Below are 57,027 nucleotides of genomic sequence, written 5' to 3' on the forward strand. Positions count from 1 at the left end.
CACCGGTGAGCGATGGTGGCGACCGTCTGCCCGTCCCCGGCCGCCGCGGCACGCAGCTCGTCGTGGGCGCCGGCCAAGCGCAGCCGTCGCAGATAGCGCAACGGAGTGGTGCCGAGATGGCGCCGGAACGCCAGCTGCAGCGCCCGCGGTGTCACAAAAGCCGCCGCCGCGACCTCGGTGATCGTCACATCCTCGTGCAGATGGGATTCCAGGTAGGCGACGGCGCGGCGCACCGTTTCCGGGTGGGCGTCACGGCGGTCGGCGGCGGCGGGTTCGGTCACCGCCGTCGTGGGCATGGTCGCGAGTACGGTCGCGGCCAGGTAATCGGCGCCGGTGGCCGCCAGCAGCGGGCTCGCGGCGGTGGCCGGGTCGGTGGCGACCCGCTGCAGGTGGGTGATCACGGCGGTGAGCTGCCGGTTCGCGGTAGGACTCACGGGGCGGTGCCCACTGATACGGATGGGCTGCTGCGCCGGGCCGCCCGTGGCCGCGAGACGGTCCAGCAGTTCCGGCTCGAACATGGTGATGTCGTAGCGAGAGGACCGGACCACTCCGGAATACGGAAGATCGTGCGGGGTGAGCAGACCGGAATCGCCGGGAGCGAAGATATCTCGGCCGACCTCGCGGAAGTCCTCCTCTACCGTTCCGGAATGTACCGTGATCAGGCAGATCTTGTTCAGTGGGTCGGCGTCGTAGGCCATATCGAAGCCCAGCTCGAGTCGATCCAGGCTGACCGGACCGAGTAGGTCGCGGCGGATGCGGGTACGCGCACCCCGGGGACTGTCGTTGCCGATCTGCATCCGGGTGTAGGCGCTGTTGAGGAACTCCTCGGTGGCCCCGAGGTCCTCGCTGTCGAAAAACAGACTCCGCATGACCCGCCTCTCCGGTCGGCTCCGACCGACACCGCTCCGCTGAAATGTGGAACGGTTGCAATTCTCTTCTACGAGACCACGGGCGCTCGCCTGGATCAACCGCACCGGTGAACGCGCTGGTCCGCGCGACACGGTGGCGCCGCGCGGATGTCCCGGACGGATACTTGCCGCCGCCATTGTGTGCGGCCGGCCCGATGCGAGCCCGCCGCGCTCCCACTCCCGGTCCGGAAAACGAAGCTCACCGTCGGGCAACCATCCACTGAACGAAGAAGAACCGTTCGTCGTGGTTGTTCTCGTCGCAACGGGTAGACCGGGACCGTCGCCCTCCAGCGGCTCTGTTCCGCGTGGAGGCAACGGAAAGCGAGGTCTCGATGACGACAGTGGCCGTATCCCACTCCCCGAACACAGCGCGCCGCGCCAATCGTGGTACCGACAGTTACGACGGGATCGAACCGCTGCTGGAACAGCTCACGGCGATGGATTCGGCGGATCCCGGGCGCGCGGAGCTTCGGGAGGAGATCATGCGCCGCTGCCTGCCGCTGGCCGATCACATCGCGCGCCGGTTCACCGGACGCGGGGAGAACTACGAGGATCTGCACCAGATCGCGTCGCTGGGGCTGGTGTTGGCCGTAGACCGGTACGACGCCGGCCGGGGATCCAGTTTCGTGGCCTTCGCCGTTCCCACGATCATGGGCGAGGTACGCAGGCACTTCCGCGACCACACCTGGGCGGTCCGGGTGCCGCGGCGGGTCAAGGAAACCCAGACCGCGCTCGGCCCCACCATCGAACGCCTCAGCCAACGACTCGGCCGGACACCGACCGCGCTCGATATCGCCGTGGAGATGAACCTCGATCTCAACGAGGTCACCCAGGCTCTGCTGGCCGGCAATGCCTATCGCACAGATTCGCTCGATGCCTCGGCCGAACAGAACGACGGCAGCGGAGCAGCGGCGAAGAGCACCGAAACCCTCGGCGGCGAAGACCCCTCCTACGAACTCACCGAGAACGCGCTCACCATCGCGCCCCTGTTGCAGGATCTCCCCGAGCGGGACCAGCGCGTGCTGCACATGCGGTTCTTCGAGAACCGGACCCAGGCCCAGATCGCCGCCGAATTGAATGTGTCGCAGATGCAGATCTCCCGCATCCTGACTCGTACCCTGGCCACCCTGCGTGAACGCGCCCTACGCGACTGACCCCGGATCCGGCGGCGGTTTCGCCCGCTGACGCGCGCGCCGCGGCCGGCACGACCCCGGGGCGGCGCGGGCCGGGTCCACCCGGCGACTGCCGGCCGACCCCAGCGCATAGCGCCGCAGGCGCAATGCTGTTCCCCGGCAACAGTTCTCCGCCGCCGGTTCGGCACGGCGGCCCTCGCTACCGGTCACCGTCGCCGCGCTCTCCCGCGTGCGCCGGCTCGGCGACCGCCGCACGGCGTCGGCCGTTGAGTACGATCTCGATCCCGCTGCCGCGCCGGATCGTGTTGTAGATGGGGCAGGTGGCCACGAAGTTGTCCACCAGCGCCCACCCGTCCACGTCGCCGACCCCCTCGAGCTCGAGCTCGAGTAGCGTATGGCGGTAGTAGGTCGGCGCGTCTTCGTCCCGGGTGTGCGAGGCCGTCGCGACCACCCGCACCGCAGCGAATCCCGTTTCGGCGGCGTAGTTCTCGATATTGGCGAGGGCGCACGAGGCCAGCGCCGCGAGCAACAGCTCACCGGCGTGGATCGCCTCGCCGCCGGTCAGCCGGGAATCACTGACCAGGTGATTCGCCCGCGCCGATACGATGAACCGGCCCGGTGCGGCGATCTCGGCCGCCACCGTCACCGCACCCCGTGCCGCGTCCGTCACTTCGCACCACCCGCGCGCGTGACCCAGTCACCGCGGGCCGGGCGATCGAGGCCGAGGTTTTCACGCAGCGTGGCGCCCTCGTACTCGGTGCGGAAGAGCCCGCGTTTCTGCAGTTCCGGCACGACCTGCCGGGTGAAGGTCTCGAAACCACCGGGCTGGTAGGGCACCTGGAGGGTGAACCCGTCGGCGGCCTCGTCCTCGAACCATTCCTGCAACCCGTCGGCGACCTCGGCGGCGGTGCCGATGAAATTCCCCTCGGTCCGGCCGCCGTACTGCTTACCCAGCTGACGCAGCGTCAGACCGTCACGCTCGGTGATCTCGCGGACCTCGTGGTAATGCCCTTCCACACCCGGAACCTCCACCTCGGGCAGGCGTTCGTCCAGCGGGAAGGTGGAGAGATCGACATCTAGATGGTAGGCCAGCGTGGACAGGCCGCCCAACGGCGGAACCAGTTCGAATATCTCCTCGGCCAGTTCCTCGGCCCGCGCGGAGGTCGGGGCGACGATCGGCGTGATGGAGGGCAGGATCTTGATACTGCCGGGATCGCGGCCGAAAGTCGCCGCCCGTTCCTTGATCTCGGTGTAGAAGGACTGCGCCGACTCTTTGGAGGCGTGGCTGCAGAAAATCACATCCGACCAGTGCGCGGCGAAATCCTTACCCTTCGACGAGGCACCGGCCTGGATCAGCACGGGATAGCCCTGCGGCGGCCGCGGCACATTGAGCGGGCCCGCAACGGCGAAGTACTGCCCCTGGTGATCGATACGGTGCACGCGGTCGGGGTCGGCGAACAGCGGAGCCTGCTCGTCCAGGACCAGCGCGTCGTCTTCCCAGCTGTCCCAGAGCTTTGCCGCCACCTGCAAGAATTCGTCGGCGCGCTCGTAACGGGTCGACCGGTCGAACTGTGTGTCGAGGTTGAAGTTGCGGGCTTCCGATTCCTGGAACGAGGTCACGATGTTCCAGGCGGACCGCCCCGCGGTCAGATGGTCCAGGCTGGCGAAAGTCCGGGCTACGCTGAACGGCTGGGCGTAGCTCGTCGAAACCGTCGCCGCGATGCCGAGATGCCGCGTGACCGCCGCCATGGATGCCATCACCGGCAGCGGGTCCACCCGCAGCGAACCCAGCGCCCCGTAGCGCAACTGCGAATCCGTACTGTCGCCGAAGCGATCGGGAACCGAGAGGATATCGGGGAAGAACGCCAGGTCGAAACGGCCGTCCTCGAGCGTCCGCGCGATGTTGTGATAGTAGGACGCGTCCAGCCAGCCGGGTACCGACCCAGGATAGCGCCAGCCGCCCGGCCGGCCCGGACCCGCGGTGACGAATGCGGCCAGGCGCATTTTCTTGCTCATCGAATGGTCTCCCGGTCTCTGTCGATCACTGTGCGGCAAGTTCGGCACGGACGGCGTCGGCGACCGGAGCGAACCGGCTGTCGGCGAACCAGCCGCGCACGTCCACGGCTTCCGGATACACACCCAGCGCGTGGAAGTTGTCGGCCAGGTCCTGGGTGCCGGTGACGGCATCATCGCCGACCACGCCGAAATCCCCCGCGCCCGAGTAGGAGAGGCGCTTCTGCTGGACCAGGTCGTAGTACACGTCCTTCTCCAGGGTGGAATCACCGAAGCCGCCCAGCGCCGCGAATTCCGCGACCGCGGTTTCGGGGTTCGCCTCGATCCAGCGCTGCGCGTCGCGCACATGGCGGACCAGGGTCGCGGCCTCGTGCGGCCGCTCGAACGCGAACTGTTCGGAGGCCACGAAGAACGCGTAGTCGTAGGTACGGACGCCGGGTAGCACCTCGGCGTCGTGTTTACGCCGGGCCAGTTCGATGGTGGGTTGCCAGTTGATCCAGGCGTCCACATGCCGTTGCGCGAAAGCGGCTTCCGCATCCGCGGCAGTGAGATCGACGTACTCGATATCGTCCATGGTCAACCCGGCGGTCTCCAGGTATTTGACGAGGCTGTAGGTCCCGGTGGTGCCTTGATGGTCGGCGACCCGGCGACCGGCGAGATCGGCGGCGGACTCGATAGCGGACCCCTTGGGGACCAGGATGTCGACTTCGTTCGCCGGCAGCGGATAGGCGACCAGCGGTACCACCGGCACACCGCCGCCGATCGCGTAGATGATCGCCGTCGCGGTCGCGAAGGAGAACTCGATACTGCCGGCCTTGATCGCCTCCATCACCGGAAGCGACGCGGCGAATCCGGTGGGGAACGACACCGGCATGCCCACCGCGGCGCTCACATCGAAGCCGCCGAGCCCGTGCGACAGAATGGTCCCGGGCTCGGCCTTGCCGTCGCCGATCAGGGCGTAGCGGATCTCGGTGAGCGCCGCCGGCGCCGACGTGCCCGGGCCGCAGGCCGCCAGCGCCGCGGCTCCGGCCACGCCCAGCGCGCCGAGACCGGTGGCCTTCAGGAATCCGCGCCTGTTCAGCGATAACGGCGGCGTGCTCATACTGTTGTGCCTTTCCGGGATTGCCGCGCCAGACGGTCGGCGGCGAGTAGATCGTCCAGCAGACGCTGTTCGAGGTCGGCGAGTTCGGCGTCGCCACGGCTGCGGGGCCGCGGCTGCGCGACGGTGAGGTCGGTGGTGATGCCTTCCGGGGTCAGCAACAGCACCCGGTCGGCCAGCATCAGTGCTTCTTCGACGTCGTGGGTGACCAGCACCACGGTCCGCGGTTCCCGGGCCAGCAACGATTCGACCAGTTCGTGCATGTTCACCCGGGTGATGGCGTCCAGCGCGCCGAACGGCTCGTCGAGCAGCAGGATGTCGGGGTGGTGCAGTAGCGCCCGGGCCAGCGCGACGCGCTGGCGTTGCCCACCGGAAAGCTCGGCGGGCCAGTCTTTCTCCCGTCCCGCGAGGCCGACCTGGTCGAGCAGTTCGCGGGCCGCGTCGTTACGGCGCCGGTTCGCCAGAGTGACATTGTCCAGCACCGACTTCCAGGGCAGCAGCCGATCCTCCTGGAACATCATCCGAGCCGAGTACGAGCCCGCATCGACCGGCGCGAGAGTTCCCTCGGTCGCCGCCTCGAGTTGCGCCAGCAGCCGCAGCAGGCTCGATTTCCCGACGCCGCTCGGGCCGACGATCGCGACGAACTGCCCCGGCTCGACCGTCAGGTCCAGATGCCGCAGCACCCAGGTGTCGCGGTACCGGATGCCCACGTCGCGCAGCGTGAGCCCGACCGGGTTCTTCGTCGAGGCAGTCATGACCGCACCTTCCGCATCGTCGGGTTCCAGCGCAGGGCGCGGCGCTCGATCAAGCGGATGATCTGGTCGGCGAGCAGCCCGGCGAGGGCATAGAGCACGATGGCCAGCACGATGCGGTCGGTGCGCAGCATCTCCCGGCCGTTCTGCGCCAGGTAGCCGATCCCCTCCCGGGTGGCGATGGTCTCGGCGACGACGAGGGTGAGCCACGCCACGCCGAGCGCGTACCGGATACCGGTGAGGATCATCGGCAGCGCACCGGGTACGACGATATGGCGGAGCAGTCCCCACCGGGTGAGCCCGTAGGAGCTGCCCAGCTGGATCAGCTTCTCGTCGACCGTCCGGATTCCGCTCACCGTGTTGAGGTAGACGGGGAAGATCACCCCGAGGGTGACCAGCACAATGCGCGGGGTCTCGCCGATTCCGAACGCGGCGATCAGCAGCGGGACCAGCGCCAGGTGCGGTAGCGCGCGCACCATCTGCAGGCTGCGGTCGAAAACGCCTTCCGCCAGCCGGGACAGTCCCACCGCGAATCCGAAGGCCAGGCCGATCACGGCGCCGATGCCGAATCCGACGGTCACCCGGCGCAGGCTGACCAGAACATGTTCCGGTAGTTCGCCGCTGCGCCACAGCGTGCCTGCGGTATCGAGCACGACCGACGGCGCGGGCAGGATCGCCGGTGAGATGAAGCCGGCGCTCGAGCTCCACTGCCAGGCCGCGACGATCAGCACCGGCACGACCCAGGGCAGCAGCGCCCGCGGATACCGGCCGGCCTTCCTGCTCGGGCTGCGTCGGCGTGCCGTCGCCGGAGCGGCCGCCGCCACCGCACCGGTCACCGGTGGCCCTCGTTCACTTGCGGATACATGACCCTCCTGTCGTGCTTCTCCAGGCACGGTAGAGCGGTCGTACGCAAGTGTCGCCAGTTGTATACAGTTGCGTTCAGAACTCTGTTCTTCCCGCCACGACTGTGGTATCGGTGAACGATCGCGTTCCCGCTCCGAGGAGAAACTTCCCTATGCCCGAATCCCGTGGTTCATCGGATTCGCCGTATCGACAACTGCGCGCCCGTATCGTCGGCGGCACCTACCCGCCCGGCACCCTGCTGGTCCCCGCGAATGTCGGAGCGGACCTGGGCGTCTCCCGCACCCCCGTCCGCGAAGCCCTGATGCGCCTGGAAGTCGAAGGCCTCATGACGAAGGAATCGCGCGGTTTCGTCGTCCGGATCCGCACGCCCGAGGAGATACTGGATATCTGCGAGGCCCGAATAGCCCTGGAGGCCACGGTCGCCCGCAGCGCGGCTGCCCGGCGCACCGAGTTCGATCTCGCGAAACTCCGGCACCTGCTGGAGTCCACCCGCGGACTCAGCGGCCAGGAGCGCCTCGACCGGCACGCGGAATGGCATGTCGCACTGCGCCATGCCGCGCACAACACGACAGCCCTGGAACTGATGGCCCTCCTCGATGCCCGGCTGCGGGTATACGACGGCGCGGTTTCGCGCACCCGGGACAACCTGGACCTCATCGAGGAAGAACACACCCAGATCTTCGAAGCGATCCGCGACCGCGACCCCGAACGCGCCGCGAAAACCATGGAGACCCACCAATCACGCACCCGCGACCTGCGGCTCACCGAGATGACCCACCGCCGGTGACCGGAGCCCGGCGGGCGGTGGTCGCGGTCCCGCGGCGCCGGGCCGTGGGTCAGACGGGCGCGTCGTGGCCCATCCACCACGCTTCGAGTTCATCGTCCTCGTAGTATTCCGGCGGCGGGCGGTACCCGTTCGGCAGCTCCAACGTGGTGGCGCCGGTGCGCACCGCGATGCCGCGGATCTGCGCGAGCGCGGGTATTTCCCAGGGGTCCTCGGTATGGACGTCCGGCAGCAGCGCGCGGGGGCCGAGCGCATGCCATAGGGCGATCAGCTCGATATCGCCCTCGACTTCGGCGGCGAGTACCACCTCGCGAACCACATCGGCCGTGGCGATCTTCCGCACCGGTTCGGCGCCGCTGCCCCGGATCGTTCCCAGATCCACCAGACGCCGCCACAGTGCCGACCCGGCGTCGCAGTACAGATACGGCGGATCCACATACCCTTCTGCCGGCCACCCACCGAGGTCGGGTTCCTCCTCAGCGACGTCGATCTCCGCGAGTGCGGTGAAACCTGTCAGGCTGTCGAAGAATTCACGCCGCCGGGCGTACTCGGGATGCTCCTCGATCCGGAACCGATAGCAGTACTCCCGCTCCAGCAGAATCTCCATCACCCGGAAATGAGTGAACGAGCAGTCGTACCCGCCCTGGAACGCGTACAACTCACCGAACAAATCCCGGACCCGTCGATCCGCCGCCGGATACCGCGTATGCAGCACCCGCACCGACCATTCGACCAGATCCTCGATCTCGTGCATCGACACGTGGGCGAGATTACCGCCCCCACCGGGGGAGATGCCGGGTTCCGGCAGCCCTCGCCGCCCACTCCCGCAAGCCGATCCGGCCGTGGACGCAGGCGCAGGCGCAGGCGCAGGCGAGAATGTCAGGAGGCGTCCACGCGGGTGGCGACCGTCGCCAGAGTGGTGTAATCCATCGTGAAGGATCCGCCCAGCGAGTCGACGGCCTCGCCCACTGCGTCCAGTATTTCGGCCAGCTGATCGGCACGGAGCCGGGTGAGGCCGCCTGTGGTGGGCAGCAGTTCCAGCCATCGGTCGCGCGTATAGGACTGCTGCCAGTCGAATCGCCACTGTTCGGGATCGCCGAATTGCCGAGTCCTGCGGATCCGGTCGGCGAATTCCGCGTATCCGGCGCGGTAGAGCTCGAGCGGCCGCCGCGCCGGCTGGCCGCTGAACGGGGAGTCCGGCGCCACCCGCCGGAAGGCGGCGGCGAACGGTTCGGCCACCTCCGCCGGCGGCTCGTACACATGCCCGAAAATCGCCAGCCGGCCGCCCGGTCGCAACACGTCGGCCGCCTTCGCGGCGCCGGTGACCGGGTCCACCCAATGCCACGACTGCGCGGCGATCACCGCATCGAACATCCGCTCGCCCGGCTGCCATGCCTCGAAGGTGGCGACCTCGACCTGTAGACCGCGAGCTCGTGCGAACTCGGCCATCCGCGCATCGGGTTCGATACCGAGCACCGTGCAGCCCGCATCCCGGAACTGAGCGGCCGCGATGCCGGTACCGCACCCGACGTCCAGTACATCCGTCCCGGAAGTCCCGGCGAGGATTCGGGTCACCAGGGTGCCGGGGTACCCGGGCCGGGCCCGGTCGTAGCGCTGCGCGTCCACGCCGAACGAGGTGGCGATTCCCGGCGAACCCCCGGGCTCCGGCGAATGTTCGGGATGCTCCTGCGATATCGTGGGCATGCGCCCACTCTAGTGGGCACACGCCCACTCGGCAAACGCGCCGGTGAGCCGAACGCACGAGAGGATCTCCGAGTGCCGACTGGGGTGCACCTTCGCGACGCGCGGCAGCAGCTGTTCGACGCCGCCGAACGCATACTGCTTCGCGCCGGGCCGAACGGACTGACCAGCCGGGCCGTCACCGACGAGGCGGGCTGCGCCAAAGGCGTACTGCACCGACACTTCACCGACTTCGACGCCTTCCTCGCCGCACTCGTGCTCGACCGGGCCGCCCAGCTCGAAGCACAAGGGAACGAACTGCGCAACGCCGCCGGCACCGGCACCGTGGTCGCCAATCTGACCATCGCGCTGACCACCCTGTTCGGTCCGGTTCCGGTGGCGATCATCCCGCTCATCACCTTCCGTGACGAACTCCGCGCGCGACTGCGCCGTGCCCGGCCCGGTGGGGGTATGGCGATTCTCGCCGAGGCCACCACCGCGATCTCCGGCTATCTGGCCGACGAGCGGGAAAAAGGTCGCATCGCAGCCGATGCCGATATCGAATCGCTCACCCTGTCCCTGGTCGGTGGCGGTCATCTGCTGTTCACCGACCGCGACGCCGGCCCACCCACTACCTCGGCCGTCGAGAAGTTCGTGGCGACGGTCGTCTCCGACGCGGTGCGCCGGCGCCCGGACTGAACCCCAGGGGGACGTATTCGGTCACGCCGCGATCGCCTGTTCGGTCAGGTGCCTTCGGTACGGGTGAGGGTGGAATCGAGTAGGACGAACTCGGGGGCGGTCAACTCCCGGGAAAGGACACCGGCGGATGCGCGCACAGTGAGTCGATCGCCACTGCCTTCGATATCCAGCGCGCCGCCACGGCGGGCCGTCTTGTCCTTCGACATCCGCTCGGCCGCGTCGGCCACCGTCGAACGGATCTGTTCGGTGTCGAAGCCCGCCGTCACACCGGCGAGTTCGGCGGGCAACCTCTCGGCGGTGCGGCCGATCTGCTTGCGATCCCCGAGCATCCTGGCCGACCAAGAAGTGGCGGTCCCGTCTTCGGGCCGGGCGAACGTGAACTCGCCGATCCTGGCACCTCCCCAGGTGTCTTCCAGTATCCCGCCGGGCGGAATCCGTACCTCCTCGACCCATCCGCTGACCGTCGCGCCACTACCGCCGGTGGCCGGTGTACAGAACAGCCGAACCCCGTCCCGGCCCGCGATCCGCAGCCCGTGATTCACCGGTAGCGCAGCGATCTCGGCGGCACCACGATCACCCAGAAGCTCCGCCAGAGTGGCATGCACCTGCGATCCGGACATGGCCGGCGAGAACTCGGCCGACACATGTTCCGCGGGAGTAACCGACACTTCCGCGGCGGGCGGTGACGCCGCATCGACAGACTGCCCGAGCCGCCGACCGCCGTCGAACTCGCCGCCCGGGATCGCCGTCGCCGCGGAGTCCGCCGCCCCCTGTGCCCGCCGGATAGGGTTCTCCACGGCACGCGCGGTATCGGGAATCACGTCGCTCACCAGCGGCTCGGCGACTCGTTTCCGGAACCATTTACCCAGCACCGGCACACTCCCGCTGCATCCTGCTCCTCGACCCTCCATCAGCGCACCCGGCCACGGCTCCGGATGCGCGCCGACCGTATCGGCGCGCGGGGACGGGAAGCCGCGCGGCGAATGTTACGGGTTCCGATCTGCCCGCCCGCTCGCCGGACCCGGCCGGCGCTGGAAAGTCCGGGGGCATCGCACCGACGACAGAACAGGCGCTGAGACGAGATCCACAGCGTCGGCTGTTGGTGGACACGAGAATCTCCCCGCTCGCAGACACGAGATCCAACACACTGGCGGACAGTGGATTTACCCATATCAGTGTGGTCGCGTGGCTGGGATCGTCAGGTGGTTTGGAGCGCGGCGAGGTCGACTCGGGCTCGGGCGGTGACGTCGTCGGGGGCGGCAGTGATGACGGCGTCGAGCATGGCGCGCGAGTGTTGCAGTTCGGTGATGGCCGCGGTGATGCGGTCGCGTTCTCGGCAGAGGTCGGTGACCAGGTCCGAGCAGGTCGGGACGAGCCGTTGGTCGTCGTCGCGCAGGCATGGCAGCACGGTGGCGATGGTGGCTGTGTTCAGTCCTGCGGCGAGCAGGCTGCGGATGCGGCGGACGGTGTCGAGGTCACTCTCACAGTATTCGCGATAGCCACTGGGACGGCGGGTCGGCTGGAGCAGCCCTTGTTTTTCGTAGTAGCGCAATAACCGCTCGTGGACACCGGTCCGGTGAGACAGCTCTCCGATACGCATGTGACCTCACTCATCCTGGATTGACTCTGACACTGATGTCAGAGTTTACCGTCCAGGCTATGAGAAAGAGTTACGGGGTACTGGCGGCGTTGTGCGCCGGCGTATTCGTGGTCGGCACCTCCGAATATTTGATCGCCGGCTTGTTGCCTCAGGTGGGCGCGGATCTGGGGGTGTCGGTCGGGACAGCGGGACAGGCGGTGACCGCGTATGCACTGGGCGTGGTGATCGGCGGGCCGTTGGTCACGATCGCGACGGCCCGGTTGCCGCGCAAGGCGGTGGCGTTGGGGTTGATGCTGTTGTTCGCTGCCGGGAGCGCGTTGAGCGCGTGGGCGCCGTCGTTCGAGCTGTTGCTGGCCGGACGGGTGGTGTCGTCGCTGAGTCATGCCGCTTTCCTGGCCTTGGCGCTGGTAACCGCGACTCAGGTGGTGACGGCGGAGAAGGTCGGCACCGCGATCGCGGCGGTGGCCTCGGGGTTCACCGTGGCCACCTTGCTCGGTGTTCCGTTGGGCGCGTTGCTGGGTGAACGCGCGGGATGGCGGGCTCCGTTCGTGGTGCTGACGGTGCTGGCTCTGGTCGGGACCGTGCTGCTGGCGGCAGTGCTGCCCACGGAGGCGGCCCAGCAGACGAGCATCCGGAAGGAGTTGCGGGTGGTGACACAGCGCCCGGTGCTGGTGTCGATCGCCACGACCGCGGTCGGTTTCGCCGGTGTGGCCACCGTTTTCACCTATATCGCGCCGCTGCTGACGCAAGTCACCGGATTCGCGGCCTCAACGGTGTCGGTGCTGTTGCTGGCCTACGGGGCGGGCAGTGTCGTCGGGAACCTCGCCGCGGGCCGGTTGACGGATCGGTCGCTGAGCGCGACGGTGCGCGCGGTGTTCGGCGGATTGGCCGGTGTGCTGGCGCTGTTCCCGTTCATGCTCGTATGGCAGCCCTCGGCAGTGCTCGCGGTGCTGACGCTGGGGTTGTTGGCGACGGCGACCATCGCGCCGTTGCAGGGCCTGATCCTCGAGCACGCCGGAGACGCGCCGACACTGGCCGTATCGGTCAACGTCGGAGCCTTCAACCTGGGCGCGGCCACGGGATCGGTGCTCGGTGGCGCGATCGTGGCCGCGGGCGGACTGCGCTGGACCGGCCTGGCCGGGGCGCTGCTGAGCCTGCTCGGCCTGGCACTGTCCTACCTCGCTGTCCCCCGTAACCCCACGGAACCGGCCGACGCGGATGCGGATGCGACACCCCAACCGGCCGCTGCGTCCTGACCCGAGTCCCCCTCTTGCGCTTCGTCGAACAGGAGAACTGTGATGCATGCTGTCCGCATCGACCGCCACGGCGGCCCGGAGGTCTTGACCGTGCAGACGATCCCGGATCCGCAGCCGGGCCCGGGTGAGGTGCTGGTGCGCACCGCCGCGAGCAGTCTCAACCCGGTGGACTGGAAGACCCGCGCCCAGGATGCCGGAACACTGCCCGCGACGCTCGGCTGGGACCTGGCCGGCATCGTAGTCACCAGCAACGATCCACGGTGGCGGCGAGGTGACCGGGTGATCGCGATGTCCGCGCAGATCGCCACCGGCCGCGGCACCTGGGCCGAACTCGTCGCGCTACCCGCACGCCTGCTCGCCCCGGCCCCCACCACCGTCAGCTTGATCGAAGCCGCCACACTACCCCTCGCCGGGTTGACGGCCCGGCAGGGACTGGACGCACTCGATCTGCGGCACGGGCAGCGGCTGCTGATCACCGGCGCAGCGGGCGCGGTGGGCGGGCTGGCCGTCCAGCTTGCCCGCGCCGCCGGGATCGCAGTCGATGCCCTCGTATCACGAGACGAACACCTGAACGCGGCACGGGACCTGGGCGCCGATCAGGCAACCAGCGACCCCACCGACCTGAACCCCGCAGCCTATGCGGCGGTGTTCGACACCGCCGGTGTCGATGTCTCCCGCGCACTGGCCACCGGTGGCCGCTACCTGTCGATTTCCGACGACCCGCTGCCCGACATCGCCGGGGCGGCCCGCAATTACGTCCAGGAGGACGGCCGCCAACTCGCACAGCTCACCCGATTCGTCGACACGGGCCGACTGCGGCTGCGAGTGGCTGCCACCTACCCACTCGGACAGGTTCGGGCAGCTCACAGCGAGTTCGAGGCCGGTGGACTGCTCGGCAAGATCGTGTTGACCTTCGAAGGAATCCCGGCATGAACTTCGGTATCAACGTGCCCGGCTTCGGGCGCGGCATCGACCCCGCACACCCTGGCCGGGTGGGCGCGCACCGGCGAAGAGGCCGGATACCTTGCGGTCGGCCGATATCGAAGAGCTCGAGGACTTCGCACTCCGGACAACAGGTTCGATGCCCACACGCTGGACGCGAGCCGGGTGGGAGTCGTCCGCGGAGCGCGTGAACCGACGGCCGTCCTCGACGGCCTCGCCCGGGTCGAGGCAGGGGCGGAAATTCACGCGGGCCCGGTCGGCGGCGGGGATCGAGTGGATGCGTTCAGATCATCGAGCGGTGGATGCCCTGCGGTTCGCCGCCCAGTTGCGTCAGCGCCGAGGCGTGGAAGATCGAACCGGGCACATGGATCGCGTGTGCCAATCCGGCGTGCGCGTCGCGGAAGAAGCGCTGCATGGGAAAGCGGTAGTGCAGCGCGCCGCCACCGGCCCGCGCGAAGATCTCGTCGACCGCGCGTACCGCGCGCCAGGCCGCCGCGGTCTGCGTACGCCGGCCGATCGCGCGGTCCTCGAAACTCGTCTCCCGGCCTTTTTCCGTACTGTCCCAGAACCGATCCACATTCTCGAGCAGCGCGGCCCGCGAAGCGGCGATCTCGGCGGCCGCCTCACCGATCGAGAAGAGAACGTACGGATCGTCCTTGATCGGGATTCCGGTCACCGCGACCCGCTCCCGCTGCGCCGCGATATGGCAGGCCAGCGCGCCCTCGGCGATACCGATCACCGCCGAGGTGATACCCAGGGGGAACATGCAGGAGAAAGGCATCCGGTACAGCGTCTCGGTGCGACCGGCCCGCCGAACAGCGGTACCGTCCATCACTTCGGCCGCCGAGAGGGTCCGGTAGTCCGGCACGAAGGCGTTCTCGACGATCAGATCCTTGGAACCGGTGCCGCGCAGTCCGATCACGTCCCAGGAGTCCGCGACGATCCGGTAGTCGGAACGGGGCAGGATCACGTGCAGGGAGTTCGGCGGCATCACCGGCTTCCCGGCGGAGTCACCGACCAGCGCGCCGAGGAAAGCCCACTGGCAGTGGTCGGTACCCGAGGAGAACGACCATCGTCCGTTGAGCAGATAACCGCCGTCGACGGGAGTCGCCACCCCCATCGGCGCGTAGGGCGAGGCGACCCAGGTGTCCTGATCAGCGCCCCAGATCTCGTCCTGCACGCGGGGATCGGCGAAGGCGAGCTCCCACGGATGGACGCCCACGATCCCGGTGACCCAGCCGGCCGCCCCGTCCATCGCGGCGATGGCCATCGTGGTCTCCGCGAACTCACGTGGATGGCATTCGAGTCCGCCGTGCGCCTTCGGTTGCAGCATCCGGATCGCGCCGGATTCCCGCAGCCGCCGCGCCGAGGTATCGGAAAGGCGCATGAGTTCGTCGCCCACGGCGCCCTCGGCGCGAATCTCTTCCGCGTACTGCTCGATCCGGTCCAGAACCTCACCCATGGCAACAACTTCCTGTTCGATCTCTCGCGGTGCGCGTGGCACGCGACGCCGTCCGGGACGTCCCCGCGCGATTCGGCCGCCGGTCACCCGGTCCTCTTCCCGAGGCTGCCAGGCGGAGCGCCCCTCGCACACAGCACCTTCCGATGAGTGAGACCCGGCGTACCGGGGCCCACGGGCCGGGATCGCGCCGCCGCGCACGACGTGCGCGCTCAGCGGGTCCCGGCCACCTGGAATCGTCGATGCTCCGGGCCGCCGACCCGCTCGGGCGGTACAGGGAACAGGGTGCTCGACACCTCACGGGATATGTTCACCACCAGCGGTGCCACGTGGTCGAACCGTACGGAACGCGCGTCGCCGCACAGTGATACCGCCGCGACCGGTCCGCTGTGCCCGCGCACCGCGGCACCGATACAGGCCACCCCGGGGACCGATTCGCCGTCGTCGAAGGCCAGTCCGCCGCGTAGCCTGATCCGGCTCAGTTCCTGGTGCAGGGTCGCGCGTTCGGCGATCGTATTGCCGGTGCGGCGGGCCAGGGAGGTCCGATAGAGACGGTCGACGGCCTCCGGCTCCAGACCTGCCAGAATCGCCTTCCCACCGGCCGTCGAGTAGGCGGGAGCGCAGCCGCCCACCTGGGAGGGCAGCCGGGCGGCGAAGGGCCCGCCCACTTTGTCGAGATACCGGCTGTCGCCACCGTCGAGCACGGTCAGGTGCACCACCATCCCGGTCCGCAGATGCAGTTCGTGCAGCAGTGGTGCCGCGGCCGCCCGGATCCGGTCGTTCCCGTCCCGGCCGCCGAGACCGAGCGCACGACGGCCCAGCGCGTAGCCCAGCGAGGTGTGCTCGATCCAGCTCGACTGGGTCAGCTGATGCAGGATGCGGTAGACGGTGGATCGGGGCAGTTGCGCGCGGCGCGCGACCTCCTCGAGCGACAACCGCGTCGCGCGACTGTCGAACGCATCCAGGATCCGGGTCATCCGCTCGACCATGGACGGCGGCAGGTCCGGCTTCCCGGCCTGCTCGGCAGCGCCCGTACCCGAATCAATGATGGTCATCGACATCTCCAAATGAGCTGTTCAGAAGCCTTTCATAGGCAAAAACTGAAATTGATTCTCGAATCACAGTAGCACTCGTCGGCGCCTGCGGAGCAGAATCGGCGAGTTATCTGCGCGGAACAGCCCAACCGCCGGGGCGGCATACACCGCCCCGGCCGGATCGTGCCGGTGCCGGTCAGGACCAGCGGGCCTGACCACCGTCGAGCGGAACGGTCGCGCCGGTCAGATAGCCGGCATCCGGTCCCACCAGGAAGGCGACGGCGCGACCGATATCGTCCACACAGTCACCGATCCGGCCGAGCGGGATGGTCGCGACGAACTCGGCCGCCTCCTCCGGGTTGTGTTCGGTCCACCATTTCAGCCCAGGTGAGAGCGCATGCGGGGCGACCGCGTTCACCCGGATACCGTCCCGTCCCCATTCGCTGGCGGCGGTCCGGGTCAGCGAACGCATCGCCTCCTTCGTCGCCGCGTACAGCCCGTACCCGCTGGCATCCCAGCGCACCGCCGCCGAGGTGACCATATTGACGATCGCGCCACCGCCGCGAGCCTTCATATACGGATGGCATGCCTGCATCAGACGCAGGGTGGCCACCGGCCCGGTGGTGAGCGCCTGGTCCATGAGCTCGGGAGTGATATCGAGCAGCGGGCCCAGCGCACTCTGATCGGCGTTGTTGATCAGGATATCGATTCCGTCGAACAACCCCGCCACCTGCTCGACCAGCGGCTGCAGCAGATCGGTGGCGCCGATATCGCATACGACCGGCTCGGCCCGGCCGCCCGCCGCCCGGATGTGCTCGGCGGTCGCGTGGAGTTTGGCCTCCGTCCGCCCGACCACCGCAATCGACGCACCCGCCGCGGCGAGTGCGTACGCGATCCCCTGCCCCACTCCCTGTCCGCCCCCGGTGATGATGGCGACTTTGCCGTCCAGTGCACCCATTGCCGCTCGTCTCCCGTTCTTCGCTGTGATGTGGCAGCGCGGGGCGGGACCGCAGGGGCCGGCCCTCGGCCCGCACCACGGCATATCTTCCGGTGGTTCCGCCACCCGCGGCGCCGAACGCTAGCCGCGACGGCGGGAGCCGTTGTGAGCGCGGTCTCGCTCAGTGGCAACGCCGGCCGGGCTTTCCGGCGAGCCGTGAGAGGTTGCCAGCAGCTGGGCACCGTGAACGAGAGAGGCGCCACCATGACGACACCGGCAGACGCAGCGCAGCGGCTGAACGAAGTCATCACCCGACTGACCGGCCCGGGTGGCCGTTTCGAGATAGTCCCCGAAGAGGTCCTCGGCGCCACCATGCCCGTGATGCGCCGTCGCGGCCGGACGCTGGGCGAGCTGGTGGCGGCCTCGCGCGCCTGGGAGGACCGGGACTACCTGGTGACGGCCGACCGCCGTATCTCCTACCGGCAGCATCTGGCTGCCGTGGCCGCCCTCGCGACCGCACTGCGCGACGAGTACGGGGTGGGCCGGGGTGACCGGGTCGCGATTCTGGCGGCCAATTGTCCCGAATGGGTGATGACCTTCTGGGCGACACAATGCCTGGGCGCCGTGAGTGTCGGGCTCAACAGCTGGTGGATGCCCCGGGAGATCGAGTACGGTCTCGGGCACTGTCGGCCGACGGTGTTGATCGTCGATGCCAGGCGCGCCGCCCTGCTGGCCGATATCGATACCGCGGGGATCACCGTCCTCACGGTCGAGGAGGATGTGCCGCGGCTCGTCGCCGCCCGTTCCGGCGCCGAACTGCCGCAGGCCGATATCGACGAGGACGATCCGGCGGTCATCCTCTACACCAGCGGTACCAGCGGGCGGCCCAAAGGTGCGCTGCATTCGCAACGCAACCTTCTGGCCGTTGTCGACTACCACCGTTTCTCCGACGCGCTCGGCGCCGAATTCACCGGACGCGCCTACTCCGATACCGAGCCGAGCCCGCTGCGCTACCTGCTGTCCTCGCCGCTCTTCCATATCGCCAGCCTGCACAACCTGATCGTGCCGCGACTCGCGACGGGGAGCGCAGTGGTGATGTACCAGGGCGCGTTCACCGTGGACAAGGTGCTGAGCACGATCGAACGAGAGCGGGTCACGAACTGGGGCGCGGTCCCGACCATGGCGTCGCGACTGCTCGAACACGACGATACCGACCGCTACGATCTCTCCTCCCTGACCGGATTCGCGCTGGCCTCTGCTCCCTCCTCGATCGCGCTCAAGGATCGGCTGCGGCAACGGTTCCCGTTCGCCCGCGACGCACTGGTCGACAGCTACGGACTCACCGAGTGCAGTACCGCGATCGCGGTCGCCACCACCGCTGATCTCCAGCAGTACCCGGGCACCCTCGGCCGGCCGATCCTCACCGTATCCGTGGAGATCCGTGACCCGTTCGGCGAGCGGGTACCCGACGGCACCGAGGGCGAGGTGTGTGTGCGGAGCCCGTTCGTCATGCTCGGATACTGGGCGGACGAGGCGGCCACCGCCGCGGCGATCACTGCCGACCGCTGGTTGCGCACCGGCGATTTCGGCATTCTCGCGGACGGCCGACTGCGGCTCACCGGCCGCCGATCGGATCTGATCCTGCGCGGCGGCGAGAACGTCTACCCCACCGAGATCGAACAGTGCCTCGACGAACATGCCGACGTCACGGAGTGTGCGGTCGTCGGCGTCGCGCATCAGGATCTCGGACAGGAGGTGGCCGCGATCGTCGTCACCCGGCCCGGTGCCGTGGTCGAGGAGGAACAGCTACGCGAGTTCGCCGCCGCACGGTTGTCGTACTTCAAGGTGCCGACCCGCTGGCGGATCACCACCGAACCGCTGCCGCGCAATGCGACCGGAAAGGTGGTCCGGCGCGGTCTCACCGCCTGACCCCGGTGCGCGGCTCGCCGGAACCGCGAGCCGCGCATCTCCGTCCGTACGAACCGCTCCGGTGCCCCGGGTGTCATCCCGCCGTGAACGACTCCGGCCATTCCGCGAGCAGCAGATCACAGGCCACCCGGAGATCCGCTTCGGCGTCCGCGATGGTGATCCGCCCGTTGAGGCAGGACTGGATGATGCCGAAAACCGAGTGGATCAGCACCCGTAGAAGCCGGGCGTCCCGTTCGGTGACCTGTTCGATACCGGCGGCGTCGTAGAGCAGTTGCCGGAAATTGCGATCCACTCCGGCGGTATCGGGAACAGCGGATGCCTTCGCCGTGCTGTTGGACTGGATCATCGCCGTCGCCAACAGCGGACGGCGCAGCAAACCGCGAACCACCTGGAGCAATGTGTCGTGGACCCCGTCCTTCGCGCTCTGCTCCGGATCCATGGGCCGGGCGTATTTCGCACTCATCCGATCGATCTGATCGAGCATGACCGCGACGAAGAGATGGGTCTTGGACGGGAAGTAGCGGTACAGGGTTGCGACCGCGACACCCGCCAGTTTCGCCACCTCGTGCATCTGGACCCGTTCGAGCTCTTTACCGGTGGCCAGGGTGGCGGCGGCGGCGAGTATCCGGACCACCCGGGCATGCTGCTCGGTGGAACTGGGTGCCGCGGCATCGCGCGTTTCGGCGATTCTCGGCATCGGCGCCCCTTTCTCGTCCCACCATCGTCCCGGCAGCACCGGCCGCGAACCTCGGCCGCTCCGTACCGGGTGGGACTACCCGTCTGCGGAGTCGACGCTACCGATCCGGGACCGCGGCCCGGAGGTCGCGGTCCCGGCCAGTGAGAGCGCGGGCCGCGGCGCCGCCTTCACGCGCCCTACCGTGAGCGGCACGGACCGCGCAGACGCGGCCCGATCCACCCGCCGCGCGCAGACCGCGGCCCGATCCACCCGCCGCGCACAGACCGCGGCCGATCCCACTGCCGTGCGCGGATCGCGCACCCGAGGAGGACAAGATGTCGCAGGAATTCCAGGGCCGGGTCGCACTGGTCACAGGTGCCGCGCGCGGGCAGGGGCGCGCACACGCCCTCGCGTTCGCCGAACGCGGCGCCGATATCGTCCTCTGTGATCGCTGCGAAGACAGTGCGGCCCTGGACTATCCGCTCGGCACCCCGTCCGACCTCGCACAGACCGAAGAGCTGGTCACCGCACTGGGCCGGCGGTGCGTGAGCGTCCGGGCCGATACCGCCGACCGGGCCGCGATGCAGGAACTGGTACGGCGCGCCGAGGACGAACTCGGATCGGTGGACATCGCGGTCGCCAACGCGGGCGTGACCGGGGTGGCGCCGATCGGTGAACACACCTGCGAGCTGTGGCACGAAGTCATCGGCAGCAATCTGACCGGCGTGTTCAACACCCTGGCCGCGGTCACCCCGGGCATGATCGCCCGCCGGTACGGCCGGATCATCACCACCTCGTCGATGATGGGCCGGGGCGCGAGCCCGGCGATGGCCGCTTATGTGGCGTCGAAATGGGGTGTCGTCGGCCTGACCAAATCACTGGCGATGGAGCTCGCCGCACACAACATCACGGTGAACGCCGTCGCCCCGGGCAATATCGCGACGCCGATGGTGCAGAACGAGGCCATGTACCGCCGGTTCCGGCCCGATCTCACCGATCCCACCTGGGAAGATGTCGCACCGATCCTCGGCGGGCTGACCCACCTGCAACCGGTCGCGGCCCTCGAACCGGAGGAGGTCTCCCGGGTGGTGCTCTTCCTGGCCGCGGAGGCGAGCGCCCACCTGACCGGGATGGTGTTCCCGGTCGACGCCGGAGCCGGAGCGAAGAACAACGCCTGAGTGGCATCCCGGGCGCTCACCCGGAGGCCGCCAGGTGAGTGCGCCGTCAGAAGCGGGAACGCCGGAACCCGCCCTCGGAGTCGAGCACCTGCCCGACCACCCAGCGACCGGCGTCGGATACCAGCCATTCGATCAACCGGGCCGGGTCGTCGGGCCGGCCGGCTCGGCCCCGCGGGAACGCAGCGTGGACCTCGGCGACGAGATCCACGGGAAGATCGGTGGTGCCCGGGGTGAGGAAACCGGTGTCCACCGGGCCGGGGTTGACGGTGTTGAGCACGATGCCACGGTCGATGAGCTCGTCGGCGACGGTCGCCGTCATCCCCGCCAGCACCGATTTCGCGGAACCGTAGGCGATCTCGGCGCGCATCGGTGCCAGATGCTGTCCGGAGGTCATCCAGATCACCCGGCCGCGATCGGCGACTTCACCACGATCGGGCCGGAACTGCCGGGCGAAGGCACGGGTGAGCAGCAGCACCGAACGGGCATCCACGGCCCAGTGCGCGTCGAGCGTCGCGGCATCGATATCGAACAGGGTCCCGTCACCGCCGCTACGCGCGTGGCCGGCGACGAGGATATCGAGATGCCCGAATTCGGCGACGGCGGCGGCCACGACCGCGTCCGGGGCGGCCGGATCGGCGAAATCGGCGCTGTGGTCCACCAGGCGGGGCGCGGCCGACAATCCGCGCCGGACCGCGTCCAGATCATCTGCGCCCCAAGGCTGTTCCTCGTCGTGCGGTCGCCAATGGGTCAGGTACAGGGCAGCGCCCCGATCGGCCAGCCGCCGGGCGACCGCATAGCCGATACCGGCGCGGCGCCCCACTCCGGTCACCACGGCCACCCGACCGGTGAGATCTCGTTCGGAATGCATCGCCGGCTATTGGACCGCTGATCGCCGTCCGGTGCAAGCGTATTCCGCCGGGTCGGCGCACCCGGGTCACCCACGACCCCGCACATATACCCGCTCCGCGGGACTCGTCGCCGGCTGCGTATCGGCATACCGGAGACGCCGCGCCCGTTCGGCGGCCGCCCAGGGTGGCCGCCACCCGAACCGATCGTCGTTCGCAACGCGAATATCAGCTGTTGCTCAAGTACTTTCCGACGACGAGGCAGCCGGGAGCAGCCCGGCGAGCCGGGCCACCCGCAGCCCGGTGTGCAGATCCGAGCGGACCACCCCGTCGGTGATATCGCAGTCCGTGACCTCGCGGATCCGATGCAATCGGCTGTACAGAGTGCTGCGATGGATTCCCAGCCGGCGGGCAGTCTCCTGGACATCACCGCCCGCGGCCAGATACGACTCCAGGGTGTCGGCCGATTCGGCGGCGGCCGGGGCCGCGAGCAACCGCCCGACCCCGGCCGGGAGATCGTCCACCGTGAGCTCGTCCAGCGGTAACCGCAACAGCAAGCGATCCGCACCGAGACCGTCCCAGTAGGCGATACGGCCGTAGCGGGCCGGATCGGCCCGGGTGGCCTGCCAGGCCAGCCGAGCCCTGCGATAGGAGACGACGGCACGGTCCAGCGAATCCACCGTGCTGCCGATCCCCGCCCGAACCGGTTCCAGCCCCGACCGGGCCATGATGGCCGACAGCCGGTCCGGATCCACTCGGCGCGGAAAGACGAGAATCCCCTCGGACCCCACCACGGCGCCGACGATCTTGACTGTGGTCGAGCGGGTGACGAAATCCAGGGTGGCCTCGACCGCCATTCCCGTCTCCGAAACGGATTGCGTGTCCGGAGTGCGGTAGACCAGTACCGAATATTGCTCGCCGTGATCGATCCGGCCCTCGTCCAGCAGCCGGAAAGCACACCGAGACCTATCGGCATCGGAGTCACCGAGCAAACCGGTCAGCAAATGCCGGGAATGTTCCATTCCGTGCTGCAGTTCGGCAAGCCGCAGGGCCAGTTGCCGACCCAGTTCCGGGGCCGCATCGATGAACTCACGCTGTTCCTCGTCCGAAATTCCGGCGGAGCCGGGTGTATCCACCCAGCCGTACAGGTAACCGAAAAGTCTTTTGCGGCTGCGCAGCGGAACGACGATACGGGCGACCTCGTCGTTATGACCCGGGACATACACCGGACCGGTCGCCGACGACAGCCGGTAACGCTTGGTCATCTCGTCGGTCAGCGCCAGCGCCCGGCCCGCGAACAGCAGTGAAAGACGCATCCGGTCGAGGTCGGTCTCGTGCACACTCACCGCCATCACACGCCGGTCGATATCCAGTACGACCAGGGGTTTGTGCAGCCGATCGGCCAGGTCCTGCAGGGTGGTGTCGAGACTCATGCCGACGCTCTCCTCCGTCCGACACTGTGTCGGAACTTCGGGGCGAATGTACGACACGGCGCACGATGCGGGCAACGGTCCGCGGCTCCTACCGTGAGACTCGGTTCACAGCCCGGCAAATGGAGAGGTTCCCGTGCCACACCCCGAAATCGCGAAACTCGGCTACGTTTCCCTGGTCACCCCGGATATCGAGAAATCGCTCTGGTTCTTTCACGAAGTCCTCGGCCTGGAGATCACCGAGGAATCCGGCGGAGCGTATTACCTGCGCGCGAATATGGAATTCGAACATCACAGTCTCGTACTGCGGCCCGGCGACCGCGCGTATATGGATCATGTCGGCTGGCGCGTGAAACGGCCGGAGGATGTCGCCGAATTCGAGAAATTATTCGCCGGGTCCGGCGTGGAGACCACCCGGGAAGCGGCGGGCACGCAGCCCGGAATCGGCGACGCCATTCGTTTCCGGATGCCGACCGGTCACCGTTTCTCGATGTATTTCGATGTGGACAAGCCGTTGGCGCCGGAAGGCGAGCGGTCGGTGCTGAAGAACCAGGTCTACCGGTCCTGGAACCGCGGGATCGCGCCGCGCCGGATCGACCACGTGAACCTGTGGACCTCGCACGAACCGCGCGGGGTGCACGGGTGGCTGGCCGACAAACTCGGTTTCAAGCTGCGCGAATACGTCACCGCCGGACCCGATCAGGTGATCGGCGGCTGGATGAGCGTGACCCCGCTGGTGCACGACATCGCGGTCATGGCCGACCCGCACGCCCCGACCCCCGCCCGCATGCACCACGTCGCCTACTGGCTGGACAACGCCCAGGACCTGCTGCGTGCGGCGGACATCCTGGCCGAGCACGGGATCACGCCCGACCAGGGTCCCGGTAAGCACGGCGTGAGTCAGGCCTTCTTCCTGTACGTGCGCGATCCCGGCAGCGGGCACCGGGTCGAACTGTTCAGCAACAGCTATCTGATCCTCGACCCCGACTGGGAGCCGATCGAATGGACCAGCGACGAGATCGCCACCGCGCTCACCATGTGGGGCCCGACGGACTACGTACCGCATGCCGGCGATCACATCATGAACACCACCACCGAAGCCTGACCCGCGAGGAGTACCGATTCCCATGTCCGTGATCAGCGAGAAGACCGTATCCACCGACGGATATGCGAGCCGGGTGCTCGACAGCGGCGAACCGGACGCGCCCGCGGTGATCCTGCTGCACGGTGGCGGCCCGGGTGCCACCGCACGCAGCAACTGGGGCAGTTTCATACCGCTGCTGGCCGGCGACTACCGGGTGATCGCACCGGATCTGGTGGGCTACGGCACCACCGATCATCCGGCGGAGCTGCCGGGCAGCCTCACCGCCTGGATCCGGCTGCGGGTCCGCCAGGTCCTGGCCCTCATGGACGAACTCGGTATCGAAAAGGCCCATCTGGTCGGCAATTCCATGGGCGGCTCGGTCGCCATGCATCTGGTGATGACCGCACCGGACCGTTTCGACCGAGTCTCGCTGATGGGCAGCGCCGGCGGCGCGTCGGCACCGACCCCGGAAGTGATCCGCATGGTGACCTTCTACGACGATCCCTGCCTCGAAGCGTTCGAGGCGCTGATGCGCTGGTTCGTGTACGACGAGAAGATCCTGGGCGATTCCTTCGCCGAGATCGTGGCGCAACGCCACCGCGATCTCCTGCGTCCCGAAGTACAGCGGTCCTTCCGCAGCGCGTTCTCCTCGCCGCCCACCCAGATGGCCGTGCCACCGTCGGCGTTGCGTCGGATGCACCATCCGTTCCTGCTGGTCCACGGTCTCCAGGACCGTTTCGTCCTGCCCGAGTCCAGCATCTACCTGCAGCAGCAGCTGCCCAACGCGCAACTGCACATCTTCGACCACTGCGGGCACTGGGTCCAGATCGAACAGCAGACCCGCTATGTGGCGATGCTGCGCCAGTTCCTCACCGAGGCCCGCTGAGCCGGACCTCGTTCTCCCGGAAGAAAACCGAGCCATGAACACTGACAATGTCGTCGATACCGAAGTCTTGATCGTGGGTGCCGGGCCGTCCGGTTCGGCCGCCGCGGCGCTACTGGCCACCTACGGGATCCGCACCGTACTGCTGAACAAACACGGCGGCGTCGCGAACACCCCGCGAGCCCACATCACCAATCAGCGCGCGGTCGAGGTCTTCCGCGACCTCGGGCTGGAACACGAAGTGCTCCGCCGCGCCACCCCCCAGCATCTGATGGGCGAGCACGTGTACGCCACCAGCCTCGCCGGTGCCGAACTGGGCCGGTTGCGGACCTGGTACACCCATCCGCATTTCCGGGCCGAACACGATCTGGCCAGCCCCTGTTCGGTCTGCGATTTCCCACAGGACCAGCTCGAACCGGTCCTGGTGAACGCGGCGGCGTCCCGAGGGTCGCAGGTGCGGTTCGACACCGAACTGCTCCACTTCGCCCAGGACGATGCCGGGGTCACCGCCACGGTCCGGGACCGGGTGACCGGATCGGAGTACGAGATCCGGTCCCGCTATCTGATCGGTGCGGACGGTGGGCGTTCGGTGGTCGCCGCACAGCTGGGGCTGCCGCTCGTCGGTGAGGCGGGCGCGGACACCTCGATCAATATCGTGTTCCGCGCCGATCTCGAAGACTATGTGCGGCATCGTCCCGGCGATATGTACTGGTTCATGCAACCCGGAGTCGGGCACGGCGGCAACGGTATCGGCGTACTCCGGATGGTGCGGCCGTGGGACCGATGGGTCGCGGTCTGGGGTTACGACCCCGCCGCGGGCCCGGTCGAACTCACCGAGGAGCTCGGTATCGGTGTCGTCCACCAGCTCATCGGCGACGACAGCGTCGCGGTGGAGATCGAATCCATGTCGACGTGGGCCGTGAACTCGATGTACGCGACCGACAACATGTCCGGCCGGGTCTTCTGCGTCGGCGACGCGGTGCACCGGCACTCCCCGATGAACGGGCTCGGATCCAACACTTCCATCCAGGACAGCTACAACCTGTGCTGGAAACTCGCGCTGGTCCTGCGCGATCGGGCCGAACCCGGCCTGCTGAGCACCTATCGGGACGAACGGCTCCCGGTGGCCGAGCAGATCGTGCGCCGCGCGACCGCGAGCAACGAGTTGATGCCGCCCCTGTTCATGGCGCTGCAACTGCCGCCTTCACCCGACGTGGACACCATGCGCACGGCACTGGACCGGTTGCGCCGCCCGGAGGCCGCCGACCGACGGCACGCGTTCGACGCAGCGATCGCGGATACGATCATGTGCTTCAACACCCACGGGGTGGAACTGAACCAGCACTACCGTTCGGCGGCGGTGATCCCCGACGGTAGCCCGGCGACACCGGCTCCGCGCGACGAAGAGGTGTACTACTTCGCGTCCACGCGGCCGGGACGGCATCTCCCGCACGTCTGGGTGACCCGCGATCAGCGCCGGGTGTCCACCTTCGATCTGTGCGGGAAGGGCGAATTCACCCTGATCACCGGTATCGGCGGGGATATCTGGAAGGAGGCCGCCGCCGCGGTCGAATCACGGTTCGGACTGCCGATCCGGGTGCGCACGATCGGGCGCGGCTGCGATTACGAGGACAGTTACGGCGATTACCGGGCGATCGCGGAGGTGGACGAGGACGGGGCGATCCTGGTCCGCCCCGACCATATGGTGGCCTGGCGGGCCGCCGATTCCCGGCAGGATCCGGTGGCGGCGCTGCACTCGGTGATCGCCGCGATTCTGGGCCGGACCGAGCGGGCGGAGGACGGCACCGATGCCGGCTGAGCCTCCGGCGGACCGGCAGTCGCTCCGCGTGGCGTGCGTGGGTGGCGGGCCGGGCGGGCTGTTCACCGCGATCGCACTCGCGCAGGCGGTGCCCGGCTCCCGGATCGATGTCTTCGAACGCAACCGGGCCTCGGATGTCTTCGGATTCGGCGTCGTCTTCTCCGACGCGACGCTGGACACCATCGACACCGTCGACCCGGTACTGCGTGACGCGCTGGCCGCCGACGGGCAACACTGGGACACCATCAGCGTCCGGTCGAAGGGCACAGTGCTGTCCGCCGCGGGTAACGGGATGGCCGCCATCCATCGCCGGACACTCCTGGAAGCGCTTCGTGGTCGCGCCACCGAACTCGGGGTGGACGTCCACTACGAAACTGCCGCCGAGGTGGACGATCTGGACCGGACCGGCGACTACGACCTGATCGTGGCCGCCGACGGCGCCAATTCCGCCACCCGTGGCCGTTTCGCCGCCGCCCTCGGTCATACCGTCACCGACTCGGCGGTCGCGTTCATCTGGTTCGGTACGACGTTCCGGTTCGACGGGCTCACTTTCCTGCACAAGGAGTCCGAGCACGGCAATTTCGCGGTACACGCCTACCCCATCGGCAGCGGCCTGAGCACCTTCATCGTCGAAACCGACGAGGAAACCCGGCGCCGCGCCGGGCTGGACGATTTCGACACCTCCCGGCCACCGGGCCCCTCCGACGACCGCACCCAGCGATATCTGGAGCAGCTTTTCGCCGCCGAGATCGACGGGCAGCCACTGGTCGCCAACAACTCGCGGTGGGCGAACTTCCGCACCCGCCGCACCGAGCGCTGGTCTGCGACCGGTACGGCCGGCACGCCGGTCGTTCTGCTCGGTGACGCCGTCCACACCGCGCATTTCTCGGTGGGTTCCGGCACGAAAATGGCCATGGAGGACGCAGCCGCCCTGGCCGGGTCGCTGGCGGAATCTCCAAGGGACATCCCGGCGGCCCTGGACCGGTTCCAGCGGATCCGGCAGCCGCAGGTGGACAGGATCCACCGGTCATCGGTGCCGAGCCTGTCCTGGTGGGATCATTTCGGCGAATACCACCGGATGCTCGCGCCTTGGCAATTCGCGTTCCATTTCTTCAGCCGGGCGATCTCGGCGGAGAAAGTGCGGTTGCGCGACCCCGCTTTCGTCGCCGCCGTCGAGAAATCCTGGCTCGCCGAACACGGCGCGCCCCCGCTGGACACGCCGCTGCGGATCGGTGACCGAGTGGTCGCGACGCGGCTGCTCCGGCCGATCACCCGCACGGCTCGCGCACTGGAATTCGGTGACGGCAGTATCACTCTCGTCGCCACCGATACCGCACCGCCCGGGACTCCGCGGCTGTTCGCGGCCCCGGAACTCACGGGCAGCTCGCTGCGCGCGAGCGATCTGGCCGCGGTGGACGCGGTGGCGGATCGGGCGCCCTCGGCCGTCGTCGTGCACAGCGGCACCGCCCTGTCCCGGGTACTGTGCGCGGAACATCTGCGGCTGCGCCGCGGAATTCCCGTGGTCGTCGCAGACCGGCTCGATTCGGTACGCGAACGGCGCGCGGTGGGCGAACGCGACTGTGCGGCGACCCTGGTACTGGCGGGCCGGGCGGACGCCGTGCTCTTCGAGCCGGACAGCGGGCCCGGCGGTTCCGCGAGGGAGGCGACCCGATGACGACCCGCGCCGAACCCGAGATCCGTGGCCTGGACCGGCTCTTCCGGCCAGAATCGGTAGCCGTCGTCGGCGCCTCCGTCACTCCGGGCAAACTCGGCACCGCGATGACCGCCGCTGTGCGCCGGGGCGGTGGAATCCCTGCTGTGTTCGGTGTGAACCCCGCGACCGAGGCCGACGGGTTCGTACCGAACCTGCGGGAGGCGTGCCGCAGCCACGGCCGTCCGGTGGATCTGGCCGTGCTCTGCATCCCGGCCGCCGCGACCCCGGCCGCCGTCGGCGAGGCCGCCGCATGCGGTGTCGGTGCCGCGCTGATCTGTTCCGGCGGATTCGCCGAGGCAGGGCCGGAAGGGGCGGCACAACAGCGGGAGCTGGCTCGGATCGCCGCGGAGACAGGTATCCGTATCCTCGGGCCCAACACCTCCGGATTCTTCCGGCCCGGGTCCGCCACGGTCAGTTTCGTTCCGGCCGTCGAGCACATCCGGTCCGGCCCGGTCGCGGTGGTCGCCGCGAGCGGCGGGATGAACCACGCGCTGTCGTTCCTGCTGTCCGAACAATCGGTCGGGGTCGGACTGGGTGTAGGCCTGGGCAATCGCGTCGATATCACCGAGGTCGACGTCCTGTATCACCTCCGCCACGATCCGGCGATCTCGGCGGTGGCGCTGCATCTGGAATCGGTCGACGACGGACCCGCCCTGCTCGCTGCGGTCCGGGCGGTGACCGCCATGAAACCCGTTGCCGCGCTGGTCGTCGGCCGCAGCGATATCACGGCGTTCGCCGGATCCCACACCGGCGCGCTGGCCACCTCGTGGCGGACGACCCGCGCACTGCTGGCGCAGGCCGGCGCGGTGGTCGTGGACTCCGAGCAGCAGCTCGTCGACGCGCTCGCCGTGCTGAGCAAGGTGCGACTACCCGCTCATCCCGACCCGGGTATCGGCGTGGTCACCGCGCAGGCGGGCCCGGGCCTGGTGGTGCTCGACGGTCTACAGGCCGCAGGTGTCCGGGTGCCGCAGCTGAGGGAGCGGACGCGCGCGGAACTCGCCGAACTGCTGCCACCGCTGACTTATCAGGCCAACCCGGTGGACACCGGCCGCCCGGGACCGAATTTCGGCGAGGTGCTGGCCGTAACGGCGCGCGATCCGGATGTCCACGCGCTGGCCGTGTACGCCCTGGCCGAACCCGACGCCGTGAACCCGGTCGAGGCGGTACACGGCGGCGATATCGACCGGGACCTGCCGGTGGTGCTCGGCATCGGCGGCCCGGCCGCCGTGCTCGCCCATACCGCGGCGGCCGCCGACGGCATTCCGGTACTGCCCGGGCCGACCGCTCTCGCCACCGGCGTCGCCGCCCTGGTCGCCGACGCCCGCGCACGCTACCGCCAGGGACAGGCAATCCGCGCGCGCACTGTCGAACCCGTACCGCAAATCACCCTGCCCGCCGACGAGGCGGCGGCCAAGGATCTGCTCGACGCCCTCGGCCTGCGGACGCCACCCCGTCGTATCTGCCGCGATCACGACGCAGCCCATCGCGCGTTACGGGAGCTGACTCCACCGGTGGCGGTGAAGATCCTCGACTCCGGCGTGATCCACAAAACCGATATCGGCGGAGTGCACCTCGGTATCCGGACTGCCGCCGAACTCGATACCGCGCTGGTGGCACTGGACCGCGCGGGCGCCCACGCCTACCTGGTCGAGGCGATGGCCCAGGCCGGGATCGACCTGTTCGTCGGTGCTCGGCGCGATCCCGTTTTCGGCCCGGTGGTGGTCACCGGACTGGGCGGCACCGCCGCGGAAGCCCTCGGCGATATCGCCGTGCGCGGGCTCCCGCTGCATTCGGCCGCGGCCGCGGCAATGCTCGACGACCTCCGGGCCGCACCACTGCTGGACGGCTGGCGCGGCGGTCCGGTACTCGACCGCGAGGCATTCGCCCGGATCATCGCCGCGATCGGCGACCAGCTCGCCGCGCAGCCCGAGATCGGCGAACTCGAGATCAATCCCCTGCGGCTGACCGCGGACGGCCTCATCGCGCTGGACGCGGTGGTCACGAGATCGGTCACCCACCCTGCGAATCCGGAAGACGGACTGAGATGATCACTATCGACGGTACTGTGCCCTGGCCCCGGCCGGTCGCCGCGGAATATCGCGAAAGAGGCTACTGGCAGGGAATTTCGCTGGCATCCCGGATCGCCGGCACGATCGACCGCGGCCCGGACCGGATCGCGGTGGTCGACGGCGCGACCCGGCTGACCTACCGGGAACTCTGGGACCGGGCCGGCTCGATTGCCCGCACCCTGCTCGACCTCGGTCTGGTCCCCGGTGACCGCCTGGTCGTCGCACTGCCGAACTGCTGGGAATTCGTCGCGCTGACACTGGGCTGTCTCCAAACCGGACTGGTACCGGTGATGGCGCTGCCCGCCCATCGGCAACACGAACTCACCCATATCGCCGACATCGCCGGGGCCCGGGCCCTGGTGATCGCGGGAACCGATCGTGGTACCGATCTGCGTGCCGTCGCGCAACAGGTGTGCCGGGCCGTCACCGGAATCCGGGCCGTCCTGGTTCACGGTGATCACGCACCGGGTGGGGAGCGTACCGCGGTGCCCGAATACCCGCTCTACTCAGCGGACCGGGCAGCCCGCCTCGCCGACGGCGGCTTCGAACCGGGCGGCTCGGATATCGCCTGTATGTTGCTGTCCGGCGGAACGACCGGACTTCCGAAACTCATCGTCCGCACCAACGACGACTACCTCTGCAATATCGCGCACTGTGCCGAGGTGGCCGGATTCGATCGTGACACGGTGTATCTCGGCGCACTGCCCGCCAGCCACAATTTCTCCCTCGCCTGCCCCGGCATCCTGGGCGCGCTGACAGCGGGCGGGCGGGTCGTGATGCTGCCCTCCCCCGCACCCGAACGCGCGCTGCCGGCCGTCGCCGCCGAGGGGGTGACTGTGGCCGCGGTGGTACCCGCGGTCGCGCAGAGCTGGATCGAATTCGGGCGCGCGCACCCGGAGATCGACATCTCGACACTACGGGTACTCCAGGTGGGCGGCACCCGGATGCCCGACGAACTGGCCGCCCGCGTCGAACCGGTACTCGGGGCCCGGTTGCAGCAGGTGTTCGGCATGGCCGAGGGATTGATCAATATGACCAGGCTCGACGACGACCCGGCGGTGATCGTCTCCACCCAGGGCCGGCCGGTGTGCCCGGCCGACGAGATCCTGGTCGTCGACGAATCCGGGGTTCCGGTCCCCGACGGCACCCCCGGTGCCCTGCTGACCCGCGGGCCCTACACTCCGCGCGGCTACTTCCGCGCCCCGGAGCAGAATGCCCGGGCCTTCACCGCGGACGGGTGGTACGGCAGCGGGGATATCGTGATCCGCCGCCCGGACGGGAATCTCGTCGTCGCCGGACGGGACAAGGACATGATCAACCGTGGCGGCGAGAAGATCTCCGCCGAGGAGATCGAGAACTTCGCCTACCGGATACCGGGTGTGGAAGCGGCCGCCGCGGTGGCCATGCCGGACCCGGTCCTGGGTGAGCGGCTGTGCCTCTATCTGACCGTCGCGCCCGGTCACCCGGTCGGACCAGACGATGTGGTCGCGGTGATGAACCGGGCCGGTGTCGCGCGGTTCAAACTTCCCGAACGAGTGATCCTGTTGGACGCCATGCCCGTCACGAAGGTCGGCAAGATCGACAAGCAGGCCCTGCGCGACGATATCCGTCACCGGATGTAGCGGCCGGGTTCAGCGGCCGAACACCGAGTTCAGCAGTTCGGCCGCGATCCGGTTCATCGGCGCCAGCACCCGCCGGTGCACGAAGGCGACGGGCCGTACAACGGCGAAATCCCAGCATGCTCCCACCGCGCGCAGGACCGGTCGCAGCACGGTCCGGTAGCCGAAGACGGCCGGAACCACGACCAGTATCCGCACCACTGCGGTCGCCCCGCGCCAGCCGTAGGACGCGATCGCCGCGAGGAGGATCCCGCACGGCCGCAGCACCCACTGCCACAACCGCCGCAGCGGCCATTCCACGCACCACCGCCACAACCACTCCACCGTCACAGCGATCGCCCCCAGCACCGGCCGCAGGACCCAGCGCCACAGCGCTACCAGCAGCGGGCGAAACAACCGCCGCCACAGCCAGGCCTCGATCGCCTGGCGCAGCGGCCGCAGCAGCACGTCCATCAGTAACGCGCCCAGCGGGGTCAGCACCATTCCCCACAGCACGTGTTGTAACGCCCAGCCCCACAGCACGTCCTTCACGAACAGCCACAGCGGTCGCACCAGCCGGTACCAGAGGAACCGGGCCACCGGTTCGAGAAGCCGCTCGACGACGAAGACATACACCGCGGCCACCGCCCGGCCGCACACCTTCACCGCCTCCCAGAGCAGCCGAACCGGCACCAGCAGCACAACCGCGAACCCCCGGGCCACCCATTCACCGATCGAGACCCGTGTTCGCGGTTCCCGAGAATCTGCCGAAGCCATCGAGTCCTCCTCCCGTCCGGAATCATCGCATGCCACGGGCGCGTCCGTTCGGGTGATTCCCCGGTGCGCGGGCGGAGTGGGCACCCGGTGTCCCGGTCAGGCCGGCGGGCTCGGCAGCCGGTCCAGGAAATCGGCGATGAGCGTGGCGACTTCGGCGAGATGGGTTTCCAGGACGAAGTGCCCGGTATCGAACAAGTGCAGTTCCGCGTCCGGGAGATCGGCCAGGTAGGCCTGCGCGCCGAGTGCGGGGAAGAAGGGATCGTTCGCGCCCCAGGCGATCAGGGTGGGTGGGGTGTGTGCCCGCAGCCAGGCCTGCCAGGCCGGATAACGCAGCAGATTCGACTTGTAGTCGAAGGCCAGTGCGATCTGCGCGGCCGCCCGCCCCGGCAGTTCGAGGAAATACTGGTCCAGCAGCCAGGATTCGGGTGCCAGCACGGTGGGGTCGGCGACGCCGGTCGCGTACTGACCGCGCGTGCCCTCGAGGCTCAGCAGGCCACGGATCGTTTCCTCGGCGCCGGCGTCTTCCGGGCGTAGCGCGGTGAACTCCTTCGCTCCGTCGGAAAGACCGGCAACGTATGCGTTTCCGTTCTGGACGACGAGACCGGCGATCCATTCCGGATGGCGTTCGGCGATGCGAAAGCCGATCGGGGCGCCGAAGTCGAACATGTACAGGGCGAAACGGCGCAGCCCGAGCCGGTCGACGAACCCTTCGACGATATCGGCCAGCCGATCGAAGGTGTACCGGAAATCCGCAGGGGCCGTGGTGTTCCCGAAGCCGGGATAGTCGGGTGCGATGAGTCGGTAGCGGTTTCCGAGGATATCCATCAGCCGACGGAACTGATGGGAACCGGTGGGGAACCCGTGCAACAGCAGCAGTGCCGGGGCGTCGGTGCGCGCCGGTACGGACTCGCGATAGAAGACCTCCACGCCGGAAACGTCGACGCGGCGGTGGTGAACGACGGGCAAGTTCATGGCCATCACATGCTTTCTCGCTATGCAGTGGCATTAGTTAAGCGGATCCATGACTAATTCGTCAATACGCTCATGTACCATTAGCCAGATGAACGAGGCCCCGCTGATCGGCGAGCCACCGGCCCTGGACCTGGTCAATACCTGCCCGGCCGGCGACGATCTGCTGAGCACTCCCGATCAGCTCGCCGAGTGGCTGCAACGACAGGCGGACCGGATACCGGAACCGGCGCCGACACACCTGAGCACCGACGACCTCGCGCAGGTGCGCCGGATCCGCGCACACCTGACGGCGGTGTTCGAGGCGCTGCTCCACGGTCACCGCCCACCCACGGGCGCGCTGCGCGGATTGAACGATGCCCAAGCCGCGGCGCCCGCCATCCGGCACCTCGAATGGTCGGACGGCACCCTCACCGCCACCAGCCGGCGCACCGGATCGGCCGGCGCCCGGCTGGCGGCCGCACTGGCCGAATCGGCCGCCGAACTACTCGCCGATCCGGCCGTCACCCGCCTCAAACAGTGCGAGGCGCCGGACTGCGTCCTGCTGTTCCTCCCGGCCCATCCCAGGCGGCGCTGGTGCTCGCCACAACGCTGCGGCAACCGGGTCCGGGTGGCGCGCTACTACGACCGGCACAAAAAGACGCCCGATCCCGGAACTACCACCGGCTGAGTTCGTATGCGCATCCGGCCACGCGACCGAGAACTCCCTGTCCGCGGCTACCGGAGCCGGATGCCGGTGAATCCCGGTGCGCTCATATCACCGGTTGCGTACTCGCACCAGTGTGCGGGGCGCCGCGGCAGCCAGATGGCTGGACAACACCATCGACAGCAGTACGGCGAAACCGGCGGCAGCCGTCGCGTAGACCATCATGGGAACCTCCTCGTATCGCTTCGGGCTCCACCCTGCCCGGTGAACCTGGCAATTCCCTGTGCGCCGCCCGGTAACGGCATGTGCACTCAGCGGCGATCCGGAATCCCCTCACTGCTGCCGAAGCTCGCCTCCTCCGGGCCGACCAGGCCGAGCAAGGTCAGCGGACGTGCGGTGACGGCGTTGGTCAGATAGGTCATGGTGATCGCCCAGCGGTTGAGCTCCCGGGGCACCGCGTAGGTGTGATTGGCGCGGGTCACCGCCTTGGCCGGACATCCGCACGCCCACCGGATTCGCGACAGCGAAACCCGACCCAGATCCACGACCAGGCCCATATCGCGGTGTTTGTACGCCGCCGGGGCGCCGATCCCGAGACTCGCGGCCACATTGCGGGCGAGGATCTTGCCTTGGCGCGTCGCATGCTGCGCGGTCGGTGGGGTGATCCGCCCCGGTTTCGTCGGATCCGGGACTGCGGCCGCGACACCCCCGGCGAAAGTATCCACGTGCCCGGGTACGCGCAGGTGGGCGTCCACCGTCAGCCGGCCGACCGCGTTCGCCTCGAACAGTTCGGTCCGACCGACTGGCATGACGGCAACGGGTGAACCGACGACCGCGGATCGAATCACGTCGGCGTCCGCAGCAGCATATGCAGCGCGGCGGCGGCTTCGAACAGCGCCGCGCAGCGGCTGTCGATCCCCGCGTCCCGCTCGGCCAGCACGCCGGAGATCTCGCCCCAGCCACCGGCGTCGCGCAACCGCGGGATCAGCTCCCGCAGCGAGTCGATACCGTAACCGGCCAGCCGGAGTTGACGGACCAGTCGCGCAGCCCGGACATCGCCGGGCATATAGCGGCGGGCCGACTGCCCGGCACGCCGCGGCACGACCAAACCCTCAGCGTCCCAGTGCCGCAGTGTCGAAGCCCGGATTCCCAGGGCCCGGGCCAGTTCCGAAATGCTCATGGCATCCGCCGGCCGGATATCGCCCACGGGTTCCTCCGCGATGGCCCGGGCCGCCGCGCGGGCGAACTCGATATCCCGGCGTTCCCGGTCCAGCCGGGCGTGTGCCCGGTTCAGCAGCGTGAACAACCGGGACGGTCCCTGTTCGCGCGCTTCGCGCAGAATCTCTTTGGCCGCCACCGGGCCGACGCCCGTCGCCAGCGCGCGATAGGCACGCACCGACCACAGATGGGCTTCGCCGTAGACCCGGTACCCGGTGGCCGTACGCGGCACCGGCGGGAGCACGCCGTCGCGCTCGAGATTGCGCACCTGCTGTACCGAGTAGCCGCTGCGCCGGGCGACATCGGCCGTCCGTAACACCACCCGGTTGCGACTTTCCGCGCCCTTTTCCGGCCAGTGCTCGCCACAAGTCTCCACAAGCACTTCAATGTAACGCTTGAAGCCGTGAACATCGACGAGATCACCGAATTCCTCGCCGGCTGCGACGGCGTACTGGTCCTTCGACCCGGCCCCGGCGACGGCACCCCCGAGCTCGCGTGGGGCGACACTTTCTTCTACTACGCACCAGACGGCGAGATCCCGGCCAACGGCCAGCCGTTCGCCACCGTCGTCACCAAGAACTATCCCGGCGACGAACGATCCCGGCTCGACCGGCCCGGGGTCTTCCGGGTCAACATCCACGCCGGTACGGAGTTGTTCACGGCCTGGACCGGCCGCGCACCTCGCGATCCGGAACCCGCCGACGCGGATCCGAGCGCGACCGATACCGTGATCGCCCACCCGGTATACGGGAAACTCGGCTGGCTGGCCGTGGTGGCGCCGGGACCACGTACCGCCGAACCGCTCCGGGAACTCCTCCGGGTCGCCTACAACCGAGCGGGCTCCCGCGCACGCCGCCGCACCGGACACCACTGATCCCTGTCCACCGGCGAACACGGCGGAGGCCGGGGTCGAGAAACGGATCGGCCCCGATCTCGCCCGCCGGGGCGCGAAATGATGAATATCGGTCCACCGGGGAACGAACCGGACGAGCCGCGCCGGGCGGAACAGTGTGTCGCCGGAGATGAACCCGAACCACACGGCTCTCCTACCTGCACCGGGAAGACCGTCGCAGCCCTCAGGCCACGACCGGACGCTGGGATACACCCACGTATTCGCTCAGCGGCCGGATCAGCGCGTTGGATTCGCCCTGTTCGATGATGTGGGCGGTCCATCCGGTGATCCGGCTCATCACGAAGATCGGGGTGAAGATCTCGATATCGAAGCCGAGCAGGTGATAGGCGGGGCCGGTCGGGAAGTCGAGGTTCGGTTTGATCCCGGTGGCCTCGTCCATGGTGCGCTCCAGGATGTCGTAGATCCGCACCCATTTGCGGCCGTCGGTGGCGGCGGCGATATCCAGGAAAGCCCGCTTCATGGTGGGGACCCGGGAGTCACCGTTCTTGTAGACACGATGGCCGAAACCCATCACCTTCTCCTTCGCGGCCAGCCTGTCGCGCAGCCATTGCGCGGCCCGGTCCGGGTCGTCGATATCGAGCATATGGTGCATGACGGCCTCGTTCGCCCCGCCGTGCAGGCTGCCCTTGAGAGCGCCGATGGCGGCGGTGACGGCGCTGTAGATATCGGACAGCGTCGAGGTGACGACCCGGGCCGCGAAGGTGGAGGCATTGAAACTGTGTTCGGCGTAGAGGATCAGGGAGACCTCGAATGCTTTCACCAGTTCCCGAGCGGGGATCGTGCCGAAGCACATGTTCAGGAAATTCTCGGCGTGCCCCAGTTGCGCGTGCGGTGTGATGGGATCCAGACCGCGCCGCCGGCGGTGGTCGGCGGCGACGATGGTCGGTAGCACTGCGAACATGCGCAATGCCTTCGCCCGGTTGGCCGCGGCCGAATTATCGTCCTCGTCGGGGTCTTCGGCACCCAGATAGCTGATAGCGGTCCGGACGACATCCATGGGATGGCAGGTATCGGGCAGTTTCGCCACCAGTGACAGCAGCGAGCGGTCCGCGCGACGCGAGGCCCGTTCCTGCTGCTGGAAGCGCTCGAGTTCCGCGTCGGTCGGCAACTCGCCGTACCAGAGCAGAAAGGCCACCTGTTCGAAAGTGCAGTGGGCGGCGAGATCCTGAACGGCGTATCCGCGATAGGTGAGCGAATTGGTCTCCGGCACCACCTTGGATATCGCGGTGGTATCGACGACCACGCCGGCCAGACCTTTGTAGACGGTCGGCACCGCGGCCTCGGCACCGCCGCGTACCGGATCGTGCAGCGATGCTGTGCTCATCACTGGTCCCTTCCCAGAGTGAAATCGTATACAGCGGAATCGAATCGGTTGTAGCGCTCGTACTGCAGCAGTTCGTAGAGGCGGCTGCGCTGCTGCATCCGATCCAGTAGCCCCGATTGCGTGCCCTCGGCGTAGATCTCGCGCAGCCCCGCTTCGGCGGCGAACATCGCCAGCCGCAGGGTGGATACCGGATAGATGACGGCGTTGTAGCCGATCGACTCCAGCGTCGCGGCCGGAATCAGTTCCGACTTGCCGAACTCGGTCATATTGGCCAGCAGCGGCGTGGGCACCGCGGCTCGGAACCTCTCGAAATCGGTGGGAGTGCGCAGCGCCTCGGTGAAGATCAGATCCGCGCCGGCCTCGGTGTAGGCCTGCGCCCGTTCGATCGCCGCGTCGATCCCTTCGATTCCGGCGGCGTCGGTGCGTGCGCAGAGCACGAAACCCGGATCGCGGCGGGCCGACACCGCGGCACGTAACCGGCGCACCATCTCGGCGGTGGGCACCACCGCTTTACCGTCCAGGTGACCGCAGCGCTTCGGATTGACCTGGTCCTCCAGGTGGCAGCCGGCGATCCCGGCGTCTTCGAGGACGGTGACCGTCCGGGCGGCGCTCATCGGCTCTCCGAAACCGGTATCGGCATCGACGAGCACCGGCAGATCGGTGACCCGGGCGATCTGCTGTCCGCGCCCGGATACCTCGGTCAGCGTGGTCAGACCGATATCCGGTAGCGCCAGCTCGGCCGAGACCACCGCGCCGGAGACGTACACACCCTCGAAGCCGATCTCCTGGATCGATTTCGCGACCAGCGGGTTGAACGCGCCCGGAAAGCGCTGGATCTTCCCGGAGTTCAGCCCGGCCCGGAAGGCGGCGCGTTTGTCCGCCGCGGATGTCGCAGCCGCAAGCAGTCCGGTCATCGGAACAGCCCCTTCGGCGCGCGCGGCGCGCGGGCGAGCACATCCGGCGAGGCGGTGAAGGTGAGCTCCGGCAACTCCCCGGCGGACAGCTCGCCCGCACGCTGCACAGCTTCGAGGAAACGGTCCTGCTCGGCCGGATCGACGACCCCCTCGGTGAGGGAGCGGAACTTGGCGATGTACTGGTCGCGGGTGAAGGGCCGCGCGCCGAGCGGATGCGCGTCGGCGACGGCGAGTTCGTCGGCGATCACCTCACCGCTTTTCAGAGTGACCTCGGCACGGGCGCCGAATGCCTTCTCGCCGGGATCGTTCGAATGATAGCGGCGGGTCCACTCCGGGTCTTCGGCCGTGGAGATCTTGCGCCACAACTCCACGGTGTCGGGTCGTTGCGCGCGCTCCGGGGCATAGGAGCGTTCGTGATGCCAGGTGCCGTCCTGCAGGGCGACCGCGAAGATATAGGGCACGGAATGATCGAGGGTCTCCCGCGATGCTGTCGGGTCGAACTTCTGTGGATCGTTCGAACCGGTGCCGATCACCACATGGGTGTGGTGGCTGGTGTACAGCACGATCGAAGCGATCTGCCCGAGATCACCGATCCGGTCGCGCAGGCGGCGGGCCAGGTCGATCGGGGCCTGGCTCTGGTACTCCGCGGAATGCTCCTTGGTGTAGGAATCCAGGATGGCCCGTTTGGGCTCTCCCGGACCGGGTAGTGGCACCGAGTATTCGGCCGCTGCACCACCCAGCAACCAGGCGATCACACCGTCCTCGCCCTCCCAGATCGGTGCCGGCGCACCCTCACCCCGCATGGCCCGGTCCACCGCTTCCACGGCCGTCTTCCCGGCGAACGCGGGAGCGTATGCCTTCCAGGTCGAGATCTCACCCTTCCGGGACTGACGGGTCGCGGTGGTCGTATGCAGTGCCTGGCCGACGGCCTGATAGACGGTCTCGGCGTCGAGCCCGAGCAGGGTGCCGATACCGGCGGCCGCCGACGGGCCGAGATGGGCGATGTGGTCGATCTTGTGCTCGTGCAGGCAGATCCCGCGAGCCAGGCCGATCTGGATCTCGTACCCGGTGGCCAGACCGCGGATGAGCTCGCGACCGGACCGGCCCGTGTGCTGGGCGACAGCCAGGATCGGCGGGATGTTGTCGCCCGGATGGGAGTATTCGGCAGCCAGAAAGGTGTCGTGGAAGTCGAGTTCGCGCACCGCTACCCCGTTGGCCCAGGCCGCCCACTCCGGGGAGAACCGGCCTTCGGCACCGAAAACGGTGGCGCCCGGCCGATAGGGGTGCGCCAGCGCCTGCGCGCGAGCATCGGCGACCGGCCGCCGGAGCAGCGATGCCGCGGCGACGGCCGCGTTGTCGATGATCCGGTTGACGATCATCTCCTCGGTTTCCGGGGTGACCGCCACCGGATCGGTGGCCACCTCCGCGATCCGCCACGCGAGATGCTCCTCGCGGGGGAAATGCTCCGCCGAACGGTGGGTGCGGACGAGGTGATTCTTCACGGGCCGATGCCTCCAGGGTCGCTGCGATTCGCTTCTTTCGGACGCTACATAGCCCGTGGGCCTGCGGAAATACGTCGCAAAAGGCGAATTTTGCGGAAGCGGACCTGCGAATTTGCAGAAACTGTGGAACGCCATGACAGGCGGCCCGGCTACCGCTACGCCGCGACCCGGCGGAGCCGGATCCGCCCGGATCCCAGCAGGATTCTCGGCGCACGGCCGGGGCGGCGCACACGGCACACGATCGTCCTACGGCGCGGTACCCCGTTCCGCGGGCCGGGCATCAGCGGAGGCGGGATGGTTCACCCGGAATCGCGCGCCGGTGCGTACGGAGTATTCGCCGGACGGTTCTCGTCGGCCGCAAGCGGGCGGCCGATCTGCGGGAACGCGCGCTGAGCGCATGCGGTGCGCTCACACACCCGGCAGCCGGCGCCGATCGGTACAGCGACGGCGGAGTCGTGGATCGGCAACCCGTGCGAGTAGACGAGCTTCTCCGCGAACGCGAGATCGCAGCCGAGACCGACGGCGAAATCCCGCGCGGGCGCCAGATACCCGGGATTGTGCTCGCCGGTGGTGCGGGCCAGCCACAGGTAGGTCCGGCCATCGGGCATCTCGGCGATCTGGGTGCGGATCCGGCCGGGGGTGGCGAAAGCGTCGTGGACCACCCACAGTGGGCAGCTACCGCCTACCCGGGAAAAATGGAATGCCGTCGCGGACTGGCGTTTCGAGATGTTGCCCGCACGGTCGGTACGGACGAAGAAGAACGGCACCCCGCGACTGCCCCGGCGCTGCAATGTCGACAGACGATGGCATACGGTCTCGAACCCGACCTCGAATTGCGCGGAGAGCAGGTCGATGTCGTAGCGCAACCGTTCCGCCGCGTCCAGGAATCGACCGTACGGCAGGATCAGGGCGCCCGCGAAGTAGTTCGCCAGTCCGATACGCAGCAGCCGCCGCGACTCGTCCGGCAGCACCGCGGTCTCGCCCAGCAGGTCCTCGATCACATCGGAACAGCCGAGGAAAGCCAGCTGGGTGGCGAGCTGGAACGCCCGCTGCCCGGCGGTGAGCCGCCGCGCGAGGGTGAGTGTGCGCGCCTGCGGGTCGTAGACCCGTTTGGGTCCGGGCCGGACCGGGTCCTCCGAGCGGATCCGCACCGCCACGTCGTAGTCGTCGCGCAGCAACCGGGCCAGCTGTAGATCCAGACCACCCAGGGTGAAACCGCCGGCTGCGAACAATTCCTCGGCCGCGATATCGAGGGCCGGAATATGGTTGCGCCGGTCGTAGAAATAGTCGCGTACGTCCTCGTAGGGCATGGCGGTCCGCGGGGCAGCGACCGGACCGCCGATTCCCGCCGTCAGTTGTTCGAGCCGGGCGTCCGCGCTGCGCAGCCGTCGATGCTGGCTGATCAGCAACCGTGCCGCCGTCGGTACCCGGGAGAGCAGATCGTCGAGTTCGCCGCTGGTCACCGCGGTGGCTTCCGGATCCTCGGCAAACACCTCGTGCAGGTCGGCCAGCAGCCGCGCATCGGTCTCCGCCGCGAAGAATCCGACCTCCAGATCGAAGGTAGAGGTCAGGCGCATCAGCACCGGCACCGTCAGCGGCCGCTGATCGTTCTCGAGCTGGTTGACGTAGCTCACCGACAACCCCAGCGCTCTGGCCAGTCCGGACTGGGAAAGGCTTCGCTGCTCACGCAGCGCCCGCAGCCGGCCACCGGCGTACATCTTCTCCACCGCCGAGATCCTTTCTCTACCGGCGTAACGCCCGATCCACGAGGCGACGGCCGCCGGGCACGGCGCGCCCGGCGCAACCGGCAGGTCATCGGACTCACGGGTATCGACCTCGATCGGCCGACCGGGCGAAAAGTACTCCCGGGCCGGTACCACGTCGTCGCTTCCCGGGCCGGGGCCCGGTGCCGCACGAAGACGATCGCTCCCGCTCACCGCTGCGGGACAGCCCCGGATTCCCACCGGGTTCCCTCTCACCTGCCGTCCGGCACACCCGGGCGGCAGGCTTCGACATCCCGGGCGCCGGAGCGGTACGGGATGAACCAGCTGCACCGGCCAGCATATGCCCGGCTCGGAACCCCTGGCCGTACCCGGTCGATTCCGCACACTCGGCAGGCTCGCCCCGGGCGGGCCGTAGGGTGGCGGCCATGACCGATCCGCGAACTCCGGCCCGCGGCCGCCGGCCCGGACTGCGGGGCCCGGCGGTGGGCGTGGCCGCCGCCGCGGGCCTGGCCGCGGCGATGGGGGTCGGCCGCTTCGTGTTCACTCCGCTGCTCCCGATCATGACCGGTTCGGCCGGGATCACGACCGGCGACGGTGCGGTGATCGCGACCGGCAACTACGCCGGCTACCTGGCCGGAGCGCTGTTGCTGTCCCGTCGGCCGCAGTGGAGCGGGCGCTCGATGTTCGTCGTCTGGTCGGTGCTGCTGGTCGCCAGTGAAGCCGCGATGGCCACAACTGCCCAGGTCGGCGTCCAGACAGCGCTGCGATTCGTCGCCGGCGCGGCCAGCGCGGCGATCTTCATCGCCTGTGCCGCCACTGTCGCGCACCACCGCGGCGAGGGCGCTTCGTCCGGCGTCGCGTTCGCCGGCGTCGGCGCGGGAATCGCGGTCACCGGTATCTACACGGTGCTCGCCGCACCCCATCTGTCCTGGCAGGGCCTCTGGCTGGGTTCGGCAGTGCTCACCGCGTTGCTGCTGATACCTGCCCTGCTGCTCGATATCCGTGCCGAACCCGGCACCACCGACACCGACCCGACCGCCGGACCGGACGCGGCAGCACGGCGCGCGTGGCAATTGCTGCTCGGGTCGTACTTCGCCGAAGGCGTCGGCTACATCATCGTGGGAACTTTTCTGGTGGCGGCCGTCGCCGGCAGCGGCAGTTCCACCGCCGGGGCGCTGGTCTGGACGCTCGTCGGGGTCTGCGCGATGCCGGCGACCGTGGCCTGGCACCGGGTCGCGCGCAGATTCGGCACCGGACCGAGCCTCGTCGCGACCCTCGGGTTGCAGGCCACCGGCACCGCGGTCGCCGCGGCCTCGGGCAGTATCGCCGCCGCGGTGGTCGCCGCGGCGACCTTCGGCGCCACCTTCCTGGCCGTGGTGGTCCTGACTCTCGATTTCGCGCGCCGACTGCACGTGACGCGCGCCGCGGCGAAACTGACGGCCGGGTACGCGGTCGGCCAGGTGGCGGGTCCGCTGATCGTCATCCCGGTCATCGGCACCGACTTCGGCACCGCCTTCACGATCGCCGCACTGATCATCGCGTTCTCGGCGGCACTGGCGGCCGCGGCCGCCCGCACAGAACGCCGCCGAGGGACCGGACCGCCGTCCCCGGGAACAGCATCTTTTCCGCGCCCGGCCCGGGTTCGAAGCGAATCCGCCACCGCGGGCGACGCCCGGACCGCTACCGCGGACCCGTCTCCATTGCACCGGCGCAGCAACGCTCGGTAGCGTGGCTCCGGTAGGTCTCACGAATACCGGAGCCGACCCGGGGGGATACCAGTGACCGGAACACCGCGGCACTCGTTCATCGAGGAATTGACCTGGGACAGGCGGGCCGACGCCGCCTATCTCTCCATGGCGACGGACCTGCCCGGTCCACGCCGTGCGGTATCGACGCTGCCGGTCCAGAACAAGGACGGCGAAACGGTGGCCGCACTGGATTTCGCTTCGGACGGCACCCTGTTGGGGGTCGAATTGCTGGATGCCGCCGCACAGTTGACAGCGGCGATGAAATCGGCTGCGCTCGATATCACAGACGGCCACCCGATGTCCTGACGCGCGAGCCGCCCGGAGGCGGAGCATCCGCCGGGCGATCCGGCACACCGCCGCCGGTCCGGAGCACGGTCGGATCGGCCCGCGAGTGGGTGGACTCCGCACCGACATCGATCGGCCCGTCCCCCGGTCCATTACGCTACCGAGTTGTGTCGGCAGGGCGAACTTCGGTCCACGGATTGCCACCCGCGGCTGCCAGTGATTTCGTGGGCCGCGACCGGGAACTACAGCGAATCGGAATGGCATTGCTGGGCGGGACCCGCCTGGTGACGTTGATCGGCGCGGGCGGTATCGGAAAGACCCGGCTCGCGACCGAGGCCGTCCAGCGGTTCCACCGGGCGCGGCGGACCCCGGTGCACTGGGTGCGGCTCGCGTTGCTGTCCCGGGGTGCGGATGCGACGGCGGTAGAGGAACAGGTCGCCGGCTCGGTGATCGAGGCCGATTTCTCCGGACGGTCGGCGTGGGACGCGGTGCTCGGCACGCTGCGCCGCCGCGACGCCGCCGGCCGGGATATGCAGACGATCCTGGTCATGGACAACTGCGAACATGTGCTCGCCGGCGCGGGCTCGGTGATCGCCGATCTCCTCGACGCGGCGCCCGGACTCACCGTGCTGGCCACCAGCCGCGAGGCGATCGGGTGGGTGGACGAGCAGTTGGTGCCGGTGCCCGCGCTGTCGGGTGAGCAGGCGCTGGCGCTGTTCCGCGCCCGCGCCGATCTCGTCGGGCACACCCTCACCGAAAGCGAGAGCGAGCCGGCGGCCACGATCTGCCGGCATGTGCACAACCACCCGCTCTACATCCGGCTGGCGGCCGCGCGACTGTCGCGTCAACCGCTGCCGATGATCCTGCGCGACCTCAGCGGTGCCGACGGCGACCGGCGGTTGCAGTGGCAGAACGGGCCCAGGGTCGGCGCGGACGCGCGCCACCAGGGGATTCGCGATGTCATCGCCTGGTCCTACGATCTCTGCCGCGATAAGGAGCGGCTGTTGTTCGACCGGCTGTCGGTGTTCGCGGCCGGGTACGACGTCGACCCCGACAGCGCCGACGCGGCGGGGCAGGACGTCGGCGCCGAACTCGAGGCCATCGAAGCGGTCTGCGCCGACGACTCGGACCGGGCGGGCGGATTGGCCCGGTCCGAGATCGAAGGCCTACTGGAGCGGCTGGTGGATCAGTCGCTGGTTTCGATCCATCTGACGGTGACCACCGTGCGCTATTCGCTGGCCGAAACCATTCGTCTTTTCGCCCAGCAGCGCCTGGCCGAACACGGCGCCGAGGCGGACCGGCTGGCACGCAGGCACCGCCGCTACTACCGCGACAAGGTGGTCGCGGCCCGAGCCGGTTGGTTCGGGCCCGACGAGCAGGCACTCCTCGATTGGGCTCGGGCGGCCTGGGACAACCTGCTCAATGCCATGGAGGGCAGTATCGCCACACCGGGCGAGGCGGCGGTCGGACTGGAGATCGCCGCCGGGCTGATCGCCCTGCGCATTCCGTTCTTCACCGGATCGCTGCGGGAACCGCGCCGCTGGGCCGAGCGCGCACTCGCGGCCAGCCGGGACCTCGACCCGCAGCCGGTAGCGCTGCAGGTGGTGGCCATGTCGCTCATCGCCTGGATCAGCATGTGTCAGGGGATGCACCGCGACGCCGAACGAATGCTCGACGACTGCGTGGCCTGCTGCGTACCCGATGCCGCAACCCGATCGAACTGGCGCGACGAACCGGACCGGGACTTCGGGCTGCCCGCCGCGGTCGAATTCGCCCGGGGTACCGAGCTGATGCTGGTCCGCCGCGATGCCCGCGCGACAGCCGTCCTGGCCCGGGCGCGAGCGCGATTCGCCGCTGACGGCGACGAGGGCGGCGCCGCGATGAGCGAGCTGTTCGAGGCACTGGCCGCCGCGTTCCTGGGCACGGCGGAACAAGCAATGGACACGTGCCGCCGCCACCTCCGCAACGCGGAACGCTCCGGGGCGGGCTGGGCCGCTTCCTGGGCGGGGCTGGCCTGGGCGATCGCGTCGAGCAGGCACGGCGACCCGCACGAGGCGCTTGCGGTGGGACGGACGACGCTGTCGAACCAGCTCGCGATGCGCGACCGGTGGGGCGCGGTATGGGCCGTACACATCCAGGCGTGGACGCTGGCCCGACTGGTCGATGCCGCGGGCGACGAGCAGTCCGCGGCCGTGGCGGGCCGGGCACGCGATATCGCGCGCCTGCTCGGCGGTGGGGCCACTCTCCGCGACGGGCTCGGTGTGGATATCGACCATCTCGGTCCGTTCGCCACCGAAACCGAGTTCGCCGCGGATACCGCACGGAAAGTGTTGAGCGACGACGCTTTCGCGGAGGCGGAGCGGGAAGGCGCGTTACTACGGCCGGAGCTGGCCGAAGTGGCGCAGCTGGCACTGGGGAAGCTGTCGATGGACCGGCTGCCCGTCGAGCATCCGGTCCGGCGCAGCCGTCCCTCACCGTGGCAGCGATTGTCGGCCGCCGAACAGGATGTCGCCGTACTGGCCGCGGCCGGGTGGACCAATACGGCCATCGCCGCCCGGCGCGGTAGCTCCTACAAGACCGTCGACGCCCAGATGGCCGCTGTACTACACAAATTGATGATCGGTTCCCGGGACGAGATCCGCTCTCTCGTCCCGCCCGACCGGCAGGCCCAGCTGAGCGAGGAAGCCGCCCGCCGCCCGCGGCGCGGCCGGTCGGACCCGCGTTCGCACTGACTGTCCGACAGCAGGCTCCCGGCACCGGCCGGACGCGCATGCTCTCGGCCACCGGGCCGGTGCCCGCCCGGCCGATACCGTACATCGGCCCCTCGCAACGGCTCCCGTTTCGGCGGCACCGGTGCGGAGCCGGCCATTGCGCCGGGCTCGACGGCCGCGAACTTCCGGAGTGTGCGAACGGTGGATGTCCGCTGCCCGATCGACAGCCGTTTCGCGGGAGAGCGCCACCGGTGGCGCGCCTCTACCGATGCCGTCGGTCTACCTACTGGGCGATCCTTGGTCCGCCTGTCGATGCTCACCGGCCGCGGGCATATCCGATACCGACATAGTCCTTCGCTGGAGCCGTCCACTGTGCCCATACCTACACCCGCCGTCGGCCGCCGTGTCTCACCCGCCGATACCGACGCGCCCCGTGTTCGGCTGTACACCCCGGAGTTCGCCGCCGATCCACACGGTGCCTACCGATCGATGCGCGCCAGGTTCGGTTCCCTGGTACCGGTCGAACTGGCGCCCGGCGTACCCGCGACCCTGGTGGTCGGATATCGCGCGGCGCTGCGGATCCTCAACGACCCCGAACGTTTTCCCGCCGACCCGCGGGCGTGGCAGCGTGATATTCCGGCCGACTGCCCGGTGCTGCCCGTCCTGGAGTGGCGGCCGAGTGCCATCCGCAGTGCGGGCGCGGATCATACCCGGTACCGCAGGGTCAACACCGCCGGTATCGACGGCGTCGACCTGCATGCGCTGCACACCACCGTCGGGCGGATCGCGGTCCCGTTGATCGATGCGTTCTGCGCTACCGGCGGCGCCGATCTCGTCACCCAGTACGCCTTTCCCCTGGCGTTCGAATCGGTCAACGCGATGCTGGGCTGCCCACCCGAAATCGGCAGCAAGGTCGCGGAAGCCACCCAGGCGGTGTTCGACGGCGTGGACGCCGAACGCGGAAATCGCCTGCTCAGCGCAGCCGTCCTCGAACTGGTCGACCTCAAGCGCGACGAACCGGGCGACGACATCACCTCGCGGATCCTGGCCCACCCCGCCGAACTCGATCAATCGGAACTGATCCATCAGATCGTCATTCTCTACGGTGCCGGAATCGAGCCACTGCAGAACCTGATCGTCAACACCCTGGTGCTGATCCTCACCGACGAACGGTTCGGCGGCAACCTCCTCGGCGGCGCGCTGTCCACCCGGGACGCGTTGGACGAGGTGCTGTTCGAAGACCCGCCGATGGCGAATTTCAGCGTCACCTACCCGCGGCAGCCGATCCTGATCGACGGTGTCTGGCTGCCCGCGCACCAGCCGGTGGTGATCAGTCTCGCCGGCTGCAACAACGACCCCGCGATCAGCAGCGGCGACCACACCGGCAATCGATCCCACCTGGCGTGGGGCGCGGGCCCGCACGCCTGCCCGGCCAAATCGGCGGCGTACCTGATCGCCCAAGGCGCGATCGATCAACTACTGGATGCCCTGCCCGACCTGCGGCCCGCCGTGCCCATCGACGAACTCGTCTGGCGCCCCGGCCCTTTCCACCGGGCGCTGGCCGAACTTCCCGTGGCATTCCCACCGACACCGCCACAGTCCCGGACCTGATCGCCGCATCTCCCGGATCCGCTCGGCGGCCAACGGTCCCACACCCCGCCGGCCGCCGGATCCGGGGTCAGCGGACCTGTTGACGGGCGTTCTCGCCGAGTGCGGCGAGGCGGGCCATATCGGCCGGCCGGGCGAAGGTGTCGGCGAAGGCGTTCGCGAGCGTGGGATCGCCCTGTGCCGCCAGCATGAGCTGCTGCATCTCGGGCGGCGGAGCGAGGACAGCCGCGGTCCAGCGGGCCGCGGGATGGGCTGTCCCGGCGAGCCAGGGCGCCGCGGCCGAATCCATCCAGGCCCGGTCGAACGGCCCCTGCGGGCGGGCCGATATCGCGGCAGCATAGGCCGCCGCGCAGTGGGCGGCGCTGTTGGCGCCCTGAGCCCCACCGGGATCCATCCGGCACACCACATCACCACCGCCGAGGACCGGCCGGCCGGAGGGCAGAGTCCCCACCGGACGCCGCACCCTGGGGGTCACGGCACCGATCGCACTGGCGCCACCGTCGGTCGGTTCGGCCGCGCGATAGCGGTCGGCGAGGTCGGCGGGTAGCACCGATCCGAGCAGGCGGACGGCCCGCCGCAACCGTTCGTCCGGCGAGTCCTGCGCGGTGAAGACGTCCAGCGGACCGCCGGGCAGGGCTTCGATCAGCAGCATCTCGCAACGACGTTCCTGACCGGGCGCGCCGGTCAGGCCGGGATAGGAGATGATCTCGCCGAGTCCGGGCAGCGATACATAGGTACCGAGATCGTCCGGATCGGCCGTGACGCCGTCCAGGTAGAAAACCGCCAGCTGCCGAGCGGGCCCCGCCGACGCCGGCCAGCCGGTGTCGACCGGAAAGTACGCTGCCTGTTCCGCGGTGGCCCGCGTGATCACGGTCAGATCGGCACGGGTGGCCCGGTGCTCCAGTTCGGCCGTCGAGAGTTCGGCGATCTCCAGCTCCCCGCCGGCGTCCACATAGTCGGTGAGCCAGCGCGCGAAAACGGTGCGCTGGTCCACGCTCTGCGCCGGCCGGCCGAACCGGCCGGTCCAGGCCAGGACCCGCTGCCCCTCCATCACCATGGCCAGCCGGATGCCCCGAATCTCGGGCGCCCGGGTCCGCCAATGCCCCAGTCCCGCAGCCTCCTCCAGATCGAGCGTGGGCGCGAACTTCACCTGGGTACTGGTCACTGTCCCGTTCAGAACCGTCGCGGCGTCCCGCGCGGCGCTCAGGGTGACCGGCAGACCCGCACGCAACAGCCGATGCGCCAGCGGCAGCCCGCATTCACCGGCCCCCAGAATCCGAATGGTTTCCATATACAGCCTCATCCTCCTCGCCTGATCCGATGATGTGATCGTCGGCGAATAGGTAGGGCCGGCACATCGGTATCGACTACAGATGTAGCGCCGGATCGCGATCGGGAGTGCGGATCACCGCTGTCCGGCCGACTACGACCGATCCGGGCCGGTGGCAGCGGCGTCGTGCCGGCGGACCGCAGCGGCCGCCCGGCAGCCCACTCCGGCCCGTTCCGCCCTGCTCACGCCTCGACCCCCTGGCGTTCCCGATAACGCTCTTCGAAGCTCGCCACGAAAGTGGTCGGGGCCACCGACGACGACGAATGCTCGAGCACTCCGTCGTCGGCGATGTAGAACACCGCTCGGCCGATGGCGATCTCACCGCGCGGCACCGGTACGTACACCATCCAGCCGCAGCTGAACCGATCCGCCACGAGCTGGTCCAGCGGGTAGCCGGTGGTATCCAGACCGCGGCCTTCGATATAGCTGCGCACCCGGAAAACAGCCTCGCCTTCCGGCATCCGCTGCGGCTGCGTCGCAACGACCCCGGCGAGGGAGAACTGGTACATGGCCCCATCGATATCGAAACGGGTCTCATCGTCGAAAAGACCCATCACGGTCTCTCGGGTCACCACACCGGCCTCCGCGGCCGACACCAGCGCCGTCGCGGCCGCTCGGTGCTCCGCGGCCGGCGAGCGCGCGACCAACCCGGCGACCATATCGATCACCGTGCCCGCCGTCCACACCCCGGGAACCGCGGTGGAACAATCGGCCGCGTCCGGCGACTCACCGCGATACCAGCGACCGGATTCCCACCAGTACACGAAAGACAGCAACCCGGTCGACGCACGCGGATTCAGCACCGGGTTCGCTACCCAATCAGGCGCCCCCGCATAGAAATTCGGCAACTCGGCGCCGTCGTTGTAGAAGGCATCCAGATCGGGCGAATCCCACACTCCACCCGACAGCACAGCGCGGTCACCGGGCAGCGAATACATGGTCGAGCCACCACGACGGGAGCTCTCGAACCAGCCCAGCGAAGGCAGCACCCGGGGACCCCATTCGGATCGAACCGCCACGAAAGCGGCCGCGATACATGCCCAGCGGGCCCACATCACCGGAAAGTCCGGGAACTGGTTCTCCGCCAGCACGGGCCACACCTCGCCCATCCGGTCGGCCCGCGCCCCACTCGCCGCCTCCTGCGGGGTGCGGGACAGACGATTTTCGTGGCCGACATACGCCGCCAGCCAGACCGGCAACGCATCGCGCGGATATTCCGCCAGGTCCGCGCGGTAGGCATCGGGCTCGAACAACTGGCCTTCCGGAAACGGCTCGTCACCGAAATCGTATTCGACCTCCAGCTCGCCTGCGGTATCGAGCTCCACCAGCAGCCGCCACCACGGCTCACCATCCGACTCCGCTACCAGCGCACGATGTCGCGATACCAATTCCAGTACCGGCGCAGTCGGCTCCTCCCGTATCGAACGCTCGCCGTCGAAATACACCACCTCGGCGAAACCGCTCGTGGTGGTCAGCGCGAATACGGCGTTCAGCCGAAGCCACCCGGCCGGCCCGGCCCGGCCCAGCAATTCGGCGATCCGACGTGCCAGCGTCCGGTCCGGGCTCGCCTCGACGCCATCGAACGCCTCGCCGGCGCGGGGCGACGGATCATCGGCAGGAGGACTCCCGGGCACAGGAGCCGGCCGGAGATCCGATTCGGCAGCCGATTGCTCTTCTCGCTCTCCGGGGCCGTCCGGAGGATTTCTGTTCTGATCGCTCACTGTCCGCTTTCGCCGGTCGCCCGCAAGAGTCCTCCTGCGAAAATAGTCCAGTTCGGTGCCGGAGTCACAGCTCCCATGAGTGAGAATCGGATCGTCCCGATCCCGCCGCCGACCGGCAAGAGCGCTCGGCAGTGCCGCCGACGGATGCGGTTCGGGTCCGCCGCCCGGACTTCCGCATTCGATCTTGTCGTATCGACCAGGCAGAACCCGCGGATATCCGCGGTCCCGGGCGCATCGCCACCGGCAATCGTTGCCCGCTCCCACACCGGACAGGCCGACGACCGGCATTTTTCCAGGTGAGAAGGCCGAAGAGCACTGATCACCGAGTCGGGCACGGGCTGCCGCGGCCGGGCGACCGCACGTCGTCATCGGATGGAAACAGGTATGTCGTGGGTCATTCTGCCGTCGCAATGTAACCCCGGACACAGCCACTGTGGTGCAACCGAGTAACCGTTTTCGCGAGGTCTGCATGTATCCACCCGATCATCCGGAAGGTACCGCCGGCGTCAGTGGCGGTACCCCGCACTGCACCGGAAGCACGCTGATGATCCGCCGGTGTCGGCGATGCGATCGATTGTTCGCACCGCTGACCATCGAGTGTTCATCGTGCGCGTCCGACTGTCTCGACTGGGTGCCGTCGTCCGGCGCCGGTTCGATCCTGTCGTGGCGGGTGGTGGACCGGACCGGTGCCGACGGCCGGCCGGCGACGATCACGATCGCGATCGTCGAACTCGACGAAGGTCCGTGGGTCTACACCTCCCTCGAGGGCGAAGTCCCCGCGGCCCGCTGCCACCCGGTGCGGGTGCAGTTCCAGCCGACGCCCCGCGAGGACAGATTTCCGGTCTTCACTGTCGGCACCGAGTCCGAGTTCACGGGAAACCGGTGCGGGACGGGTAGCGGTGCCGATGAGTACTGAACGGACGACCATCCCCGCGCCGGGTCCGATGGACGGGGAGACCACCGACGCCGCCTCCTGGGTCCGCGCCTCGTTGGACCGATGCCGTGTTCTGGAAACCCGCAGATCACTCGACCCGGGTACGAAACCTGTGCTCGTCTTCGCTATCCGATGGGCTCCTTTCGGGGGTGCCACCGCCGAGGACCTGTTCCTGAATTTCGGGGTCGGACGGCAGCGGTTCCTGCAGCTGGTGCGGAAGGCACTGAGCGCCCGGAGCACGGACGATCCGCGCACACGTCATCTGAAGAAACAGCTCCTGCTGACCCTGGCCTGGGCCTGGCGAGCCGGCCCGGACATCTCGGACCTCCCTGACCTCCCGTCCACCGACGTCGGTACGCACCGAGTCCCACCTCGCCCGCAGGGTTGCCGTCGTTCGTGACCCCGTGGCCGGTGATCGATCTCCGTGCCGTCGATCAGGGTGTTCGGGATCGGTCCGCGATCCGCGCTGCTGACGGGTGTCACCCGAAGGCGACGACCCGGCGTCCCACGACATCGCCACACCCCAGGGCCTCCAGGTTCTCGTGGATGCCGGCCGGATGCCGTGGAAGACCAGTCACACCCCGACCGAATGCCGCCGCCGAACCGATCGGCAGCGGCATTCGGGAATCTGTGACACAGTGCCTATATCCGACCGTTCCGGTCCGCGGTGTCGACGATCCGGCTCCGCCACACGCACCGCGCAGTCTGCGCCGGGCGAAGCGCCTGTTCCAGGGCTTACCGATCGAATCCGCCGTCCACTCACCGGGATCGACGCCGCCCCTGCGCCCATATCGCTGACGGTGCGGCCGGACCATACCCTCGCCCCCCGCGAAAGAATGGAGTGAAAGCCCATGACTACCGACCGAATCACCGACGGCACCGAGCGAGCGCTCATCGAGAACATGCTCGACCGCAACCGCGAAGCGCTCGTCGCGACCGTGCGCGGCCTGTCGGAGGCCGATGCGCGCCGTCGCCTCGTCGCCTCGCTGACCTCGCCGATCTCGTTGATCAAACATGCCGCTGCCGCGGAACGGATCTGGTTCCAGCGGTTCTGGGCAGGGCTCGACGAAGCCGAATGCGACGGCTACTCGAATCGCGACGAGGGCACTTTTGCCGTGGCCGACGACGAGTCGCTCGCCGAGGTGATCGACGAGTTCGAGCGCGCCGGCCGGCTGTCGCGTGAGATCGCCGCCCGTTTCGATCTCGACGACACGAAGGACAACCCCAGGGAGGGGACGGTGAGTATGCGATGGACACTGCTCGCCATGATCGAGGAGTTCGCCCGGCACGCCGGTCACGGCGACATACTCCGCGAACAGATCGATCGGCCCGCACCTCGGCAGCCCGCTGGGTGGAACGCTCACGGTTGATCTCACCGGACACTTCTACTGGTGCATCGATTTTGCATCAATAGGCGCGTAGTGGGGGCATCGCAGACGGAAGTTTCAGCTCGGCCGACAACCGCCGCACAGCGCCGTCGCAACTATCGGCACCGCGATCGAGAACGAGGAGACCGTCATGTTCCGATTCGCCGCCCCACACACACTAGGACTGTTCGCGGTGGCGGGTGCGGCGTCACTGTGGGCGGTTGCCGGAGGCCCGGCCGCCCACCCCGGGCCACCCGCATCGTGCCAGGCACTCGGTGCGGTGTCCGTACAGAACAGCGAGGGAGGCACCAGCTGCTCGGCGAACAGCGCGGCCGCGGCCAACGGCCTGGACGGCAGGGCCACCGCCGGCGCCGCACCCACCAGCCCGTCCCTGGCCACCGCCCAGAACCGTGGCACCGCCGCGTCGGCCTCGCAGTTCCTGTCCGGTCCGGCCGCGATCGCCGCGGGCCCGGATGCGCAGACCACCGTCATCGGCGCCCGGCCGGGGCTGTCCATCGGGATCGCGGGACCCGGCGCGACGGTGACGGTGACCGGCACCTCCACCCCCCGCCTGCACCGGTGGCCCCGGCTTCGCCGGAGACTTCCAGACCCTGCAGGGCTGCGTATCCACAGGCTGAGCGCCGAACGCGGGAAAGGTGGACAAGGCCGTGGACGAGACCGACCCGGCCGGAGATCCGGAGGCCGGGTTCACCGTCGGCACGGTGGCCCCGGGCGCTCGGGATCCGGGTGGCAACTCTGCGCAGTTGGAATCAGAGCTACGGACCGAGACCCTCGCACCACGATCGGGGTGAGCATCGGTACGACACACCCAGCGACGTGGCGGCGCTGGGGCGGATGATCGATCTGGTGCGCGCCGGGGTCTCCCCCGCCGCAGCGGCGAAAGCCGCTCGCTCGGCCGCGCATCCGACACCTGCGCTCGGGGATACGAGTCCCACCCTGGCGCCGCCGACCGGCTCGACGCCGCCGAACTGCCGGCGATCGTCAGCGCGCACATCGCGCACTTCGCCGTGGTGAGCACATGGAATCAGCTGTGCCGTCCGGTGTTCGCCGATGTCGTCGACCGGCAGTCCCACGAGCTGGGGCCGGTCGAGGTCGAACACGTCCTGTCCCGGGCTGTCACCACGGCCCTGCACCGGGCGGTGCCGCCGATCCGCTACACCGGCGGGAGCGCTGGCCGCCGCCATCGCCAGGCAGCCACGCAAACCGGCGGTCGTGCCGTGGTCGCAGACGGAGCGCACGCATCACCGGCCCCGATCCCGGCCGGCAGCCGGGCCCCGGCGAGGTCGCTGCCGGCCGGCGCACGACCGTGTGTTCCCGGAGCCGTCCGGGTCGATTCACTCGAGGATGCGCTCGGCCGGATCGTCCAAGCAGTGCACAGTTGCCGAATCGCATCGTTACTGCATCGAAGAAGGTTTAGAGTGGGTGATGTGACGTACGACACTGAACGAAAAGCGATTCCAGAAGGAGGCAGGCCATGCGTCGCGTCGAAGGCCGATGTGACCACGTCGTGGTGATCGGCGCGGGCCTCGCCGGACTGTCGGCCGCGATGCATCTGGCGGGACGCGGTCTCACGGTGACCGTTGTCGAGCGCGGTCCGGTCCCGGGCGGCCGCGCCGCCCGCGCCGACATCGGTGACTACCGTCTCGATCTGGGACCGACGGTGCTGACCATGCCCGACCTCATCGACGAGGTGTTCGCCGCCGCCGGCGCGAACACCGACGACCATCTACGTCTGGTCCCGATCGACCCCGCTTATCGCGCCCATTTCGCCGACGGCCGCGAACTCGACCTCCACACCGGTCCCGAGCCGATGGTCGAGGCGATCACCGATTTCGCCGGCGCCCGCGAGGCCGACGGATATCTGAAATTGCGGAAGTGGCTGATCCGCCTCTACCGCACCGAATTCGATCGATTCGTCGCCACGAACATCGATTCACCGATATCACTGGTGACTCCAGCAGCCGGGCGCCTGGTGACCGAAGGCGGTCTGCGCCGCTGGGACCGGGCCGTCGCCGATCATCTGCACGACCCGGATGTCCGCAGGCTGTTCACTTTCCAGTCCCTGTACGCCGGAGTATCGCCGCAGCACGCGCTGGCCGCCTACGCCGTGATCGCGTATATGGACACCGTCGGCGGCGTATTCTTCCCCCTCGGCGGAATGCGCGCGTTACCCGATGCGCTCGCCGCAGCCGCGACCGCGGCGGGCGTCAACTTCCACTACCGCACCACCGCCGCGTCGACCCGGCGATCGGGATCCCGGATCACGGCGGTGACCACGGCCGACAGCCGTGATATCGATTGCGACGCGGTCGTCGTCACCACCGAACTGCACGATGCCTACGAGCTGATCGGCCGCCGCCCACACCGCCCGCAACGCCACATTGCGGCGCCCTCGGCCGTCGTAGTGCACCTCAGCAGCGACCCCGCCCCGGAGCTGGCACACCATTCGCTGTTGTTCGGCCACGCCTGGCGGCAGACCTTCGACGACGTCCTCACCCGCGGCCGGCCCATGCAGGACCCGTCGCTGCTCCTCACCCGCCCCACCGCCACCGATAGCTCGCTGGCACCGCGCGGACGCGACCTGCTGTCGATCCTCGCCCCGGCACCGAACCTGGCCCGAGCGCGGATCGACTGGGACCGGCTCGGGCCCGCCTACGCCGACGAACTCCTCGCCACCGTGAACCGCCGTCTGCCCGCACCCCTGACCGGCGTGGACATCTTGCGTGTGACGACCCCGGCAGATTGGGCACGCCAGGGATTGCTCGCGGGCAGCCCGTTCGCACTGGCGCACACGGTGTCCCAGACCGGGCCGCTGCGGCCCGCGAACATGATCCGCGGGGTGGACAACGCGGTCCTGGCCGGCGGTTCGACCGTACCCGGCGTCGGCATACCGCCGGTCCTGATCTCGGGGCGGCTGGCCGCCGACCGAA

The 57,027-nt window shown here is 68.8% G+C and carries 51 protein-coding genes and 1 riboswitch (2 of these 52 running past the window's edge); of the genes, 24 read left to right on the plus strand and 27 right to left on the minus strand.

All coding sequences use genetic code 11. From position 1 onward, the window contains the following. Nucleotides 1–869 carry the 5' portion of a helix-turn-helix transcriptional regulator gene (locus ACWCPQ_RS03625; protein ID WP_449894228.1) on the minus strand. Its footprint begins 82 nt before the window's first position, so the window shows 869 of its 951 coding nt (coding positions 1–869); its start codon is at nucleotides 867–869; its stop codon lies off the left edge, out of view. A gap of 371 nt (nucleotides 870–1,240) precedes the next feature. Between ACWCPQ_RS03625 and ACWCPQ_RS03630 the strand changes: the two genes are divergently transcribed. Then, nucleotides 1,241–2,062 (plus strand): RNA polymerase sigma factor SigF, encoded by an 822-nt coding sequence (locus ACWCPQ_RS03630; protein WP_449894230.1) that lies wholly within the window; start codon nucleotides 1,241–1,243, stop codon nucleotides 2,060–2,062. 178 nt (nucleotides 2,063–2,240) lie between these two features. Here ACWCPQ_RS03630 and ACWCPQ_RS03635 read toward each other — a convergent pair whose 3' ends face one another. From ACWCPQ_RS03635 to ACWCPQ_RS03655, 5 genes are read right to left on the minus strand one after another with little or no spacing between them, the layout of a single operon-like run. Next, entirely contained in the window at nucleotides 2,241–2,711 is a 471-nt protein-coding gene (locus tag ACWCPQ_RS03635) for an OsmC family protein (RefSeq protein WP_449894232.1), read from the minus strand. Continuing rightward, nucleotides 2,708–4,057, minus strand: a complete 1,350-nt coding sequence (locus ACWCPQ_RS03640) for an LLM class flavin-dependent oxidoreductase (protein ID WP_449894235.1) — start codon at nucleotides 4,055–4,057, stop codon at nucleotides 2,708–2,710. Before ACWCPQ_RS03640 ends, ACWCPQ_RS03635 begins: the two co-directional genes overlap by 4 nt. Nucleotides 4,058–4,082: 25 nt before the next feature. Continuing rightward, nucleotides 4,083–5,156, minus strand: coding sequence for an NrtA/SsuA/CpmA family ABC transporter substrate-binding protein (locus ACWCPQ_RS03645; RefSeq protein ID WP_449894237.1), 1,074 nt, complete (start codon nucleotides 5,154–5,156; stop codon nucleotides 4,083–4,085). Then, nucleotides 5,153–5,908 (minus strand): ABC transporter ATP-binding protein, encoded by a 756-nt coding sequence (locus tag ACWCPQ_RS03650; protein WP_449894239.1) that lies wholly within the window; start codon nucleotides 5,906–5,908, stop codon nucleotides 5,153–5,155. Before ACWCPQ_RS03650 ends, ACWCPQ_RS03645 begins: the two co-directional genes overlap by 4 nt. Next, entirely contained in the window at nucleotides 5,905–6,741 is an 837-nt protein-coding gene (locus ACWCPQ_RS03655; protein ID WP_449894241.1) for an ABC transporter permease subunit, read from the minus strand. The genes ACWCPQ_RS03650 and ACWCPQ_RS03655 overlap by 4 nt, the downstream gene beginning before the upstream one ends. Before the next feature lie 179 nt (nucleotides 6,742–6,920). On the opposite strand from ACWCPQ_RS03655, the gene ACWCPQ_RS03660 reads away from it, so the two are divergent. After that, nucleotides 6,921–7,556, plus strand: coding sequence for a GntR family transcriptional regulator (locus ACWCPQ_RS03660; RefSeq protein ID WP_449894243.1), 636 nt, complete (start codon nucleotides 6,921–6,923; stop codon nucleotides 7,554–7,556). Nucleotides 7,557–7,605: 49 nt separating this feature from the next. Here ACWCPQ_RS03660 and ACWCPQ_RS03665 read toward each other — a convergent pair whose 3' ends face one another. Then, complete coding sequence (locus ACWCPQ_RS03665; RefSeq protein WP_449894245.1) at nucleotides 7,606–8,313, minus strand: hypothetical protein; 708 nt, start codon at nucleotides 8,311–8,313, stop codon at nucleotides 7,606–7,608. A gap of 119 nt (nucleotides 8,314–8,432) precedes the next feature. Next, a complete protein-coding gene (locus ACWCPQ_RS03670; protein ID WP_449894246.1) occupies nucleotides 8,433–9,257 on the minus strand; it encodes a class I SAM-dependent methyltransferase in 825 nt (274 codons plus the stop codon). 72 nt (nucleotides 9,258–9,329) lie between these two features. Here ACWCPQ_RS03670 and ACWCPQ_RS03675 point away from each other — a divergent pair, with 72 nt between their 5' ends. Beyond that, a complete protein-coding gene (locus ACWCPQ_RS03675; protein WP_449894248.1) occupies nucleotides 9,330–9,932 on the plus strand; it encodes a TetR/AcrR family transcriptional regulator in 603 nt (200 codons plus the stop codon). 44 nt (nucleotides 9,933–9,976) lie between these two features. Here the strand turns inward: ACWCPQ_RS03675 and ACWCPQ_RS03680 are convergent, their stop codons facing one another. Both ACWCPQ_RS03680 and ACWCPQ_RS03685 read right to left on the minus strand, forming a co-directional pair. Further along, nucleotides 9,977–10,810: a hypothetical protein gene (locus tag ACWCPQ_RS03680; protein WP_449894250.1), complete on the minus strand. Its 834-nt coding sequence runs from the start codon at nucleotides 10,808–10,810 to the stop codon at nucleotides 9,977–9,979. Between the two features lie 320 nt (nucleotides 10,811–11,130). Next, nucleotides 11,131–11,532 carry a MerR family transcriptional regulator gene (locus ACWCPQ_RS03685; protein ID WP_449894251.1) on the minus strand — a complete coding sequence of 134 codons (402 nt, stop codon included), beginning with the start codon at nucleotides 11,530–11,532 and terminating at the stop codon, nucleotides 11,131–11,133. Nucleotides 11,533–11,591: 59 nt separating this feature from the next. Here ACWCPQ_RS03685 and ACWCPQ_RS03690 point away from each other — a divergent pair, with 59 nt between their 5' ends. Both ACWCPQ_RS03690 and ACWCPQ_RS03695 read left to right on the plus strand, forming a co-directional pair. Next, a complete protein-coding gene (locus tag ACWCPQ_RS03690; protein ID WP_449894253.1) occupies nucleotides 11,592–12,788 on the plus strand; it encodes an MFS transporter in 1,197 nt (398 codons plus the stop codon). Nucleotides 12,789–12,830: 42 nt separating this feature from the next. Further along, nucleotides 12,831–13,721 carry an NADP-dependent oxidoreductase gene (locus ACWCPQ_RS03695; protein ID WP_449894255.1) on the plus strand — a complete coding sequence of 297 codons (891 nt, stop codon included), beginning with the start codon at nucleotides 12,831–12,833 and terminating at the stop codon, nucleotides 13,719–13,721. A 292-nt stretch (nucleotides 13,722–14,013) separates the two neighbouring features. Here ACWCPQ_RS03695 and ACWCPQ_RS03700 read toward each other — a convergent pair whose 3' ends face one another. The 3 genes from ACWCPQ_RS03700 to ACWCPQ_RS03710 form a co-directional block, all read right to left on the minus strand. Further along, nucleotides 14,014–15,192 carry a hydroxylase gene (locus ACWCPQ_RS03700; RefSeq protein ID WP_449894258.1) on the minus strand — a complete coding sequence of 393 codons (1,179 nt, stop codon included), beginning with the start codon at nucleotides 15,190–15,192 and terminating at the stop codon, nucleotides 14,014–14,016. 209 nt (nucleotides 15,193–15,401) lie between these two features. Beyond that, the gene (locus ACWCPQ_RS03705) at nucleotides 15,402–16,244 is read right to left on the minus strand and encodes an IclR family transcriptional regulator (RefSeq protein ID WP_449894260.1); all 843 of its coding nucleotides are present in this window, start codon (nucleotides 16,242–16,244) and stop codon (nucleotides 15,402–15,404) included. A 175-nt stretch (nucleotides 16,245–16,419) separates the two neighbouring features. Beyond that, a complete protein-coding gene (locus ACWCPQ_RS03710) occupies nucleotides 16,420–17,181 on the minus strand; it encodes an SDR family NAD(P)-dependent oxidoreductase (protein WP_449894262.1) in 762 nt (253 codons plus the stop codon). Nucleotides 17,182–17,424: 243 nt separating this feature from the next. Here ACWCPQ_RS03710 and ACWCPQ_RS03715 point away from each other — a divergent pair, with 243 nt between their 5' ends. Next, nucleotides 17,425–19,089 carry a class I adenylate-forming enzyme family protein gene (locus ACWCPQ_RS03715; protein WP_449894264.1) on the plus strand — a complete coding sequence of 555 codons (1,665 nt, stop codon included), beginning with the start codon at nucleotides 17,425–17,427 and terminating at the stop codon, nucleotides 19,087–19,089. A gap of 73 nt (nucleotides 19,090–19,162) precedes the next feature. On the opposite strand, the gene ACWCPQ_RS03720 is transcribed toward ACWCPQ_RS03715, so the two are convergent. Then, a complete protein-coding gene (locus ACWCPQ_RS03720) occupies nucleotides 19,163–19,786 on the minus strand; it encodes a TetR family transcriptional regulator (RefSeq protein ID WP_449894266.1) in 624 nt (207 codons plus the stop codon). A gap of 314 nt (nucleotides 19,787–20,100) precedes the next feature. Between ACWCPQ_RS03720 and ACWCPQ_RS03725 the strand changes: the two genes are divergently transcribed. Next, complete coding sequence (locus ACWCPQ_RS03725) at nucleotides 20,101–20,943, plus strand: mycofactocin-coupled SDR family oxidoreductase (protein ID WP_449894268.1); 843 nt, start codon at nucleotides 20,101–20,103, stop codon at nucleotides 20,941–20,943. Between the two features lie 46 nt (nucleotides 20,944–20,989). On the opposite strand, the gene ACWCPQ_RS03730 is transcribed toward ACWCPQ_RS03725, so the two are convergent. Next, nucleotides 20,990–21,811: an SDR family oxidoreductase gene (locus ACWCPQ_RS03730; RefSeq protein ID WP_449894270.1), complete on the minus strand. Its 822-nt coding sequence runs from the start codon at nucleotides 21,809–21,811 to the stop codon at nucleotides 20,990–20,992. A gap of 216 nt (nucleotides 21,812–22,027) precedes the next feature. Continuing rightward, nucleotides 22,028–23,221, minus strand: a complete 1,194-nt coding sequence (locus tag ACWCPQ_RS03735) for a PucR family transcriptional regulator (protein WP_449894272.1) — start codon at nucleotides 23,219–23,221, stop codon at nucleotides 22,028–22,030. Nucleotides 23,222–23,354: 133 nt separating this feature from the next. Between ACWCPQ_RS03735 and ACWCPQ_RS03740 the strand changes: the two genes are divergently transcribed. The 6 genes from ACWCPQ_RS03740 to ACWCPQ_RS03765 are packed head-to-tail and all read left to right on the plus strand — an operon-like array spanning nucleotide 23,355 to nucleotide 32,409. Next, a complete protein-coding gene (locus ACWCPQ_RS03740; RefSeq protein WP_449894275.1) occupies nucleotides 23,355–24,323 on the plus strand; it encodes a VOC family protein in 969 nt (322 codons plus the stop codon). Nucleotides 24,324–24,345: 22 nt separating this feature from the next. Next, nucleotides 24,346–25,188, plus strand: a complete 843-nt coding sequence (locus tag ACWCPQ_RS03745; protein WP_449894277.1) for an alpha/beta fold hydrolase — start codon at nucleotides 24,346–24,348, stop codon at nucleotides 25,186–25,188. Between the two features lie 34 nt (nucleotides 25,189–25,222). Then, complete coding sequence (locus ACWCPQ_RS03750) at nucleotides 25,223–27,004, plus strand: FAD-dependent monooxygenase (protein WP_449894279.1); 1,782 nt, start codon at nucleotides 25,223–25,225, stop codon at nucleotides 27,002–27,004. Next, nucleotides 26,994–28,679, plus strand: a complete 1,686-nt coding sequence (locus ACWCPQ_RS03755) for an FAD-dependent monooxygenase (RefSeq protein ID WP_449894281.1) — start codon at nucleotides 26,994–26,996, stop codon at nucleotides 28,677–28,679. The genes ACWCPQ_RS03750 and ACWCPQ_RS03755 overlap by 11 nt, the downstream gene beginning before the upstream one ends. After that, nucleotides 28,676–30,766: an acetate--CoA ligase family protein gene (locus ACWCPQ_RS03760; protein ID WP_449894283.1), complete on the plus strand. Its 2,091-nt coding sequence runs from the start codon at nucleotides 28,676–28,678 to the stop codon at nucleotides 30,764–30,766. The genes ACWCPQ_RS03755 and ACWCPQ_RS03760 overlap by 4 nt, the downstream gene beginning before the upstream one ends. After that, nucleotides 30,763–32,409 carry a (2,3-dihydroxybenzoyl)adenylate synthase gene (locus tag ACWCPQ_RS03765; RefSeq protein WP_449894285.1) on the plus strand — a complete coding sequence of 549 codons (1,647 nt, stop codon included), beginning with the start codon at nucleotides 30,763–30,765 and terminating at the stop codon, nucleotides 32,407–32,409. Before ACWCPQ_RS03760 ends, ACWCPQ_RS03765 begins: the two co-directional genes overlap by 4 nt. A 9-nt stretch (nucleotides 32,410–32,418) precedes the next feature. Here ACWCPQ_RS03765 and ACWCPQ_RS03770 read toward each other — a convergent pair whose 3' ends face one another. Together ACWCPQ_RS03770 and ACWCPQ_RS03775 are read right to left on the minus strand one after the other, a co-directional pair. Continuing rightward, a complete protein-coding gene (locus tag ACWCPQ_RS03770; protein WP_449894287.1) occupies nucleotides 32,419–33,162 on the minus strand; it encodes a hypothetical protein in 744 nt (247 codons plus the stop codon). A gap of 96 nt (nucleotides 33,163–33,258) precedes the next feature. Beyond that, nucleotides 33,259–34,134 carry an alpha/beta fold hydrolase gene (locus tag ACWCPQ_RS03775; protein ID WP_449894290.1) on the minus strand — a complete coding sequence of 292 codons (876 nt, stop codon included), beginning with the start codon at nucleotides 34,132–34,134 and terminating at the stop codon, nucleotides 33,259–33,261. Between the two features lie 88 nt (nucleotides 34,135–34,222). On the opposite strand from ACWCPQ_RS03775, the gene ACWCPQ_RS03780 reads away from it, so the two are divergent. Then, a complete protein-coding gene (locus tag ACWCPQ_RS03780; protein WP_449894292.1) occupies nucleotides 34,223–34,801 on the plus strand; it encodes a CGNR zinc finger domain-containing protein in 579 nt (192 codons plus the stop codon). Nucleotides 34,802–35,088: 287 nt separating this feature from the next. Here the strand turns inward: ACWCPQ_RS03780 and ACWCPQ_RS03785 are convergent, their stop codons facing one another. Both ACWCPQ_RS03785 and ACWCPQ_RS03790 read right to left on the minus strand, forming a co-directional pair. Beyond that, nucleotides 35,089–35,586, minus strand: a complete 498-nt coding sequence (locus ACWCPQ_RS03785; protein WP_449894294.1) for a hypothetical protein — start codon at nucleotides 35,584–35,586, stop codon at nucleotides 35,089–35,091. Between the two features lie 35 nt (nucleotides 35,587–35,621). Beyond that, a complete protein-coding gene (locus tag ACWCPQ_RS03790) occupies nucleotides 35,622–36,377 on the minus strand; it encodes a MerR family transcriptional regulator (protein WP_449894297.1) in 756 nt (251 codons plus the stop codon). A 21-nt stretch (nucleotides 36,378–36,398) separates the two neighbouring features. Between ACWCPQ_RS03790 and ACWCPQ_RS03795 the strand changes: the two genes are divergently transcribed. Beyond that, nucleotides 36,399–36,869, plus strand: a complete 471-nt coding sequence (locus ACWCPQ_RS03795; RefSeq protein WP_449894298.1) for a DUF6194 family protein — start codon at nucleotides 36,399–36,401, stop codon at nucleotides 36,867–36,869. A gap of 202 nt (nucleotides 36,870–37,071) precedes the next feature. On the opposite strand, the gene ACWCPQ_RS03800 is transcribed toward ACWCPQ_RS03795, so the two are convergent. The 4 genes from ACWCPQ_RS03800 to ACWCPQ_RS03815 form a co-directional block, all read right to left on the minus strand. Then, entirely contained in the window at nucleotides 37,072–38,232 is a 1,161-nt protein-coding gene (locus ACWCPQ_RS03800; protein ID WP_449894300.1) for a bifunctional 2-methylcitrate synthase/citrate synthase, read from the minus strand. Next, a complete protein-coding gene (prpB, locus tag ACWCPQ_RS03805; protein ID WP_449894302.1) occupies nucleotides 38,232–39,146 on the minus strand; it encodes a methylisocitrate lyase in 915 nt (304 codons plus the stop codon). The genes ACWCPQ_RS03800 and prpB overlap by 1 nt, the downstream gene beginning before the upstream one ends. Then, a complete protein-coding gene (prpD, locus tag ACWCPQ_RS03810; protein ID WP_449894304.1) occupies nucleotides 39,143–40,648 on the minus strand; it encodes a 2-methylcitrate dehydratase PrpD in 1,506 nt (501 codons plus the stop codon). Before prpD ends, prpB begins: the two co-directional genes overlap by 4 nt. A 299-nt stretch (nucleotides 40,649–40,947) precedes the next feature. Beyond that, nucleotides 40,948–42,366 (minus strand): short-chain fatty acyl-CoA regulator family protein, encoded by a 1,419-nt coding sequence (locus ACWCPQ_RS03815; RefSeq protein WP_449894427.1) that lies wholly within the window; start codon nucleotides 42,364–42,366, stop codon nucleotides 40,948–40,950. An 88-nt stretch (nucleotides 42,367–42,454) separates the two neighbouring features. Then, a riboswitch (cobalamin riboswitch) is annotated at nucleotides 42,455–42,644 on the minus strand. Between the two features lie 153 nt (nucleotides 42,645–42,797). Here ACWCPQ_RS03815 and ACWCPQ_RS03820 point away from each other — a divergent pair. The 4 genes from ACWCPQ_RS03820 to ACWCPQ_RS03835 all read left to right on the plus strand — a co-directional run bounded on the left by ACWCPQ_RS03820 (nucleotide 42,798) and on the right by ACWCPQ_RS03835 (nucleotide 48,727). Continuing rightward, nucleotides 42,798–44,099, plus strand: coding sequence for a YbfB/YjiJ family MFS transporter (locus ACWCPQ_RS03820; protein WP_449894306.1), 1,302 nt, complete (start codon nucleotides 42,798–42,800; stop codon nucleotides 44,097–44,099). 51 nt (nucleotides 44,100–44,150) lie between these two features. After that, nucleotides 44,151–44,426: a DUF2283 domain-containing protein gene (locus tag ACWCPQ_RS03825; RefSeq protein WP_449894308.1), complete on the plus strand. Its 276-nt coding sequence runs from the start codon at nucleotides 44,151–44,153 to the stop codon at nucleotides 44,424–44,426. Nucleotides 44,427–44,572: 146 nt separating this feature from the next. Then, nucleotides 44,573–47,137, plus strand: a complete 2,565-nt coding sequence (locus ACWCPQ_RS03830; protein ID WP_449894311.1) for a helix-turn-helix transcriptional regulator — start codon at nucleotides 44,573–44,575, stop codon at nucleotides 47,135–47,137. A gap of 351 nt (nucleotides 47,138–47,488) precedes the next feature. After that, nucleotides 47,489–48,727: a cytochrome P450 gene (locus ACWCPQ_RS03835; protein ID WP_449894313.1), complete on the plus strand. Its 1,239-nt coding sequence runs from the start codon at nucleotides 47,489–47,491 to the stop codon at nucleotides 48,725–48,727. Between the two features lie 67 nt (nucleotides 48,728–48,794). Here the strand turns inward: ACWCPQ_RS03835 and ACWCPQ_RS03840 are convergent, their stop codons facing one another. Together ACWCPQ_RS03840 and ACWCPQ_RS03845 are read right to left on the minus strand one after the other, a co-directional pair. Next, nucleotides 48,795–50,015, minus strand: a complete 1,221-nt coding sequence (locus tag ACWCPQ_RS03840; protein ID WP_449894316.1) for a styrene monooxygenase/indole monooxygenase family protein — start codon at nucleotides 50,013–50,015, stop codon at nucleotides 48,795–48,797. A 221-nt stretch (nucleotides 50,016–50,236) separates the two neighbouring features. Next, a complete protein-coding gene (locus ACWCPQ_RS03845) occupies nucleotides 50,237–52,246 on the minus strand; it encodes a hypothetical protein (RefSeq protein WP_449894318.1) in 2,010 nt (669 codons plus the stop codon). A 160-nt stretch (nucleotides 52,247–52,406) separates the two neighbouring features. Between ACWCPQ_RS03845 and ACWCPQ_RS03850 the strand changes: the two genes are divergently transcribed. From ACWCPQ_RS03850 to ACWCPQ_RS03860, 3 genes are all read left to right on the plus strand, one after another. Continuing rightward, a complete protein-coding gene (locus ACWCPQ_RS03850) occupies nucleotides 52,407–52,691 on the plus strand; it encodes an OB-fold domain-containing protein (protein ID WP_449894320.1) in 285 nt (94 codons plus the stop codon). Continuing rightward, nucleotides 52,681–53,109, plus strand: a complete 429-nt coding sequence (locus ACWCPQ_RS03855) for a hypothetical protein (protein WP_449894321.1) — start codon at nucleotides 52,681–52,683, stop codon at nucleotides 53,107–53,109. Before ACWCPQ_RS03850 ends, ACWCPQ_RS03855 begins: the two co-directional genes overlap by 11 nt. 451 nt (nucleotides 53,110–53,560) lie before the next feature. Then, the gene (locus ACWCPQ_RS03860) at nucleotides 53,561–54,079 is read left to right on the plus strand and encodes a DinB family protein (protein ID WP_449894323.1); all 519 of its coding nucleotides are present in this window, start codon (nucleotides 53,561–53,563) and stop codon (nucleotides 54,077–54,079) included. Nucleotides 54,080–54,154: 75 nt separating this feature from the next. On the opposite strand, the gene ACWCPQ_RS03865 is transcribed toward ACWCPQ_RS03860, so the two are convergent. Next, nucleotides 54,155–54,634 (minus strand): hypothetical protein, encoded by a 480-nt coding sequence (locus tag ACWCPQ_RS03865; protein WP_449894325.1) that lies wholly within the window; start codon nucleotides 54,632–54,634, stop codon nucleotides 54,155–54,157. A 189-nt stretch (nucleotides 54,635–54,823) separates the two neighbouring features. On the opposite strand from ACWCPQ_RS03865, the gene ACWCPQ_RS03870 reads away from it, so the two are divergent. Then, nucleotides 54,824–55,111, plus strand: coding sequence for a MerR family transcriptional regulator (locus ACWCPQ_RS03870; protein WP_449894327.1), 288 nt, complete (start codon nucleotides 54,824–54,826; stop codon nucleotides 55,109–55,111). A 460-nt stretch (nucleotides 55,112–55,571) separates the two neighbouring features. Then, nucleotides 55,572–57,027 carry the 5' portion of a phytoene desaturase family protein gene (gene crtI, locus ACWCPQ_RS03875; protein ID WP_449894329.1) on the plus strand. 65 nt of this gene lie beyond the right edge of the window, so only the first 1,456 of its 1,521 coding nucleotides appear in the window; it begins with the start codon at nucleotides 55,572–55,574; the stop codon falls past the right edge of the window.

This window comes from Nocardia sp. NPDC001965 (genome assembly GCF_053594175.1).

Bases quoted from the DNA above. Each gene is read 5' to 3' on its own strand.
- ACWCPQ_RS03815 (WP_449894427.1), bottom strand. From the start codon at position 42,366: ATGTACGCCGGTGGCCGGCTGCGGGCGCTGCGTGAGCAGCGAAGCCTT.
- ACWCPQ_RS03800 (WP_449894300.1), bottom strand. From the start codon at position 38,232: ATGAGCACAGCATCGCTGCACGATCCGGTACGCGGCGGTGCCGAGGCC.
- ACWCPQ_RS03735 (WP_449894272.1), bottom strand. From the start codon at position 23,221: ATGAGTCTCGACACCACCCTGCAGGACCTGGCCGATCGGCTGCACAAA.
- ACWCPQ_RS03820 (WP_449894306.1), top strand. From the start codon at position 42,798: ATGACCGATCCGCGAACTCCGGCCCGCGGCCGCCGGCCCGGACTGCGG.
- ACWCPQ_RS03725 (WP_449894268.1), top strand. From the start codon at position 20,101: ATGTCGCAGGAATTCCAGGGCCGGGTCGCACTGGTCACAGGTGCCGCG.
- ACWCPQ_RS03775 (WP_449894290.1), bottom strand. From the start codon at position 34,134: ATGAACTTGCCCGTCGTTCACCACCGCCGCGTCGACGTTTCCGGCGTG.
- ACWCPQ_RS03650 (WP_449894239.1), bottom strand. From the start codon at position 5,908: ATGACTGCCTCGACGAAGAACCCGGTCGGGCTCACGCTGCGCGACGTG.
- ACWCPQ_RS03645 (WP_449894237.1), bottom strand. From the start codon at position 5,156: ATGAGCACGCCGCCGTTATCGCTGAACAGGCGCGGATTCCTGAAGGCC.
- ACWCPQ_RS03765 (WP_449894285.1), top strand. From the start codon at position 30,763: ATGATCACTATCGACGGTACTGTGCCCTGGCCCCGGCCGGTCGCCGCG.
- ACWCPQ_RS03700 (WP_449894258.1), bottom strand. From the start codon at position 15,192: ATGGGTGAGGTTCTGGACCGGATCGAGCAGTACGCGGAAGAGATTCGC.
- ACWCPQ_RS03750 (WP_449894279.1), top strand. From the start codon at position 25,223: ATGAACACTGACAATGTCGTCGATACCGAAGTCTTGATCGTGGGTGCC.
- ACWCPQ_RS03705 (WP_449894260.1), bottom strand. From the start codon at position 16,244: ATGACCATCATTGATTCGGGTACGGGCGCTGCCGAGCAGGCCGGGAAG.
- ACWCPQ_RS03660 (WP_449894243.1), top strand. From the start codon at position 6,921: ATGCCCGAATCCCGTGGTTCATCGGATTCGCCGTATCGACAACTGCGC.
- ACWCPQ_RS03755 (WP_449894281.1), top strand. From the start codon at position 26,994: ATGCCGGCTGAGCCTCCGGCGGACCGGCAGTCGCTCCGCGTGGCGTGC.
- ACWCPQ_RS03760 (WP_449894283.1), top strand. From the start codon at position 28,676: ATGACGACCCGCGCCGAACCCGAGATCCGTGGCCTGGACCGGCTCTTC.
- ACWCPQ_RS03640 (WP_449894235.1), bottom strand. From the start codon at position 4,057: ATGAGCAAGAAAATGCGCCTGGCCGCATTCGTCACCGCGGGTCCGGGC.
- ACWCPQ_RS03670 (WP_449894246.1), bottom strand. From the start codon at position 9,257: ATGCCCACGATATCGCAGGAGCATCCCGAACATTCGCCGGAGCCCGGG.
- ACWCPQ_RS03780 (WP_449894292.1), top strand. From the start codon at position 34,223: ATGAACGAGGCCCCGCTGATCGGCGAGCCACCGGCCCTGGACCTGGTC.
- ACWCPQ_RS03630 (WP_449894230.1), top strand. From the start codon at position 1,241: ATGACGACAGTGGCCGTATCCCACTCCCCGAACACAGCGCGCCGCGCC.
- ACWCPQ_RS03695 (WP_449894255.1), top strand. From the start codon at position 12,831: ATGCATGCTGTCCGCATCGACCGCCACGGCGGCCCGGAGGTCTTGACC.
- ACWCPQ_RS03845 (WP_449894318.1), bottom strand. From the start codon at position 52,246: ATGCAGACCTCGCGAAAACGGTTACTCGGTTGCACCACAGTGGCTGTG.
- ACWCPQ_RS03685 (WP_449894251.1), bottom strand. From the start codon at position 11,532: ATGCGTATCGGAGAGCTGTCTCACCGGACCGGTGTCCACGAGCGGTTA.
- ACWCPQ_RS03690 (WP_449894253.1), top strand. From the start codon at position 11,592: ATGAGAAAGAGTTACGGGGTACTGGCGGCGTTGTGCGCCGGCGTATTC.
- ACWCPQ_RS03715 (WP_449894264.1), top strand. From the start codon at position 17,425: ATGACGACACCGGCAGACGCAGCGCAGCGGCTGAACGAAGTCATCACC.
- ACWCPQ_RS03710 (WP_449894262.1), bottom strand. From the start codon at position 17,181: ATGGGTGCACTGGACGGCAAAGTCGCCATCATCACCGGGGGCGGACAG.
- ACWCPQ_RS03745 (WP_449894277.1), top strand. From the start codon at position 24,346: ATGTCCGTGATCAGCGAGAAGACCGTATCCACCGACGGATATGCGAGC.
- ACWCPQ_RS03840 (WP_449894316.1), bottom strand. From the start codon at position 50,015: ATGGAAACCATTCGGATTCTGGGGGCCGGTGAATGCGGGCTGCCGCTG.
- ACWCPQ_RS03730 (WP_449894270.1), bottom strand. From the start codon at position 21,811: ATGCATTCCGAACGAGATCTCACCGGTCGGGTGGCCGTGGTGACCGGA.
- ACWCPQ_RS03720 (WP_449894266.1), bottom strand. From the start codon at position 19,786: ATGCCGAGAATCGCCGAAACGCGCGATGCCGCGGCACCCAGTTCCACC.
- prpB (WP_449894302.1), bottom strand. From the start codon at position 39,146: ATGACCGGACTGCTTGCGGCTGCGACATCCGCGGCGGACAAACGCGCC.
- ACWCPQ_RS03770 (WP_449894287.1), bottom strand. From the start codon at position 33,162: ATGGCTTCGGCAGATTCTCGGGAACCGCGAACACGGGTCTCGATCGGT.
- ACWCPQ_RS03860 (WP_449894323.1), top strand. From the start codon at position 53,561: ATGACTACCGACCGAATCACCGACGGCACCGAGCGAGCGCTCATCGAG.
- ACWCPQ_RS03855 (WP_449894321.1), top strand. From the start codon at position 52,681: ATGAGTACTGAACGGACGACCATCCCCGCGCCGGGTCCGATGGACGGG.
- ACWCPQ_RS03785 (WP_449894294.1), bottom strand. From the start codon at position 35,586: ATGCCAGTCGGTCGGACCGAACTGTTCGAGGCGAACGCGGTCGGCCGG.